A 56,172-nucleotide genomic window follows, 5' to 3' on the forward strand; every position below is an offset into this window, starting at 1 on the left:
CGCGTAGTCCGCATCGCTGAGCTGAAGTTCGCGCGACAGCGTCTCGCCCAGCGTCAGGAAGGAATTGGCCATTGCCGCGATGCGGCGACCATCGGTATCCAGATGGGAGACCTGCGCGACGGCCCGACCATCACTGGTGGAGAGGGTCAGCAGGCGCAGGCCGGATTCGCGCTCGAAAGAACGTGCCAAGGCGGCTTCGATGCCGACCACGTCGTACATGTCGCTGATGTGGGTCGAACCAACGCTCGCCGGACGGACCAACTGGTGAATCGCACTGCTGCGCTGCACGAACATCCCCTGTGCCGCTCTCGCAGCTGCTCATTACGCCAAAGTCAACAGCTTAGTTCTCGAATTGTGAAATGTAGCACGCTTCTTTTTCACGCTTTGGAATAAAAGATGAATGAAACGGTTGCTCGGATCGCTTAAGTGATTGAACGATAAGCATTAACGGCGTTCTGGAGAGCTTGTGATCACGTGCCGCGACGCCGTTTGCTATCGCAGCAGCTGGCATGACTGGGATAGAATCGCTCCCGCCCCGCATGCGCGGAGCCGTCGCCGCTTTAGCTCAGTTGGTAGAGCAACTGTCTTGTAAACAGTAGGTCATCCGTTCGATTCGGATAAGCGGCACCATCCTCAGCGCTGCCCTCCAGCGCCAGCGTTGAAGTCATAGCGCATCAAGTCCCAGCGACCACTGCTGTCACCGTGCGGCACGCGGAACGCCCAGGATTCCACCGCTTCTCCCGATGCGTGCGCGGTGCTGATTTGCTCGCCGGCCCTGCCGCTGTCGGGCAGGGGAAGTGGCGACGACGCGTCCGCCATCGCGGTGTGCGCTGCATCGACACTGGCCATGGTGCGTTGAAGCCGCCACTGACCTTGCACCAGACGCGGTGGATGTCCGGGTGCGTGCACGGTGACCCACTCGCGCAGCGCGGGTACCTCCTTGGCGACCGCATCGAGCGTCATCGCGTGTTCAACGCGGACCTCGGTTCTCAAGTGTGTGGCATCCATGCTATGTGCCGGGACGGCCAACGGGACGAGCACCAGGGCACAGTGCGTCAGACGACGCAGCAGCGGACGTGTCATGCGATTCTCCGTCTGGATAGGGAATGGCCGACACGCGCTGATGCGTGCGGACGCTGCCTGATCGCATCACTGCCCAGACGGAGAGATCAAGGGGTACGGGCGACACGCGCTCGACGGCGAAATGCCCGTTACCGATCAACGATCACGCCGTTCCTGCTCCACTTCCTGTTTCTGCGACTCCCGCTGCGAGCCGGGGTCCACGTGTTCGCCCTGTTTCAGGTACCACATCAACGACGGACCACCGGCGGCAAGCAGGCCCAGCACGACAATGACAATAACGATGGTGCGGGTCCGCTTGCTCATGGCTGTCTCTCCAGAAAGAACGTCACAGACCATGCCACCGTGGCCGGGAACGAGCCGTCCAGCCGTTGTAATGGCCACGTGAGGTTTCCCGGCCCGGTGGCGTCGCCAGCCAGGCGCGGCGCGGACTGGAGGTGATGACGGTCCTGGCCCATCGCCGTCAACTCAACCCCCCCAGCGCCGTACGCTGCTGCGCTGCCGCGAGAGGCCGGCGCGATGGCTGGGTAGACTGGCGTTCTTTGTGCGGAGAGCTTCCATGTCGATGTATTCACCGGTTGCCCTGATCGGCGTGCCCACCGACATCGGGGCCGGCCACCGTGGCGCCCGGCTGGGACCGGAAGCCCTGCGCATCGCCGGCCTCGCCGAGGCCCTGCAGGCCCGTGGGGTGGAGGTGCATGACCTGGGCAACCTCGACGGCCCGCGCAACCCGTGGACGGCGCCGGTGTCAGGCTACCGTCATCTCGACGAAGTGGTGGCCTGGAACCGCGCGCTGATGGAGGCCAGCTACGCCCAGCTGCAGGCCGGCCGGATGCCGGTGATGCTGGGCGGCGACCACTGTCTGGGCATCGGCTCGATCACGGCGGTGGCGCGCTGGTGCCGCGAGCAGGGTCGCAACCTGCGTGTGCTGTGGCTGGATGCGCATTCGGACTTCAACACCAGCGAGGTGACCCCGTCAGGCAACGTGCACGGCATGCCGGTGGCCTGCCTGTGCGGTCTGGGCCCTGAGCCGCTGACCCATCTCGGCGGCAGCGCGCCGGCACTCGATCCCAGCCAGGTGCGGCAGATCGGCATCCGCTCGGTGGACCCGGAGGAAAAACGCCTGATCAAGACCCACAAGGTCGACGTCTACGACATGCGCTATATCGACGAGGCGGGCATGAAGCGCACCATGGAGGCCGCCTTGGCCGGCCTTGGCGCTGACGACCATCTGCATGTCAGTTTTGACGTGGATTTTCTCGACCCGAGCATTGCGCCGGGCGTGGGTACGACGGTGCCTGGCGGGGTCAACTACCGCGAGGCGCAGCTGGTGATGGAGATGATTGCCGACAGTGGCCGCATGGGCTCGCTGGACATCGTCGAGCTCAATCCCTTGCTGGACAACCGCAACAGCACCGCCGAGCTGGCCGTGGACCTGGTCGAAAGCCTGTTTGGCAAGTCCACCCTGATGCGCGACTGAGCGCGGCAGCGGAGGAGCGGTGACGCCCGTGTGCTACGCGGATGAACGACTGACACGCCCGTTCACGCCCGCTGCACGTTCACCACGCCAGATTTACGCCATGCGCCGACGCTGAGACACAGCCCGGCGCAAGACCCGGATCGCTGAAGCGGTAGGGCTGCAAACCAACCCAGGAGAAGTTCAAATGAAGCGTGTCGTTGCCCTGATGCTGTTGTCCATGTTCTCGGTAGCCATGCTGGCTGGCTGCAACACCGTGGCCGGTGCCGGCAAGGATGTGCAGAAGGCCGGTGAAAAGGTCGAGGACGCTGCCAGCGGTCGTTGATCGGCGCAGGCATTCTGAAAAGGCCGGGCATTGCCCGGCCTTTTTTGTGCGCGCTGCATGGCTGCGGCATCTGTGATCGCCGAACTGCGTGATCGCGTAGTGAACCATTCAAGCAGGTGAGTGCGTTTTTCATGGTTGCTTGATCGGTTCACAACGCGCCTTTGCCGATGCTGGAGACGTACCACACCCCAGAACGCAAACCGACGAGGCAAGCAATGAACAAGGACATCATTTCCGGCAAGTGGACCCAGCTCAAGGGCAAGGCCCAGGCCAAGTGGGGCGACCTGACCAATGACGACTTCGACGTCGCCGAAGGCAACGCCGAGTACCTCGCCGGCCGCCTGCAGGAGCGCTATGGCTGGGCCAAGGACCGCGCCGAGAAGGAAGTGCGCGACTTCGACGAGTCGCTGCGCAAGGATTATCCGGATTACCGCTGATCGCGGTATTGGGATGAGTTGAAACGACGGGCCGCATTGCGGCCCGTTGCTGTTTCCGCGTGTCGGCCTCAGCGTGCAGGCGGGTCCGGCACGAAGCGCTGTGGGAAAGCCTGTGGCCCGCGCGGTGATGCGCTCATGGCAATGCCACGGGCGCGCAGGTTGCGCGCATTGTCATAGCGCAGCTCGGTAATCTGCGTGGGTATCTGGCTGGCACGTGCGAAATGGGTGTCACGCACCGACGACCATTCGCGTTCGCCATGCCCCGTTCCCAGCCGTTGCGCGGGCGCGGGTGCAGGCGGGGACGGCCGGGCCATGTCGCCGGCTGGCGCGGCCGAGGCGCTCTGCGCTTCGGCCACCGCGGCTGGGCGCGCCGAACGTTCGACGAAGGGTGGCGTTCGGCGTACCGGCCGGCGCTCGTTGAACACGGCGATGCCGATCACCCCGAGGTTGTCCGGCCTGCCCGTGCGCGTGGCATAGCTGCCGTGCGGACTGGAGAAGACGAACTGGGCCACCTCGTCGTTGGACTTGCGCCACCCGGCGATGTCGGTGGTCTGCCATGGCCCCAGCACATAGCCGGATTGTCCAGGGTCGGCGTCCTCACCGCTGATGGCGTTCACGCCATCCACCGAGAGCACCACCAGCACGCGCTCGGCGCTGTCATTTCGCAGCCGCACCGCGTAGCGGTGGCCGCGTTCGCCGGCGCTCCACCACTGGCCATCGTGGCGGTAGCGGGGCAGGGGGCGTTCGCCAAGGTCACGGTCCACCAGCTCCATCCGCACCGGGCCCTGTTCGATGGGCGCGGGGCGGGCAGGACCGGCGTGCACCGCCATGGGCATAGCAAGGCACAACAGCAGGGGCAGGATCATGCGCTTCATCACGGGGACTCCATCGGCAGGTACACCCGTCAACGCGCCTGCAGGTGCAACGGGGTTGGCCGCCGCGCGGTAAACTGAGCCGGTTCACCGCAGGTTTCCTTTCGAGCAGTCCATGACCACCCGAGTCCTCACCGGTATCACCCCCTCCGGCACCCCGCACCTGGGCAACTACGTCGGCGCGATCCGCCCGGCAATCGCCGCCAGCAAGGCGCAGGGCATCGAGAGCTTCTTCTTCCTGGCCGACCTGCACAGCCTGATCAAGGCGCAGGACCCCGAGCGCACCCAGCGCGCCACGCTGGAGATCGCCGCCAGCTGGCTGGCCTGTGGGCTGGATGCCGAGCACGTGTGGTTCTATCGCCAGAGCGATATCCGCGAGACCACCGAGCTGATGTGGTTCCTCACCGCCATCGCCAGCAAGGGCGTTCTCAACCGCGCGCATGCCTACAAGGCCGCCGTGGACAGGAACCGCGAGGAAGGGCAGGACGAGGACGCCGGGGTGAGCGCCGGGTTGTTCATGTACCCGGTGCTGATGGCCGCCGACATCCTGATCTTCAAGGCCAACAAAGTGCCGGTCGGGCGCGACCAGATCCAGCACATCGAGATGGCGCGTGATTTCGCCCAGCGCTTCAACCACGTCTACGGCAAGGATTATTTCCCGCTGCCGGAGGTGGTGATCGATGAGCAGGTCGCCACGCTGGCGGGACTGGATGGCCGCAAGATGAGCAAGAGCTACCACAACACCATTCCGCTGTTCGCCCCGCGCGAGGAGCTGAAAAAGCTGGTGTTCTCGATCCTGACCGACTCGCGTGCACCGGGTGAGCCGAAGGACACCGAGGGCTCGGCGTTGTTCCAGATGTACCAGGCCTTCGCCACTCCGGAGCAGACGGCCGCCTTCGCCCAGGCCTTCGCCGAGGGCATCAGCTGGGGCGATGCCAAGCAGCAGCTGTTCGAGCGCATCGACAGCGAGCTGGCACCGCTGCGCGAGCGCTACAACGCGCTGATGGCCGAACCGCACAAGATCGAGGCGCTGCTGCAGCGGCGTGGCCAGCAGCTGCGCGAGACGCTGGCGATGCCGCTGCTGCAGGAGCTGCGCCAGGCGGTGGGCCTGCGCGATCTGTCCAGCGCGGGCGACATCGCCAGTGAGGACGCCGGCGTGGCCCGCCAGGCGCCCCCGCAGTTCAAGCAGTACCGCGAAAAGGACGGCCGTTTCTACTTCAAGCTGACCGGCGGTGACGGCGCGCTGCTGATCCAGAGCGAAGGCTTTGACTCGCCGCGCGATGCAGGCCAGCTGATTGCCGTGCTCAAGCAGGCCGAGCATGGCGATGCCCTGCAGAGCGAACTGTTCAAGCTGCACGCCGACGTGGACGCGGTGCTGGCCGCGCTGGCGACCCTGCGCGAAGACGCCTGACGGCAGGACACCCGCGCTTTGGCAGGTGACGACCGTTGGTCGTCACGCTGTTGCTTCCCGGGCTGCCGGGCAGAGCCCGGCACTACGCGGCCACTGGGCCCGCACGACGCCCGGCGCGACGCGGGCACCGGGCACCCGCACGACGCCCTCCCTCATGCCATGATGCGGCTGCGTCCTGACCCGGAACCGCCGCCATGGCCTGGTTGTCGCTGCTGTTGTTCCTGCCCTGGTTCGCCCTGCTGGGCAGCCTCTACTGGTACTACCCGCGCGATCGCCGCGGCAGGCGCGCGCGCCTTTTCGATGTCGCCACTCTGCTGCTCGCTCTGCTGTTGAGCGTGTTGGCGATGCACTGGGGGTTCCGCAGCGGCAGCGCGCAGCACGACGCCGGCCCGATCTGGCCGCAGGTGCTGGCCGTGCTGTATGCCTATGGTGCCTTTCTGGCGGTGATGACACTGGCCGTGCTGCTGCGACGGCTGCGCTGAGACCCATCGGGTTGCCGGGCAGAGCCCGGCACTACACCAAAGGTGAATCGCGCCTGGTTTCACTGCGGCTTACCATGAGCCAGTGTTTCCAGCGCCAGGACAGGACGCAATGTCGCTTGATCCCAGCATCATCACCATCGATACCGGATTCCAGCGCGCCGATTTCGACGCGGCGTACCTTGTCATTCAAAACGGCCGTGCCGCGTTCATCGACTGCGGCACCGGGCTGGCGGTGCCGGCCATGCTTGCCGCACTGGCCGATGCCGGCCTGGCTCCCGATGCGGTGGACTGGCTGCTGCTCACCCATGTGCACCTGGACCATGCCGGCGGCGCCGGCCTGCTGCTGCCACAGCTGCCCAACGCCACCGTGGTGGTGCATCCACGCGGTGCGCCGCATCTGATCGATCCGACCCGGCTGATTGCCGGTGCCACCGCCGTCTATGGTGAAGCGGAAATCGCGCGCAGCTATGGGCGCATCGAGGCGGTGCCGGCGGACCGCCTGCGCATTGCCGACGATGGCCACCGCATCGACCTCGCCGGACGCGCGCTGCTGTGCATGCATACGCCCGGTCATGCGCTGCATCACTTCTGCGTATGGGATGCGCGCAGCCAAAGCTGGTTCACCGGCGATACCTTCGGCCTGTCCTACCGCGAACTGGACAGCGCGCGCGGCGCGTTCATCGTGCCGACCTCCTCACCGGTCCAGTTCGATCCCGAGCCGTTGAAGGCTTCCATCCGGCGCATGCTGCAGATGCAGCCGCAGACCATGTACCTCACCCATTACGGGCCGGTGCAGGACGTGCAGCGTCTCGGTGCGGACCTGCTCGAGCAGATCGACGCGATGGCGCAGATCGGCCGGCAGTGTCACGAGCGGGCCGATCGCCACCGCTGCCTGCTGGCCGCATTGACCGCGTTGTACCTGGAGCGTGCGCAGGCCCATGGCTGTGCACTGGACGATGATGCGGTAACGCAGGTGCTGGCCATGGACATCGAGCTCAATGCGCAGGGGCTGGCCTGCTGGCTGGACCGCAGCACACGTTGAGGCGCGTGCACAGGCGCCGCGTTACACTGCGGCGTCTCCCTGATTGCACTGGTATTGCCGTGAATCCGATGCGCGTGTTGCTGCTGTCTTCCTGCCTGTTCGTGGGCGGCTTGGCCCATGCGGCCAATGACCTGCCCGGCGGCGGCATCGACCCGCAGGCATTGTCGCGCCATGTGCAGGTGCTGGCCTCGGACGCGTTCGAGGGCCGCGCGCCGGCCACCGAAGGCGAAGAGCGCACGGTGCAGTATCTGATCGAGCAGTTCCGCAGCTATGGCCTGCAGCCCGGTGCAGCCGATGGCAGCTGGGTGCAGCCGGTGCCCTTGGTGCGTGCCCAGCTCGATGGCCCGGCCACTGCGTCGCTGCAGTTGAAAGGCGGTACACGCCAGCTGGCCAACGGTGAGGACGTGACCCTGCAGAGCCTGCAGCCGCGTGCGCGCGTGCAGCTCAAGGACGTGCCGCTGGTCTTCGTCGGGTATGGCATCGACGCACCGGAGCGCCACTGGAACGATTACAAGGACGTCGACCTGCACGGCAAGATCGCCGTGGTGCTGATCAACGATGCCGATTTCGAAAGCGAGGCACCGGGCGCGTTTGATGGCAAGGCGGTGACCTACTACGGCCGCTGGACCTACAAATACGAAGAGGCGGCGCGTCGCGGTGCCGCTGGCGTGCTGATCGTGCACGAGACCGCACCGGCCGCCTACGGCTGGGCCACGGTGAAGAGCTCGGGCACCTCGCCGCTGTTCGACATCGAACGCGGCAACGACGAAGCGATGGCCCAGCACACGCCGCTGCGCGGCTGGATGCAGCGTTCGCTGGCCGAGGCGATCTTCGCCGACGCCGGGCTCGACTTCGACGCCGAAAAGCGCAAGGCAATGACGGCCGGGTTCCAGCCGGTGGCGCTGGACAACGCGCGTCTGAGCGTGGACTTCAAGCTGCAGCGTGAGCAGGTGGTCACCCGCAACGTGGTAGCCAAGCTGCCCGGTGGCGCGCATGCCGATGAGGCAGTGATCTTCTCGGCGCACTGGGACGCGTTCGGCATCGGCCAGCCCGATGCCAAGGGTGATCGCGTGCGTCGCGGCGCCATCGACAACGCCACCGGCGTGGCCACCGTGCTCGAACTGGGCCGCGTGTTCGCGGCGGGTCCGCAGCCGCAGCGCAGCCTGTATTTCATCGCGCTGACGGCCGAGGAGAAAGGACTGCTGGGCGCGAGCTACTACGCCGCCCATCCGGTGGTGCCGCTGGAAAAGACCGCAGCCGTGCTGAACATCGAAATGTTCAGCCCGGACGGGGCCACCCGTGACATCGCCTCGTGGGGCAAGGGCCGGGTATCGCTGGAGCGTGACCTGGAGCGCGTGGCCAAGGCGCGGGACCGCAGCTACAGCCCCGACCCGAACCTGGAAGCTGGCTTCTTCTACCGCGCCGATCACTTCGCGTTCGCGCGCCTGGGAGTGCCGGCCATCACCATCGGCCCCGGCCTGGACAAGCTCGAAGGGGGCGTGGACGCCGGCCGCGCGCTGCGCGAGAAATACTTTGCCGACTGCTACCACCAGGCCTGCGATGCCTGGACGCCGAGCTGGGATCCGGCCGGTCACGCTGCCGATACGCTGCTGGTGTACGACCTGGGCGCCGAGCTGGCCAACAGCCGCCGCTGGCCGCAGTGGGACGAGGGCTCGGAGTTCCGCAAGACCCGCGACGCCAGCGAAGCCGCACGCCGCTGAAGTAGAGCCGGGCTCTGCCCGGCTGTATTCCGCCGCCGGGCAGAGCCCGGCGCTACGTGAGCGACCTGACATTCGGTGGAATCGCTTCGCCGTTGGCGGGCAACAAAAAAGCCGGCAGCTGCCGGCTTTTCTGATCCAACAACAGTGTGCCCTGCCGCCGCCTGTACCCGGGCCCGGGTACAGGCGGGGCAGATTTCCAGCTTAGTGCTTGTTGCCGTCCAGCCAGTTCGGGCCCTTGTTCTTCAGGAAGAACACGTAGACGAACAGCGAAACAGCGATGACCGCGGTGACGTAGATGATGAAGTTGCCGACCTGGTCGGTCTTCAGCGCACCCTGGTACAGCAACGGGGCGGTGCCACCGAACAGCGAGTTGGCCAGCGCGTAGCCCAGGCCCACGCCCAGTGCACGCACGTGGGTCGGGAACAGTTCGGCCTTCACCACGGCATTGATCGAGGTGTAGCCGGTCAGGATCACAAAGCCCACGGCCAGGATCAGGAAGGCCATCCACGCATTGGTCTGCTGCGGCAGGGCGGTGATCATGTAGCCGGTGTAAAGCACACCGCCGATGCCGAAGAACACCAGCAGGCTCTTGCGGCCGATGCTGTCCGACAGCCAGCCGCCGACCGGCTGCAGCAGCATCAGGAAGGTCAGCACGGCCAGGTTGATCAGCGTGCCGGTCATCACGTCATTGCCGGCAAACGCGCTCTGGATCATCTTCGGGCCGTTCACCGAGTAGGTGTAGAAGGCCACGGTACCGCCGGCGGTGATCAGGAAGCACAGCAGCAGCGGACGCCACTGGTGCACGAACAGTTCGTACATCGAGCCGGACTTCTTGGCCTTGCCATCACGGGCCGCCTCGATCGAGGACGCTTCCATGGTTTCGTCCATGCCGCGACGCAGCCAGAACACCACCACTGCGGCGATGCCGCCGATGCCGAAGGCGATGCGCCAGCCCCACTCGGAGATTTCCGGCTTGCCCCAGAAGGTCAGCATGATCAGCAGGGTCAGCTGGGCGAGCACGTGGCCGCCGACCAGGGTGACGTAGTGGAACGAGGACAGCAGGCCACGACGGCCTGGAATGGCAGCCTCGGACATGTACGTCGCACTGGCGCCGTATTCGCCACCCGTGGCGAACCCCTGCAGCAGGCGCGCGAACAGCAGGATGACCGCCGCCCAGATGCCGATGCTCTGCGCAGTGGGCGTGATGGCGATCAGGAACGAGCACACCGCCATCACCGTTACCGACACGGTCAGCGCCAGACGGCGCCCATGACGGTCGGCGAAGCGGCCGAAGAACCAGGCGCCGATCGGGCGCATCAGGAAGGTGGCAGCGAAGATCGCCCACACGTACAACGTGGAGTTCTTGTCTTCAGCCGAGAAGAACTGCGACTCGAAGTAGACCGCGAAGACCGAGTAGACGTAGACGTCGTACCACTCGACCAGGTTGCCGGCCGAGCCTTTCAGGGTATTGGAGATCGAGCGCCGCAGCGCGGCTTTCTCGTTGCCGGCGGCGCCGGCGGTGGGGGTGGAGACACTCATGAGGGGGGAAGGCCTGGGCTGGTGGGGATTGTCCCGGTTGGAAGGGGGCACCCGGCAGACGGGCACACAGAAAACGGCGTCAGCTGTCGCCTGCCGGCCACCTTAACGCAGGTCGCAGGACGGTCACCATCACACCTTTGGGTGAGTGACGCCGCAGCGAAGGTTCTGGCAGGCCACAGAGAGCCGGATGCGACAGTATGAAGTAGATCGTCAGCGTTCGCGGCATAGCGACGACGTTGAAAGGCAATCGGAGACGATCGGGATGCTGAGGGGCTGTTGGTGCTACGGGCCTTTTGACCGCGACACTGCCTCACCCTGCGGAACAGGCTGCCGTGACGGCAGCCACAGCCTAGAATCCCCGGTTCCCCCCGCACCCTGGTCGATCATGGCCGCTTCGCCCGTTCCCTCGCCGGTTGCCGCCAAAGGCAGCCACGTCGCCGTTGCTCTGCTGCTGGTCTACGTGGTGTGGGGGTCCACCTATCTGGGCATTGCCAAGGCGCTGCAGGCCGGGGTGCTGCCGCTCACCTCGGTCTCGGGTGCGCGCTTCATTCTCGCCGGCAGCGTGATGTACCTCGTGCTGCGCCTGTTCCGCCGCCTCCCGCGGCCGACCCTGCGCCAGTGGCGGAACCTCTGCATCATGGGTTTCACCATGCTGCTGCTGGGCAACGGCATGGTGGTGCTGGCCGAGCGCGACGTGTCCTCCGGCCTGGCGGCGACCGCCGTCGCCTCGGTGCCGCTGTGGATGGCCCTGCTGCTGGCCGTGCGTGGGCAGCATGCCAGCCGCGGCGAGTGGCTGGGCGTCGGCATCGGCTTTCTCGGCGTGGTCTGGCTCAACGCCGGCAGCAGCCTGACGGCCAGCCCCACCGGTCTGGTGCTGCTGCTGGTGGCGCCGATCGGCTGGGCCTTCGGCTCGGTGTGGGCCCGCCACCTTGACCTGCCGGGCCCGTTCATGACCGCTGCCGGCCAGATGATATGCGGTGGCGTGATGCTGGTGCTGACCGGCCTGGCCGCCGGCGAACGGCCGACCAGCCTGCCCGGCGTCGACGGCCTGCTGGCCGTGGCCTATCTGGCCGTGTTCGGCTCCATCATCGCCTTCAGTGCCTATGTGTGGCTGCTGCACAACGTGCGGCCCACGCTCGTGGGCAGCTATGCCTACGTCAACCCGGTGATCGCGGTGCTGCTGGGCGCACTGCTCAACGGGGAGCGTTTCGGCTGGCGCGACCTCACCGCGATGGCGGTGATCCTGGTCGGTGTGCTGGTCCTCACTCTTGCCAAGGCACGTCGATGAGCCCGGCATCGACCCTTCAGGACCAGCGTCGCGGTTTCGCGGTCACCGCCGCCACCTTCGTGCTGTGGGGACTGGTGCCGCTGTTCTGGCATCAGCTGCGCGCCGTCCCCTCGATGCAGGTCATCGCCCACCGCATCATCTGGAGCACGGTGCTGGTGACTGCCGTGCTGCTGCTCAGCAACGGTGTGCGCTGGTGGAAGGCCATCGCCCGGCAGCCGCGCGCGCTGCCGACGCTGGCATTGAGCAGCATGGCCATCGCGTTCAACTGGGGGCTCTATATCTGGGCGATCAACGCAGGCCACGTGATCGACACCAGCCTGGGCTACTTCATCAATCCGTTGGTGAGCGTATTGCTGGGCGTGCTGGTACTGAAGGAGCGGCTGCGCCGCGTGCAATGGCTGGCGGTGGCCTGCGCCGGTGTGGGTGTGGCGTGGCTGACCTGGCACGCCGGCGCGCCACCGTGGATCGCGCTGGGCCTGGCCGGATCGTTTGGCCTGTATGGGCTGCTGCGCAAGCTGGTCTCGGTCGATTCGGTTGGCGGCCTGGCAGTGGAAAGCCTCTACCTGTTCCTGCCCGCGCTGGGCTTTGCGCTGTGGAGCGAGCAGCCCGGCCACGGCGGTGGTTTCTTCGGGGGCTGGGGCTGGCGCAACGACCTGCTGCTGGTTCTGGGGGGCGCGGTGACCGCACTGCCGCTGATCGGGTTTGCATACGGAGTAAAGCGCATCGCGCTGTCCACCGTGGGGGTGCTGCAGTACATCGCCCCGAGCATCGGGCTGGTGCTGGGCGTGTTCTTCTTCAACGAGCCTTTCGACGGTGGCCGAGCGCTGGGCTTTGTGGCGATCTGGACCGGGCTGGCGATCTTCATCGCCGACAGCCTCTGGAGTGCGCGCCGCCGGGCATCGCCCGTCCGCCGGTAGAGCCGACCCCACGGTCGGCTCGCGCGCGCAGCGCGGCAGGCAGAGGCGTGACGACCAACGGTCGTCACCCACCACGAAAAACGGCGCCCTTGCGGGCGCCGTCGGTGTGCAGGTCAGGCCAGGAGAGAGTGGCCTGCCCGCGACCTGGTGCGGCAGGCTCAGAAGCGCTGCTGGTACTTCATGTACATGAAACGACCAATGTCGAAGCCACCGTAGTAGGTGAAGCTGCTGTTCGGCTGGCTGTACATGATCGGACCTTGGTGGTCGAACACGTTGTTCACGCCCATCGAGACCGTGCCGTTCCACGGCAGGCTGTAACGCACCTGCAGGTCGTGGAAGGTGTTGGAGCCCACCTTGTTGGTCGGCGACACATCGGTGTACGGCGAGCTGAAGTCGGGCAGGTTGCACTCGGCGGCGTACGAGCACTTCTCCTTCATGCTGGAGTAGTAGCGCATGGTCCAGCCCAGACCAAAGTCACCATAGGTCCAGTCCAGATTCAGCGTGGAGCGTACGCGGAAGCTGCCGGCCCAGCCGGTGTACTGGCGCACCGGGGTGGAGGCGGCGTTGTCGCGCTTCTGTTCCTGGTAGTCGGTGTAGGTCGTGTTCCAGCTTGCACCGAGGCGACCGAACGCCATTTCCGGCGAGCGGTAGCGGATACCCAGGTCGTAGCCTGCGGTTTCCTGGTAGCCGGCGTTGACCAGCGAGCGGTCCAGCGCGGTCACCTGGCCACGGTTGGCGCCGGAGGCGGCACGGGTGAAGCGGTCGCACGCGGCGCTCACGCCCTGCACGTAGCACTGGTTGAGAATGTCGGTGGCCGACTCGCCCACGATCACGTTCTCGATGCGGATCTTCCACCAGTCCAGGGTCACGTCCAGGCCCGGCACGAACTCGGGGCTGTAGACCATGCCCACGGTCCAGGTCTTGGCGGTTTCCGGCTTCAGCGCGGCGTTGGAGCCGGAGTTGAAGTCGGTGGTGGCCTGCTGACCCGGCACCGTGGCGTTATTGCCGTCGGCGGTCTTCTGGCGGAAGCCGGCACCGACGTCGGCGGCGCAGCGGGCGGCCACGGCGCTGCTGGTAGCTGCAGTGCCGAACAGCGTATCGCAGGGGTCGGTGAACGAGTCGCGGGTGGTCACCGAGCCGCCGTACAGGTCATCCACGGTCGGCGCACGGAAGCCGGTGCCGTAGGTGGCACGCAGCAGCAGGCTGTCGATCGGACGCCACTTCAGGCCGAACTTGCTGTTGGTGGTGCTGCCGAAGTTGTTGTAATCCGAGTAGCGGCCTGCCACGTCCAGCGACAGTTCGCGCGCGAAGGCCATGTCGGCCAGCAGCGGTACCTGCAGTTCCAGGTACACCTCATCGAGCGAGTAGTCGCCGCGGGTGCTCTGGCCGCTGGTGCCGGCGATCTGGTTGCTGCGCACCATCAGGTCCGGGGTGTAGCTGGCTTCTTCGCTGCGGTGCTCCACACCCAGGCCGACCATCATGTCACCGGCCGGCAGCGCGAACAGCGAGCCGGAGATGTTGGCGCTGGCCACCTTGGTGGTGCTGCGGATCTGGTCGACGAAGCGGGTGAACAGGTAGTCCTGCACGTCCTTGTTGCTCAGCGAACCGGCGCTGGTCGAGCCCATCGGCGCCAGCGGATTCCACGGCACGCATCCTTCGATCACCGCGCCACGCACGCCACAGCGGGCGATACCGTTGTCGTCCATGAAGGACGGACCCACGGCGGCGTTGACGTTGGGCTGGAACATGCTGCCGGTGCCGATGCGCTCACCTTCATTGCGGTTCCAGGTGTAGCTGACGTTCCAGTCCCAGTAACGCGAACCGGTTTCGAAACCACCTTCCAGACCCAGGCTGGCGCGCTTGGTGTCCAGGTTGTTCTCGGTGCCGCGCGGCAGTTCTTCGGTGCGGTGCGCGAACAGCACGTCCTCGCCCCACAGGTTGAACATGCTGTCCTTGGACAGCGCAGCGCGGCTGCCGTTGCGGGACTGCGCGGCCGACACCGAGTACGGGTAGCCGGCCAGGTGCTTGATCGACTCGCGCTTGCTGTACAGCAAATCGGCCACCACACGCACGTCATCGGTGAGCGAGAACCCACCGTTGGCGAAGGCCGAGGTGCGCTCCAGTCCGGTGAGCAGGCTCATGTTGGTCTTGGTGTTGCTGTCGTTGGCACGCAGCGCGGGCTTGAAATCAGCCAGGTTGGCCGGGTTGCCGCCCGGGCCGACGCTGAGGTTCTGGCCGCCCACCACCGCATAGCCCCACGGCGTGATGCCGCTCAAGCCATCGGTCTGGTGGCGCGGGCCGCCCGGGTAGCGGCTGAACTCGCGCGCGCCGCCCATCACTTCGTCTTCCTTGGTGCGCTCGGCGCCCACGGTGACCCAGCCACGGTCGAAGGTCTTGCCGAACACCGCGTTGTACGAGCGCTTCTGGCCATCACCTTCGCTGTACTGGCCGACGTAGACACCGGCTTCGCCGCCGTCGAAGTTCTTGCGGGTGATGATGTTGACCACACCGGCGATGGCATCGGAGCCGTACAGCGCCGACGCGCCATCGGTCAGCACCTCAACGCGCTCGACGATGGCCGAGGGGATCGAAGCCAGGTCGGAGTAGCCGCCCGCGCTCACGCCCATGCGGCGGCCGTCGATCAGCACCAGGCTGCGTTCGGGGCCCAGGTCGCGCAGGCTGACATACATGCCGCCGAAGTCGCGCGAGGAAGTCAGCGACGAAGCGCGGCTCATGCTCGGCGCACCTGCGGCGGTGACGTCCTGCAGAATGTCGGCGACGTTGACGTAGCCCTTCTTCTCGATCTCGGCGCGGTTGAGCGACATCACCGGCTGGGCGGTTTCCACCGATGCCTGGCGGATGCGCGAGCCGGTGATCTCGATGCGGTCGAGGGTGGTGGTGGCGTCCGCGTTCTGGGCGAAGGCGGGGGTGCTGCTGGCAGCCAGCGCGATGACGATGGCACTGCGCAACGGGGTGGTTTTCAGATACATCCGTGAAATCTCGTGTTTCGAAAAAAACATGCGCCCGTTCAATGAGCGCGCGGTACTGCAACCAACGTGGGGGGCGCGAGTGTAAGTTGTTTTCACATGAAACGGTCCATTCGCGTCGTTACATGCTCGAAAATGAATTTCTGCTGACGCACGCAAAAACGCCGGGCAGGGCCCGGCGTGTTCTGCGCTCGGGCCGTGGCCCGTGGTGTGGATATCAGACGATCACACCTCGCGCAGGGCCGTGGTGATCGGCAGCCGCGCTGCGCGCAGCGCGGGGAACAGGCCGCCGACCAGGCCGATGCCGAGCGCCCACTTCAAGCCGCTCCACAACAGCGGCGCGGAGACGTGGAACTTGAATACCACGGCGCTGAAGTTGCTGCCGATGGTGGAGACGCTGTAGCCGTTGAATACCGCCCACGCGATCGCACCACCCAGCAGGCCGCCGAGCAGGGCCAGCAGCATCGTCTCCAGCATGATCGCGGTCACCACCGGCAGCCCGCGAAACCCGATCGCGCGCATGGTGGCGATTTCCCTGGCGCGGGTGGCCACCGCCGCGTACATGGTGTTGAGCGCCCCAAACACCGCACCGACCGCCATGATCGCGCCGATCACCGTGCCCAGCACCTTGATCAGCGTGTTAAGTCCGCCGCCCTGCTTGCTGTAATAGGCGCGTGTGGTTTCCACGTCCAGCTTCAGGCGCGGATCATCGGCCACGGCCGCCTTGAACTGCTCGAAGCCGGCGCTGCCCTCGGTGCGCACGCTGATCGACTGCCACGCGCTGCGCTGATAGGTGGTGGCCAGCGTATCGGCATCGGTCCACAGCTCCGAGTCGTGTGCATCGCCCGAGGCGAACAGACCCACTACGGTCCAGTCCTGGTTGCCCAGCCGCAGCGTGCTGCCCACGTCCAGCCCACGGAACTGACCCTGCGCTCCCTGGCCCACCACGATCTCCCGCTTGCCGGTGGCAAAGCGCCGGCCTTCGATGATGCGCACTTTGTCATGCACCGCCCAGGCCTGCTCACCGACACCGCGGAACTGTGCGTTGACATCGGTGCCGTCGCTGCGCGAGACCAGGTTGACCACCTGCGAAAGCTCGGGCGAGAGCAGGGCACGGCCGCTGTCGTCCCTGGCGATGCCAGGCAGGGTGGAGAGCAGGGGCACCTGCTCGCGGGTGATCACCGAGTTGGTTTCGGCCTGCGAACCGCCGCGCAGCACGATGGCGGTGGTGTCATCGCCGGTGGAGCCGAGTGTGGCCTTGAAGCCCTCGCCCATCGCCAGCATCGCCACCAGCACGCCGACCACGCCGGCGATGCCGACCACGATCACCGACGAGGCACCCCAGCGCTGCGGCAGGCTCGCTACGCCGATGCGGGTGGCAGCCAGCGCCAGACGGCCGCTGCGGGTGAGCAGCAGCCATGCGGTGATGCCGGCCACGGCCAGCAGCACGCCCTGCCATGGCAGCCAGATCCACACCAGCAGCAGCATCGCCAGCAGCACTACCACGCCGATGTTGCCCAGAACCTTCATCAGACGCTTCATGGTGTTCTCCTCAACGGCCGGCCAGTGCATCGACGATCTTCAACCGCTGCGCGCGCAATGCCGGCAGCAGGCCCACCACGATGCCGATCACCACGATCAGCGCGATGCCGACCAGCCAGGTCGACAGCGGAATATGCGGTGGCAGCAGCCCCTGCGTGCGCGGTGCCAGCACCGGCAGGAGCAGGGCGGCAAGACCCATGCCGATGCCTCCGCCCAGCCCGATCAGCAGCACCGATTCGACCATCACCAGCGCCAGCATCGTGCCGTCCTTGAAGCCCAGCGTCTTCAGCGTGGCCAGCTCGGGAACACGCTCGCGCACCGCCTGGGCCATGGTGTTGCCGGTAAGCAGCAGCAGGGTGAAGAACACCGCGGCCATGATCGAGGTGACGATCATTCCAATGTCGGCGAACTGTTTGATGAAGGCCTGCTGGAACGCGGACTCGGTCTGGGTCCTGGTTTCATGGTCGGAATTGGCCGAGATCGCATCGATGGCCTGGGCTACGCGCGAGGCGTTGTCCGGGTTGTCCAAGGTGACGGTGTACCAGCTGACCTGGTTCTTGATGTAGTCGTTGGACTCATCGAAGTACTTCCAGTTCATCATCAGCTGCCTTTCCTCGTTGCCGGCCTGGGCGCGATCCTTGGAGCGGTAGATGCCTACCAGCTGCAACGGCCAGTCATTGCTGCCGCCACGCGGAAAGATCGTGGCCTGCATCGGAATGGTGTCGCCGATCTTCCAGCCGAACTGGTTGGCCAGGCTTTCGCCGACCACCGCGCCGGTGCGCGTGTCCTGCCAGTCGCGCAGCTGCGCAGGCGCGATCTCCAGCTCGCGGTAGATGTCGAAATAGTTCGGCGCCACCGAGAAGTTGGGGAAGAAGTTCTTCGGGTCCTGGTAGATGCCACCAAACCACATGCCATAGGTAACATCCCGCACGCCCTCGACCTGGCGGATCTGCGACTCCAGGCGGATCGGCAGCGACTGGGTGATCGACAGGCGCGAGGCGGTGATCAGCCGGTTGGCGCCTTCCACGTTGCCGCCGGAGGTGAAGGCAACGCGGACCGAATCGAGCATGCCGAACAGCAGAAACGCCGCCACCACCGACAACAGCGTCAGCAGGGTCCGGGTACGGCTGCGGAACAACTGCGCCCAGATCAACGAGAAGTACTTCATCGCCGTCTCCCTCAGTGCGCGGCCGGGGTGCCGGCCAGTTCGCCCTTGTCCAGGTGCACCGTGTGCGTGGCGTACTCGGCGGCCTTGGGGTCATGGGTCACCATGATGATGGTCTTGCCGTGCTCGCGGTTGAGCTGCTGCAGCAACTGCAGGATTTCCTCGGCCGACTGGCGGTCCAGGTCGCCGGTCGGTTCGTCGCAGATCAGGAACGTCGGGTCCGAAACGATCGCGCGGGCAATCGCCACGCGCTGCTGCTGGCCGCCGGAAAGCTCATTGGGCCGATGATCGCGGCGCTCGGCCAGGCCGACCAGGGTCAGGGCGATCTCAGCGTTGCGCCGACGCTGGGCCGCGTTGAGGTGGGTCAGCAGCAGCGGCAGCTCCACGTTCTTCTGCGCGGTGAGCATCGGCATCAGGTTGTAGAACTGGAACACGAAGCCGACGTGATGACTGCGCCAGGTCGACAGCTGCCCGCCACTCATCTGGTCGATGCGCTCGCCCTCGATGCTGATTTCGCCGCTGCTGGGCGAGTCGAGCCCGCCGATGAGGTTGAGCAGGGTGGTCTTGCCTGAGCCTGAGGGCCCCATCAGCGCGACGAAATCGCCGCTCTCGATATCCAGGTCGATGCCATGCAGAACCTGCACCTGCTCGGGGCCTCGCTGATACGTCTTGGTGATGTTGCGCAGTGCTACCAGGGTCGACATGCCGATGCTCCATGTAAGCGGACAGGAAGGCGCTGCGCGGGCCACGCGCAGGCACGATACAGGCCGGTGGCGCAGCCTGCGCAGAACGGATGGCCGTGGGCGCGGGCGCCCGGGCCGTTGCGGGAACGCTTGCTGCAGCGATGGGTCAGCGTGCGCCGGCCTCAACCACCGCACTGCCGTCAGACAGATCATCCGGAGGCTGCACCACCACCTGTTCACCGGCGCGCAGACCCTGCACGATCTGCCGGTCCTTGTTCATCGCCAGCCCGGCCTGCACCTTGCGCAGGTGCGCCCTGGACTGGTCGTCGACCACGAACACAGCATCGCCGCCGTCGCGCTGCAGAACGGCCGCCGCCGGCACCCGCACGCCCTTGGGGGCAGCGCCGGCATCGGGCGGTGCCTGCTCCAGGAAGCTCACCCGCACGCCCATCTCCGGCACGATGCGCGCGTCGCGGGTCTTGATCGCCACACGCACCTTCACTGTGGCCTTGCCGCGGTCGGCGGTGGGGATGATGGCGATCACCTCGGCCGGGATCTTCCAGTCGGGGTAGGCATTGAGCGTTGCCTCGACCGGCATCTTCGGCTGCACGCGCCCGATGAAGGCCTCACCCACTTCGACCTCGATCTCCAGCGAGTCCATGTCGACGATGGTGCCGATGCCGGTGCGGGTGAAGCCACCGCCCGCCGACAGCGGCGAGACGATTTCCCCTGGCTGGGCCGCCTTGGCGGTCACTACCCCGGAGAACGGCGCGCGCACCGTGTTGTTGTCCACGCCCAGTTCGGCAATGGCCAGCTGGCTGCCGGCGACCTGCACGTTGCGGCGCGCGGTCTCCAGCTGCGCGCGCAGGCTATCGCGCTGTGCAACAGCCTGGTCGAACTGCGAGCGCGACACCAGCTGCTGCAGCACCAGCGGCTGCAGGCGCGCCGCTTCGGCCTCGGCCTGTTTCAGCTGGGCCTGCAGGCCGGCGACCTGGCTGCGTGCCGCCTGTACCTGCGCGGCCGAGAGGCCGCGCTGCGCATCGGCATCGATCGGGTCCAGCGTGGCCATGACCTGGCCTTCCTCGACCCGCATGCCTTCTTCGATCATCACCTCGCGGACCTTGCCGGTGATCTTGGCGGACACGGTGGCCATGCGGCGGGCCACGACATAGCCACTGGCATCGAGCACCGAACTGCTGCCGGCCGCGCTGCCGATGGCCACCGCGGGGGCGGTCTCGACCTGCACCGGGCGCGGCCGCAGCAGCCAGAAGGCGGCCAGCGCCGCGAGCAGGGCCAGCACTACGGCCAGCAGGATCCACCACCGGCGACGGCCACCCGGAGCGGGCGGCGGCGGTGCCTTGCGGTCGATGCGCAGTTCCTTGAGCAGTTCGTGGGAAGCGTTCATGGCAGCCAGGACGAAGGATCACGCCGAGTGTGACCTCGGTTCGGGTCCGGAGCAAACAGATGCCGGGGTGGACATAGCCTGCACCGGTCGGACTCCGGACCGGCAGTGACAGCTGTCACCTGCGCGTGCTGATGCGTGGCACTGCGCAATGGCCGGGGCAGACGCCACGCTGTGCCCGTCCCGCATGGAAAACCTCGATGGTGTCTTGCATACCGCCACGCCCGGTCCGCGCACAGCAGACGGGCACGCCGCCTCGGCGGCGCCCGCTGCCGCGCTGCGCTGCGCACTGGCCGCGCGCTACCGCCATGGCCGTGGCATCATCGCCCGCGTTGCCTGCCTGGATGCCGAGATGACTGCCTGGTTCGCCCGCCTGCTGCGCCCCGCGCCGGACTCCGCGGCCGCCGAGGACCTCGCCCGTGGCGTATCGCCGTATGCCAACGCGGTGCATCTGCTGTGGACGGCTTGGGTGTTTCTGACCCCGTTGTTCACCACCAGCGGCTACACCTGGCGCTGGCTGCTGCTCACCGCACTGACCTACCCGGTATTCCTGCTGCTGTTCGCGCGGGTGCTGCTGGCCCCGCGCCGCCACGCCGCTTACTACGCCTGGGCCATGGTGGCGATGGGCCTGGCCCTGCTGGCCTGGTATCCCTCCTCGGTGAGCTATTTCATTTTTGGCTGCGTGATGCTGCGTGGCTGGGGCCACAGTGGCCTGCGTTACCTGCTGCAGCTGCTGGGCTGCAACGCCCTGTTCGTAGTGGTGGCATGGTTGATTGGCTATCCCTGGCAGAGCCTGATCTGGGTGCCGCTGATGGCATTGATCATCGGTATCTGCATCAACGTGGCCGCCATCGGGCAGGAAAAAGAGGCCGAACTGCGGTTGAGCCAGGAAGAGGTGCGCCGGCTGGCAACCACCGCCGAACGCGAACGCATCGGCCGCGACCTGCATGACCTGCTCGGGCATACGCTCTCACTGATCACACTGAAGCTGGAGCTGGCCGGCAAGCTGCACGACCGCGGTGACGCCCGTGCGCGGCTGGAGATCGGCGAAGCCGAAGCGGTCGCGCGCGAGGCGCTGGCGCAGGTGCGCAGTGCGGTGACCGGCATCCGCTCCAGCGATCTGGCCGGCGAGCTGGCGGCGGCGCGTCTGCTGCTGGAATGCCAGGGCGTGCTGCTGCAGTACGCACCACCGCCGGGTCTGCCGCCCGCCGTGGAGCAGGCGTTGGCGCTGGTGCTGCGCGAGGCGGTCACCAACATTGCCCGGCACGCGCGCGCGCGACGGGCCGAGATCGGCTTCGAGCAGGACGGCCGCACGCTGCACATGAGCATCCGTGACGATGGACAGGGCCACGGGGTGGTCGAGGGCAATGGTCTGGCCGGGATGCGCGAACGCCTGCGGGCGCTGCACGGCAGCCTGAGCATCAGCGCACGGCGCGGCGAAGGCACCTGCGTGCTGGCCAGCGTACCGCTGCCACCGTCCGCGCCAGCACCCGCGCCGCTTCCGCTCGCGGCGGAGAACAGCGCATGATCCGCATCGTGCTGGCCGAAGACCAGGCCATGGTCCGTGGTGCACTGTCGGCCCTGCTGGGTCTGGAGGCGGACATCGAGGTGGTCGGCACCGCCGCCGACGGCGAGGCAGCGTGGCGCCTGCTGCAGCAGACCCAGCCGGACATCCTGGTCACCGACATCGAGATGCCGGGCCTGACCGGGCTGGAGCTGGCGCAGCGCATCGCACGGCAACAGTTGCCGATCCAGGTCGTCATCGTCACCACCTTCGCCCGTGCCGGTTTTCTGCGCCGTGCGCTGGAGGCGGACGTGCGCGGTTACCTGCTCAAGGACTCACCTGCCGAGCACCTGGCCGATGCACTTCGTCGTGTGCGGCAGGGCATGCGCGCGATTGATCCTCAACTGGCGCTGGATGCCTGGTCGCAGGCCGACCCGCTGACCGACCGCGAGCGCAAGGTGCTGCGTCTGGCCGGCGAGGGGCGCTCGGCGGGTGATATCGCCGAGCAGCTCGGCCTCTCACACGGCACCGTGCGCAATTATCTCTCCGAGTGCATCGGCAAACTGGGGGTGGCCAACCGCATCGAAGCCTACCGTCTGGCCCGGCAGAAAGGGTGGCTGTAACAGCGTAGCGCCGAGCCATGCCCGGCGGGCGCGCAACGCGGCAGGCAGCGGCGTTGACGCTCCACCGTTGTCACCCGCCGCCAGCTCAGCGACCGCGCGCCATTGAACGGAACACGCCATCGCGGCGCACCCAGGCATGGAACAGCGCAGCGCCGACGTGCATCAGCACCGTGGCAAACAGCACATAGGCCAGCAGGCTGTGCGCACTGCGCAGCGCCGTGTACATCGCCGGGGTGTGCGGTGCGATGGCAGGCAGATGCACACCGCCCCACAGCACGATGGGATAGCCACCGGCGGACAACATCGCCCAGCCGACCAGCGGCATGGCCAGCATCAGGGCATACAGCAGCCAGTGCGACGCCTTGGCCGCCAACACCTGCCAGTGCGGCAGGTCGGCTGGCAGCGGCGGAGGCGCATGCCGCAGCCGGTTGTACAGCCGGAGCAGTGCCAGCAGGAAGATCAGCGCACCCAGCGGGCGGTGCAGGTCGAGCAGGGCAGGGCGCCAGTGCAGTGAGGCGACCATGCTCACGCCGATCACCAGCATGGCCAGGATCATCACCGCCATGCTCCAGTGCAGCAGCCGGGCCAGCAGGTTGAAATGACCGCGCGGAGAAGAGGCCATCAGCGTGTCTCCTGGCCACGGGCGCGCTCGCGCTCGCGACGGTTGAACGATTGCGAGTACACCGCCGAACGCGCGGCAAGAATGGCGTCATTGCTGCGCTCGATGCCGGTCGGAAGAATCAGCGGATCGAAATTGAGCTCACCGCAGGCGCCTTCCTCCTGCGACTGCATCGACTGCAGGGTGAGCACGCCGGCCTGCACCTGCTGGCGCGACGCCGGCCACGGTGTGGACGGATCATCGACGTCGTCCTGCGGCCCGGCCAGGGTGACAACCAGGTTCCAGCGTACCGGCCCGGCCACCAGCCGCTGCTGCAGGTCCTGGCTGAGAAAATCCGCATCGGCGCCTTGGCGTGTGGCCTCGTCCATCGCCACCAGTGGCGTCTGCGGCTGCCACTGCCAACGCACCGCGCGCCGCTGACCATCTGCGGCGACGAACCAGAAGCTGTTGACGCTGTTGTACTCGGTGCTCGCCCAGCTGTCCGGCCAGGGTGCGGTCCTCGCCCACTGCTGGAACGCGCGTGCGCTGGGATACTTCTCCAGTACCGCCGCCATCTTTGCCGGGTCGGGTTTGCCGGTGGCCGGGTCCGGTGTCTGCGCCAGCGTCTGCTCGTGGAAGGCCTCGATGGTGGGCACGGCAAAGAACGGGAAACTGTTCATCGCCATCCGCCAGACCTGGCCATCGTCACTGCTCAGCTGCAGCGCAATGCTGCGCACGCGCGCGCTGTTGTCAGCGCCGTGCGGATCGCCACCACCGATCGACAGGCGGCCGAGCACAGGCACCCGTGGCTGGGTGAACACCCGTGCGCTCGACAACGCGGCGCCGGCCGGCGCGCCTTCAAAGTAACCCGACACACAGACGCCCTTGCTGTGCGCCCGCCGGAAACCCGGATGGGCCGGCCCGGTGGCCTCGATGCTGTCGGTGAACGATTGGGCTGTAAGGCGATGGCCGATCCAGCCGGCCAGCCACGCAAAGCCCAGCGCGGCGCTGCCCAGCAGCAGGGCGATCAGGGCGATCCAGGGCAGCGGCGAGTGCGCGCGTGCTTTGCGGGAGAGGCCGCCAGCACGGGTAAAGCGGAACAGGGGCATGGGTGTACTGCCAGGTCGGAAAGCGACCGGGTCATCCTCGCAGAACCCATGTGGCAGTGGTATTCAATTTTTCGCAAACATTGGCCGCAACGGCCTGAAGAGCCGACCCTACGGTCGGCTCACCGCGCGCAGCACGGTTCGGCCTGCTCTCGAGGCGTCAGGCGTACCGCGCCTTCAACATCGTCCAGGCCGAGCGCAGCGCCAGCGCCTCGCCACCGGCCGGCCGGCCCGGGCGCTCGCCATCGTTCCACGCGTAGACATCCAGGTGCGCCCAACGCTGGCCTTCCTCGAGGAAACGTTCCAGATACAGCGCAGCGGTCACCGAGCCGGCCATGCGCGAACCGGCGTTGGCCAGGTCGGCAATGCCGCTGCTCAGGTAGCGCAGGTAGGGACGCCACAGCGGCATGCGCCAGACCGGATCACGGGTCTGTTCGCCGGCCTGCAGCCACTGCTGCGCGAGCGCATCGTCATTGCTGAACAACGCCGGCAGGTCCGGGCCCAGCGCGATGCGTGCGGCGCCGGTGAGCGTGGCGAAGTCCAGCACCAGATCAGGCTGCTGCTCGCCGGCAAAGGTGAGTGCGTCGCACAGGATCACCCGACCTTCGGCGTCGGTGTTGTCGATTTCGATGCTCAGGCCCTTGCGGGTGGCGATGACTTCACCGGGGCGGAACGCATCGGGGCCGATGGCATTTTCCACCGCCGGCACCAGCAGGGTCAGCTGCACCGGCAGTTCCCGCGCCATGATCAGCCCGGCCAGCGCCAGTGCGTGCGCTGCGCCGCCCATGTCCTTCTTCATGTTGCGCATGCCGTCAGCCGGCTTGATGTCCAGCCCGCCGGTGTCGAAGCACACGCCCTTGCCGACCAGAACCAGTTTCGGATCGGTCGACCTGCCCCAGCGCAGCACGATCAGCCGGGGGGCGCGGTGCGATGCGCGGCCGACCGCATGGATGGCGGGGAAACCCCGCTCCAGCAGTGCATCGCCGGTGATCGCTTCAAGCTGCGCGCCATGCGTTTCGGCAAGCTGACGGGCGGCGTCCTCCAGCTGCTGCGGGCCCATGTCCTCGGTTGGCGTATTGACCCAGTCGCGCACGCGCAGGCTCGCGGCGATCAGGTCGGCCACTTCGCCCGAGGGCGTGGCCAGCAGCCGGGCCGGCGCACGGTTGCGCTTGCGGTAGCGGTCGAAGCGGTAGCTGCCCAGGCCCCAGCCCAGCTCCAGCAGCGCCTGCTCGGCTTCCGGCAACGCGGTGGCCAGCTGCCATGTGCTGCCCTCCGGCAGCGCATGCGGGGCATGCGCATAGCTGTAGGCATCGCCACGGTCACCCACGCCGATGATGGCACCGGCCAGACCGTGCGTACCGGCCAGCAGCACGGCCGAGTGCGCGCTCGCAGTGAAACCCTGCGCCTGCAGCCAGTTGCGGGTAGCCTCATCCTGCTGCGGCAGCCACTGGGCGAACTGCGCGCGGTCGAACACATGCAGCGGCAGCGCATGCGCGGTATCAGAGGTAAAGCCGGTGATGGTGCTCATCTTCAGGAACTCCGGGTCGTAGCGGTGGCCGCGTGCTGGTCATCAAGCCAGTCGGCAAGGCCGGTCAAGGTGTCGAAATGCAGATCCGGCTGCACATGGGTGTGCGGCCACTGCGCGGCGTCGCGGTTGATCCAGCAGCCGCGCAGGCCGGCCGCGATGGCGCCGGCCACGTCCATGTCGACGTGGTCGCCCACGTGCAGGACCTGCGCGGGCGGCACGCCCAGACGCTGGCAGGCGGCATGGAATATGCCGGGGTCGGGCTTGGCCGCGCCGTGCTCACGGGCACCCAGCTGGAACACGAAGTGTTCGGCCAGACCAATGCGCTCCAGGTCGGCGTTGCCATTGCTCAGTGCGGCCACCGGTACGCGGGCGGCGATACGCTCCAACGCATCAATCGCATCCGGGTAGCACTCCACCTGGTTGCGCACGGCAAAGAACGCCTCGTACGCCGGCTCGACCAGGTCGAGGCTGGCGCCGCTGGCCAGCAATGCCTCGCGCAGGCTCAGGCGGCGCAGTTCACTGAGGTCATGGTGCAGCTGGGGATTATCGCGGAACGTGCGCTCACGCAGCGCGTTCATCGCCGCCATTGGATACATCGCTGCGGTGGCAGGGCTGTGCTCGCACATCCAGTCGTACAGGGCCTGGTCAATGCGCGCCCCGATCGGCGCGAAGGGCCACAGCGTATCGTCGAGGTCGAGGGTAACGGCAAGAATGGGTTCGTTCACCCGGCCATTCTACTGCCGGCAGTGGATGGCCGGGGGACTGCGCGCCGAGGCAGCGCAGCGGGGCAGGAGAGCAGCAGAACAACAGAGTAGCGGGGCAGAGCCCCGCGCTACTGGAGCAGCCGTGCCCAGCCCTGCATGCCGTCCAGGCGGGTCAGCACCAGCTTCACGCACACCAGCATCGGCACCGCCAGCAGCAGCCCTACCAGCCCCCACAACCAGCCGAACAGCATCAGCGCCAGAATCAGCACCAGCGGGGAGATCTTCATCCGCCGGCCCAGGACAATGGGCGTCACCAGTTGGCCTTCCAGCGTATGCAGGGCCAGATAGATCGCTGCTGGCGTCAGTGCGAGCAGCGGTTCGTTGAACTCGACAAAGCCCATCAACAGCATCAGCGCCACGCCGATCAGCGGCCCCACGTAGGGCGCGAAGTTCAGCACGGCCACCACTGTGCCCCACAGCAGCGCATCCTGCAGCTGCAGGCCAAGCAGCATCAGAATGCCGGCAAATACCAGCCCGACCACGGTGTTGATCACGGTGATCGTCAGCACATAGCGGGAGACTTCGCGCTCGATCGAACGCAGGATGTCACTGGTGAAGCGCTGTTGCTGGCGGCTGGGGAACAGGGCGATGGCATGCCGCTGCAGGTCCTGCCCGTAGATCATGAAGAACAGGGTGAGCAGGACCACGGCCAGCACCGACGCCAGCAGGCGTGGCGCCCGGGTGATCACCTTGTAGGGGTGGTCGAGCTGGGTACGCACCACCTGGACGCGCCGGCTGCCTTCACCTGCTGCTGCGCGCGCAAAGCTCTCGGCCGCCTGGTTGGCCTGCTGCACGGGCCGGGTCAGGTCGGACACCTGGCGGCCGATCTGCCGCAGCTGCTGCGGCGCTTCCTGGGCCCACTCCATGGTCGGTCCGATCAGCTGCACGGCCAGTGCGCCGGTACCGCCGAGTCCGAGCCCGATGACCAGCAGAGCCGCCAGCGCGCGCGGCACCCACATCCGCTGCAGCAGGCGCAGGATGGGGTTGCCGACCAGCGCGAAGAACATTGCCAGCAGGATCGGCAGCACGACCGCCTGCGCGGCCCACAGGGCAAAGGCAACCGCCAGCGTGGCCAGCACCACCAGCGAAACCGGCGCGCGCGGCCGGGGCGGAGGCGGGGCCACGGCCTGGGTGGAGCCGGGTTCACCAGGCGTAACGATCGGGTCGGTTGAGGTCATGGAAGCACGGGTTGATGTAGGCCAGCAGGAGCACCGACAGCGACCCGTGCAACGTCGCCGCGATCAGCGCTCGGAGAGTTCGGTTGCTGCTTCGGCAGGTTGAGGTTCGCGTACGTCGGCACGGGCCGTGGTCGCGGGGCGTTCCACCGCCCGCGCGGCACGTGCGGGCGCCGGCGCGGCAGCAGGCGCGGCTGCTGCGGCGGCAACTTCATCGGCGGCTTCATCCACCTGGTCGGCTGCCTGGTCTGCAGCAGCGGCGGCCTGCGCCGCCACAACCGATGCGAAGGCAGCCTGCGCCGTGGTGAACAGGTTGGAAACCGAGCCGGCCATCTGCAGCCAGCGCGCGCCATTGACCTTGCGCGGCAGTTCCAGCTTGCCGGCGATGAAGCCACCGGCAAGGCCAACCACCACGATGCGCAGCGGCGACCAGCCCTTGCGCCAGACCTGGCTGAGCACGCCCCATTCCTGATGCGTGTTTTCCAGGCGAACCGACACCACCTGCTCGCAGCGTCGGACACGGGTACGCAATGCGCTGAACCTCATTTCACCTGCTCCGGCAGTTCCACGTCCGCATCCGGGTCGACCTCGGCCGGCTCGTCGAACAGGCCCAGGCGCGAAAGCTGCCTGCGCGTGGCATGCATGCCCGTGTGGTGGAAGAAGTAGGAGACGCGCCACGCCGCATAGCCGGTCACGACCAGGCTCACACCCGAGGCACTGAGCAGCGACTGCAGCCAGGACAGGCCCCAGGTCTGCAGCAGTACGATCAGCGTGGCAGCCAGCAGCAGCCAGGCCGTGGCGCCGAATACGATGGCCACGCCTGCCCAGGCCAGAGCGCGGCCGAATGCGCTGCGGGCCAAAGCGAAATCGGCTGACGCCAGGCGCCGCAACGAGCCCATCGAGCTGCGCGCGGCGTCCAAGGTCGCCCGGCCGGCTTTGCCGACCTGGCGGATGCTCTCTTCCAGTGGCGGGGTTGCCTCCGGATCGGGCGCGCGGGTGCTTTCTTCGCTCACGCCGCGGCTTACTTGTCGCTGTTGTTGCTGGCCAGCTTGGCGATCAGCCAGCCAGCCGCGAAGGCCACACCGAACGAGGCCAGCGGACGCTCACGGATCAGCTCGGCCGCGCTGTCGACCAGGTCCTTGCCCTTGTCCATCAGCGCATCGACCTGTTCCTTGGCAGCAGCGCCGCCGAACTCGGCAGCGGCCAGGCCGGACAGGGCCGTATCGGAGAGTTCGGCCTTCACGTTGGCCTTGCCGATGCGCAGCTCATCGCCGGCAGCACCGGCGGCACCCTTGATCGCGCCGCCAGCCGCATTGGCCGCCTGCTTCAGGTGCGAACCGGCTTCACCCAGCTGATCCTTGAGGTTTTCGGTATTGGTGGGGCTCATCGACTATCTCCTGCAGAGTGGGGAACGGGGCTCGCCATCGGAGGATGGACGCCTTGGAAGATCATGGATACCACCGTCCGGGTATAGGGCGCGTAACGGTACGTGATGGCCTCATCGCATGACCAGCTGTCCCCGCGCGTTGCCACGGACGATGCGCAGCACGAGCTGGGCGGGACGCTGCTGGAAGTTGGCCTGCCAGCCGGCCAGGTCACTGAACTCGCCTGCGCTGGCTTCGGTGATGATGTCGCCCTTTGCCAGGCCGGATGCGGCAGCGCGGCTGCCCCGCGTCACCTCGTCGACCAGCACGCCGCTGATGCCGGACTGGCGCAGCGACTCCGGCAGGTCGACGAAGCTGGCCCCGCCCAGACGTGGGTCGAGGCTCTCACCGGCAACGGAACGCGGCTGCTCCTTCAGCGTGGCCTTGATCTGCAGGGGCTTGCCATCGCGCCGCACGTCCAGGGTCATGCGGCTGCCTACCTCGGCCAGACCCTCGATGTTGTGCAGGGCCTGCGCGTTGTCCACGCGCTGGCCGTTGGCGGCGACGATCACATCACCCGCGCGCAGCCCCGCCGCCGCCGCAGCCGAGCCGGCCAGCACGCGACTGACCAGCGCACCACGTGTTTCCTGCAGGCCCAGGCCCTGGGCCAGCTGCGGGGTGAGATTCTGGCTTTCGATGCCAAGCGTGCCGCGCACCACCACGCCGTGCTTGACCAGCTGGTCGACCACGTTGCGCGCCAGGTTGGACGGAATGGCCAGGCCCAGCCCGATGTTGCCGGCCATGCTGCCCTGCGGGTTGAAGCTGGCGGTATTGATACCCACCAGCTGCCCCTGCAGGTTCACCAGCGCGCCGCCGGAGTTGCCAGGGTTGATGGAAGCATCGGTCTGGATGAAGTTCTGGTAGCCCAGGCCGCGGATGCCGCTGCGTCCGACAGCCGAGACGATGCCCGAGGTGACCGTCTGGGTGAAGCCGAAGGGATTGCCGATGGCCACCACGAAGTCGCCTACCCGCAACTGGTCGCTGTTGCCCAGCGGCAGGGCGGTAAGGTCCTTGGCCGGGATGCGGATCAGCGCGATGTCGGTGTCACGGTCCGAGCCCAGGAACTCGGCCTTGACCGTCCGGCCGTCGGCGAGGGTGACCTGGACGTCGTCGGCGTTGTCGATCACGTGGTGATTGGTGAGCACCAGCCCGTCGCTCGCATCGATGATGACCCCCGAGCCGAGTGATTCGTTGATGCGCTCCTGCGGGATGTCCGGGAACAGGCGACGGAAGAACGGATCGTCGAAGAAGGGGTTGCGGACCCGCACCACCTGTTTGGTGTTGACGCTCACCACGGCCGGCATCGCACGCTCCAGCATCGGCGCCAGAGAGGGAACGGGTTGCCCGGCCACCGAGGCAGGCAATGAGGCGCTGGCCGGAATCGTCAAGGGCGTGGGCGCGGCAGCGGCGCGGTTGTCGAGGGTGGCGTCGATGGCGGTGGCGACGAAACCGCCGAAGGCGGCGGCCAGCGCGAGCGTGAGCAGGGTCGGAAGCGGGCGCATGGAATGAGGGCTCGAAGTGGGCCAGAAGGAGAATGAAAACGGCGGCGGAAAGTTTCCCGCTACAGGCATAAACATGCCATGAAACAGGCCCGTCGCAACACCAGACGCCCTCGCCGAGGACGCGTGCGGGCTGCGCACTTTCGCGCGGATGGCCGCGTGGCGCATGCGGGAAAGCGAGCAGCAGAACCTGGACACAGCCGTCGGTGGACCCGCCAGAAAGCAGCGCTTCGATTGACGAAAGGCCTATAAAAAAGGCGGTTTTCCGACAGTTGGTGAGGGTGCGCTCGGCAGGGCGCGTCGTGCACCGGCCCGACCGGCACGTTGCTCGGTGTGCCGAGCCGTTCCACGATGACCGCAGCCGGTATAGCATCGCCTCCGTTTTGACATCCAACGCCCCCAGGAGGGCACTCATGAGCAACGGTAATGGTGTGACCACGACGCTGACCGACGTCGCCGAAAATGCACAGGAAGCTGCGACCAGCGTCAGCGAGACCATCGTCCATGCCGCCGAAGAAGCGGTGAGTGCTGTCAAGAAGACTGCCAAGCGCGTCAGCAAGGCGACCGGTGATCGCGTCGCCAAGGCGCGCAAGGCGGTTGCCAAGGTCGAGAAGACCGTGGCGGAGAAGGCGGGGAGCGCCGCCAGCTCGGTGGGCAAGTCGGTGTCCAAGGTCAAGCAGAAGCTGGAAGCGGCCAAGAACAACGCCAAGGCCGAAGCCGCTGCCCTGAAGAAGGAAGTGGCCAGCAAGAAGGCCGCAGCGACCAAGGCGGTCACCCGCAAGGCAGCTGCGGCGAAGAAGACGGTAGCCGACAAGGCAGCCGTCGCGAAGAAGACGCTGACTGACAAGACCGCAACGACGAAGAAGACCGTTGGCAAGAAGGCTGCGGTCGCAAAGAAGACCGTCGGCAAGAAGGCTGCGGTCGCAAAGAAGACCGTTGCCAGCAAGGCAGCAGTCGCCAAGAAGACCGTCGGCAAGAAGGCAGCAGTCGCGAAGAAGACCGTCGGCAAGAAGGCAGCAGTCGCGAAGAAGACCGTCGGCAAGAAGGCAGCAGTCGCGAAGCAGACCGTCGGCAAGAAGGCAGCAGTCGCGAAGAAGACCGTCGGCAAGAAGACTGCGGTCGCGAAGAAGACCGTCGGCAAGAAGGCTGCGGTCGCGAAGAAGACCGTCGCCAAGAAGGCTGCGGTCGCGAAGAAGTCCGTCGGCAGGAAGGCTGCGGTCGCGAAGAAGTCCGTCGGCAGGAAGGCTGCGGTCGCGAAGAAGTCCGTCGGCAGGAAGACTGCGGTTGCGAAGAAGTCCGTCGGCAAGAAGACTGCGGTTGCGAAGAAGACCGTCACCAGGACGGCGGCGGGTGCCAGCAGGACGGTCGCCAAAAAGGCCGCCAGGCGCGCCAGGTAATCATACCCGGCACGGCGCTACCGTCTGCATGCCCGCCTCGTGGCGGGCGTGCAGACGGGCCGGACGGCTCATCTACCGGCAGCGCCACCCAGGTCCAGCAGGGGCATGAAGCCACCGTAGATCATCCGCCTGCCATCAAATGGCATGGGGGTGTTGGCCGGGTCCATACGCGGGTCGTCCATCATCTTCTGCATGCCGGCGTCGCGCGTGGCCTTGTCCGGCCACTCGATCCACGAGAACACCGCGGTCTCATCTTCGCGGGCCTGCACCGCGCCGTAGAAGTCGGTCAGCGTACCGTGCGGCACGTCATCGGCCCAGCATTCCACCACACGGAGGGCGCCGAAACCGATGATCATTTCATCGCTCATGCGGGCGTGCTCGAGGAAGGCCTGCTTGTTGGCCGTGGGCACGGCGATCACGAACCCATCTACGTAGCTCATTGCGCTCTCCTTGGTGATGCTGCGGCATGCAGCACTTCATGAAGACGACCATGGCCGACAGTCTGGACCTGGATGGACGGGCTGGGCGTGCAGAAGCCAGGCGGCGCGCATTCACCAGGCGAGCGGGGCATCGGCCGGTGGCACCTGCCCGGCGAGGTGCAGCACGAAGTAATCCCACAACCGGCGCGTGTAATAGGCATCGTTGCGGAACAGCTCGTGGTCCTGGTTGGCCAGGTACAGCAGGTCGTAGGGTTTGTTGGCCCGGTTGAATGCAGCCGCCAGCTGCAGCGTCAGCGCGGGTGGCGCATTCTCGTCCAGTTCGCCGTAGACCAGCAGAAGCCGGCCGCGCAGCTGATCAGCCAGGGCGGCGTTGTCCAGTGCGCGCAGCGCGGCCAGGCGCTGCTTCGTCCCGTCCGGCGACATGCCGACAAACAGCCTGTCCATGCCATGCACCGCACCGCCGTAGATGCCCTGCAGGTTGTGGCTGCCGGCCGAGGCGACCGCCACCTTGTAGAAGCCCGGATGGCGCAGCAGCGCCCGCGCGGCACTGTAGCCGCCGAACGAATGCCCGTAGATGCCCACCCGCTGCAGGTCCATGCCGGTGAAGCGACTGGCAAGCTGGCGCAGCGCATGCACATGGTCCTCCAGCTGGGTGTCGGCGCCGTCGTTGAAACTCGCATCGGTGAACGCCTTCTCGCGGCCGCCGGTGCCGCGGGCATCGACAGTGACAACCACGAAGCCCAGTTCGGCCAGGCTGGCGCGTGAGACCGGATTCTGCGCGGACACTGCGTCGGCGAAGGTGGTCGGTGCGTTGTGGATGAATACACCACCGTACATCGCATCGACGACCGGATAGCGCCCGCCATCGTGATATCCGGGCGGCAGGTAAACGGTGGCCATCAGCGGCGTGTGGCCGTCGGCGGCCAACACCTGCACCCGCTGCGGTGCACGCCAGCCGGCGGCGTACACGCGGCGCACGTCCGCGTCTTCCAGCACCATGTGCACACGACCATCCTCGCCTGAGCGCAGCACGGTACGAGGGGGGGCGCTGACCGAAGAGACCGTATCGATGAACAGGCGGCCGTGCGGTGCCATGCCGTGTGGCGCCCGCGCACCGGACAGGGGGCCCGTGCCAGCGTCGATGGCATGGTCCAGCGTGTCATCGGTCAGCGCCACGGCGCCACTTCCATCGAGCGGCACGCGGTACAGCTGCCGCAGATACGGGTCGGCGGCGTCCACGGCGCTGCCGGTCACCCACAGCGCGGCGCCGCTCTCGTCCACACCGACGATGTCACGCACGTTCCAGCGCCCACGGGTCAGTTGGCGCAGGGGCCCACCGTTGACCAGATCAAGCAGGTAGAGGTGACCCCAGCCATCACGCTGCGAGAACCACACCAGCTGCCCGTGTTGCGCCAGCACCGTCACTGCCGGACGGCTGTAGGGGTAGAGATTGAGCTGTACGCGTGTGGCGCTGCGTTCTTCAAGCAGCGGACGCAGCTGGCCGCTGCGCAGGTCGAGCTCGACCAGCTGCAACCGTGCCGGGCCGTCGTAACGCACCATGGCCGAATACACCTTGCCCGCCCGCCACCCCAGCGCCCCGGCCTCGCTGAGCACCTGCCAGCCGTGCGGCGGGCTGATCGTGCGCTTCGCGCCGCTGTCCACGTCGAGGATGAACCAGCTGCTGGCCACCTGCGCGCTGTCGCCCGGCAGTCCCAGATGGACCTGGTGCAGGCGCGGGCGCGCGCCGGTGTCGGGCGCACTGTCCAGATAAGGGTAGTGCGCAACGTGGCGCTCGTCGTAGCGCACGCCGAACACCTGGCGCGCATCGGGCGACCACCAGGTCGCGAAGGGAGGGGCGGGGGCAGCGGCCTGGCGGCGCGCAATGCCGCGCAGCGTCCAGTCCGGTCGTACGCCGTAGCCGTGGCCGTCCTCACCGTCACGGGTCAGCGCCTGTGTGCGGCCGTCGGCATGGATCAGCCAGAAGTTGTTGTCGCGCACTTCCAGCGCCGCGCCGTCCACCGGCGCCTGCAGCCGAGCGGGCGCCGCTGCGAGGGCGCGCTGCGCCTGCAGCGGGTGGTCGGCAGCCAGCACCTGTCGGGCTCCCGCGGCGGGATCGACCAGAACCCGCTGTTGCGCGCCGGCGTGACGCCCAGCGCGACGAGCGCTGCAAGGACCAGCCCGCTTCGGATCAACCTGTCCATGTCGTCGTGCTCCTTCCTGAGGCGTCACCGCCAGCATCTCTCTGCTGCGCCGGCGGAACAACTCTTGTCCTCACGCCGTCTTCAACGACCAATCTGGCATCTGTGCGCGCGTATGCCTCAAAACAGCTGAATACAAGCCAAAAATGCGCTGGTCGCTTTCAGGTGGCGTTGTGTCGAAAAACGGAAACTTTACATATCCCCACGCGGGGATGCCCCGGCATCCTGCGCACAACGCAAGAAAAGAGGTTGTACCTATGAAGAACAAGCTGATTGCACTGGCCCTGGCCTCCGCTCTTCCGTTCGGCGCCTCGGCTGCCGAGAACCTGTCCTACAACTTTGTTGAAGGCAACTACGTCAAGGCCAACGATGCCCTGCGCGGTGACGGCTGGGGCGTGAAGGCCTCCTACGGCGTGCTGCCGAACATGCACGTGTTCGGTGACTACAGCAAGACCGAACTGGACGCCACCAAGACCGATCTGCAGCAGTGGCGCGTCGGTGTGGGTTACAACGTGCAGGTGCTGCCGTCGAGCGACTTCGTCGCGCGCGCTGCCTACAACAAGTTCGACCCGAAGGGCGGCCTGGACTTCAATGGCTACAGCGCCGAAGTCGGCCTGCGCACCGCATTCGGTGAGCACATCGAAACCTACGTGATGGCCGGTTACGAGGATTACAGCAAGAAGCACGGCATCAACCCGGACGGCGAGTTCTACGGCCGTCTTGGTGGCCAGGTCAAGCTGAACCAGAACTGGGGCCTGAGCGGCGACATCAAGATGAACAACGACGGCAACAAGGAATGGTCGGTCGGCCCGCGCTTCAGCTGGTAAGCCACTTGACCTGCAGCTGCGCTGCATTGTCGTGAAACGCAACAGGCCCGGTGCGAACCGGGCCTGTTTTTTTGTCTGCTCCGACGGTGCGCCCCACCGTGATGGGCGCAATGGGCGCTAAGTGCAGGTCACTCGCCCTGGTACTGCTTTTCTTCCACCAGGTGCGAACCGGCCAGCCGGTTGATCTCGTTCTTGACCTGCACGCGCTCGCCATTGGTCTGGTAGACGCCGCGCGCCAGCTTCACGAAGGCCTCATCGAAGACCTGGGCCGCTTCCTTGTCGCGCAGCTGGTCCTGGATGTCCCACATGCGCTCGTTGATGGCCTTGAGCTGGTCCTTCAGCGCGCCCAGATCCGGCTGCGCCTGATGCTGGTCTTCCCACAGCGGCAACAGGCCATCGAGTTCAGCGCGCACATTGGTCAGCTTGGCCGGGTCGGCAATCCGCTCGGCCTTGATCTCGAGAATGGTGATCTTGTCGATCAGCTCGCCGATCGATACGGGGGTCAGGATGGCGTCCACGGGTAACTCCTTGCAAACAGGCCGCCATGATAGCGCGCCGCTGGCCTCACCCTGCCGGCGACCGCGCGGATGAACCGCTGCGGTACCACGTGAGCAGCGCAGCTGTGGCGATACCTGCACCTGCCACGCAGATGCCTGTCCAGCCGAAGGCCGGATACAGCTGCGCGGAGGCCAGCGAGCCCAGTGAGCCGCCCATGAAGTAGCCGGTCATGTAGCCCGCGTTGAGCCGGTTGCGGGCCTGCGGCTGCAGCGCGTAGATCACGTTCTGGTTGCTCACGTGCAGCAGCTGCGCGGCCAGGTCCAGCGCCACCACACCCAGCAGCAGGGCGGCGAGCGAACGGCTGGCCAGCAGCAGTGGCATCCAGGAGAGCAACAGCAGCAGCAACGCGATCAATGTCGCCCGGTTGGCCTGGCCGCGGTCGGCCATGCGCCCGGCCAGGCCGGCCGCCAGTGTCCCCGCGGCACCGACCAGACCGAACAGGCCGATGGTGGCGTCACTGTACTGGTAGGGCGGCTGGGCCAGCAGGAAGGCCAGCGGCGTCCAGAACAACGCGAACATGGCAAAGCTGCAGGCGCCCAGCAGCGTGCGCAGGCGGAACGCCGGCTCGCTCGCAAACAACTGGCCGATCGAGCGCAGCAGAGCGAAATACCGCAGTCCGGCATCCTGCCGGTAGCGGGGCAGGCCCCGCTGCAGGGCCACGGTGGTGAGCACCAGCAGACCGGCCGCGAACCAGTAGACCCAGCGCCAGTCGCCCAGACTGGAGACCGCGCCAGCCACCGTGCGCGCCAGCAGAATGCCCAGCAGCAGACCGGCCATCACCGTGCCCACCACGCGGCCGCGCTCGGCAGGCGACGCCAGCGTGGCGGCAAACGGCACCAGCACCTGCGCGACCACCGAGAACAGGCCGGTGATCGCGGTGCCCACCAGCAGCATCGCCAGCGTGCCGCTGCAGGCGCTGATGGCCAGGCCACTGGCCGACAGCAGCGACATCACCACGATCAGCCGGCGACGCTCGAACAGGTCACCCAGCGGCACCAGCAGCAACAGACCGGCGGCATAGCTGAGCTGCGCCACTGTCACCACCAGACCGATGCGCTCGAACGAGGTATCCAGCTGCCCGGCCATCGTGTGCAGCAGCGGCTGGGCGTAATAGTTGCTGGCCACGGCGACGCCGGTGGCCAGGGCCATCAACAGGACCTGCCAGCGTTGCAGGGCAGGAAGAGCGGAGTTGTTCATGTACGAAGCCGTTGATGCCGGGGAGGCCTGCAGTCTGTCGCGCATGCCGCCATCTGTGAAACGAATGATAATGATGGCTGCAATCTTGAAATGAGATGGATCAGTGAATCTCAAGCAGCTGCAGTTCGCCGTTGCGCTGGCCGAGGAGGGCAGCTTCACCCGCGCCGCCGTCCGCTGCCATGTCGTGCAGTCAGCGCTCAGCCACCAGATCGCGCGGCTTGAGGACGAGCTGGGCACTGCGCTGTTCCAGCGCCTGCCACGCGGGCTGCGCGTCACTCCGGCCGGCGAGGTGTTGCTGCGGCACGCGCGCCAGGTGCTGGGCGGGGTCAGGCAGCTGCAGGCAGAAGTGGCTGCGGCGACAGGCGAAGTGCGCGGCACGCTTGCCGTCGGCCAGATCTCCGCGCAGAGCCGGATCGACCTGGTGGCGGCGCTGGCTGACTACCACCAGCGTCATCGGCAGGTTGAGTTCCAGCTGCGCACCGATCGCAGTGAAGTGCTGCTTGCCCAGGTGCAGGCACGCCAGCTGGATGTGGCGCTGGTCGGGTTGCCGCCGGGCGACGCGCTGGCCGGGTTGCAGCATCAGCTGATTGAAGAAGAAGTGCTGGTGGCCATGCTGCCGGCCGGCCACCGGCTTGCAGCACGCCGACAGCTGCCGCTGGCAGCGCTGCAGGACGAGGCTCTGGTGGATTTTCCTGCCGGTAGCGGCGCGCGTCGCCAGACCGACGATGCGTTCGCTGCAGCCGGGCTGGCCCACACGGTGCGGTATGAGGTCAACCACATGGACCTGGTCGAGCGTTTCATTGCCCACGGCCTGGCCATCGGCATCGTGCCGGCCTCACTGGCGGCCGGCTTCACCAGCGGCGTACAGGTGGCACTGCGCCCGGCACCACGGCGCCGGGTCCATCTGGTGTGGCAGCGTCAGCCTACACCGGCAGCGCAGGCGTTCGTCAGCGCGGTGCTCCGCCGCGTACCCGCTGCACCAGACCCTTGAGGAAATAGCGCAGCAGCTGGTCGCCGGCCCGCCGGAAGTTCTTGTGGTCCGGCTGGCGGAACAGCGCGCTCATCTCCGGCTTGGACACCGGGAAGCCGGCCGAGGTGAAGATGTCGGCCATGTCGACATCACGCAGTTCGAAGGCCACGCGCAGCTTCTTCAGGATCAGGTTGTTGTCCAGCCGGGTTTCCACCGGCCGCGCCGGCTTGCTCTCATCACGTCCACGCAGATGCACGATGAGCCCGTCCAGCACATGGGCCAGGGTGGCGTCGGGGAGCGTCTCGTGGCCGGGCTCGCCATCGGCCTTCAGCCACGCGTTGACCTGTTCCACCGTGACGACATGGCCGGGATCGGCCAGCTCGCACAGCACCACGATGTGGTGGTCGCCCAGGTCCAGGGCATAGCGCAGGCTGCGCAGGACATCATTGTTGATCATGGTTCTTCCACACTGCCGGCACGGCGCGCCGCTTTCCCATTGTAGCCCGCTGCGGCACCGGCACCGGCACCGATGCGGCGTGGCATGCCCCGCGCGACGGACAGTGACAGAATGACGGCCTGGATCCCTGTGGAGTTGCCTGATGTCCCGTACTGCCCTGATCACCGGCGCCACTTCCGGCTTCGGCGCCGCTGCCGTCCACCGCTTCGTGCGCGATGGCTGGAACGTGATCGCCACCGGCCGCCGCGCCGAGCGCCTGCAGCCGCTCGTGGATGCCTACGGCCCCGGGCGCGTGCACGCCGCCGCGTTCGACATCCGCGATGTGGCCGCGATGGACGCCGCGCTGGCGGCACTGCCGCCTGCCTTGTCCGGCATCGACCTGCTGGTGAACAACGCCGGTCTGGCGCAGGGCACGGCTCCGGCGCAACGCGCCACGCTGGAAGACTGGCGCACGATGATCGACACCAATGTGACCGCGCTGGTGACCTTGACCCACCGTCTGTTGCCGCAGCTGGTCGAGCGCCGTGGGGCAATCATCAACATCTCGTCGGTGGCCGGCGTCTATCCGTACCCGGGCGGCAACACCTACGGCGGCACCAAGGCGTTTGTCAGCCAGTTCTCGCTGGGCCTGCGCTCGGACCTGCATGGCACCGGCGTACGGGTGACCACCATCGAGCCGGGCATGGCCGAAACCGAGTTCACCGTGGTGCGCACCCATGGCGACCAGGCCGCCTCGGACACGCTGTATGCCGGGGCCAACCCGATGACCGCCGAGGACATCGCCGAGCAGATCCTGTGGGTGGCCAACCTGCCGGCACACCTGAACATCAATCGCCTTGAACTGATGCCGGTGAGTCAGTCGTATGCCGGCTTCCAGGTCGCGCGTTCGTGACCTCAGCCAGCGCCCAGCCGCTTCGGTAGGCCTGCGCTGAAAGCAGCTGCCGGGCGTTGCCCGGCATGCTGCTGGAAGGCGCTTACTGCGCCTTGATCGCCATCGCCTGCAGACCGCTGCCGTCGAGCTTCTGCTTGGCTTCGGCCAGTTCGCCCGCGCTGCCGTAAGGCCCCATGCGCACGCGATAGACGGTGCGGCCGTTGATCTGCGCCGACTCCACGCGGGCGGCCAGGCCGATCATCGCCAGCTTGGCCTTGGTGGCCTCGGCGTCGCCGGAAGCACCGAACGCGCCAGCCTGCAGGATGTAACGGACATTGCTGTCATTGGCGGCCGCGGCCGCGGCCGGGGCAGGCGTCGTGGTTGCCGCAGGGCTCGGCTCGGTCCGCGCAGCGGGTGCGGCAGCAGCGGCCACCGGCGCGGTACGCGTCTCGCTGACCGCCGGCGGCAGCGGCTGCGTGGCGACCGGGTTGCCATTGACCGTAGCGGCCGGCGCGGCCGTGGCCACGGACGTCGCTTCCGCGGTGGCAGGCACCGGACGGCCTTCAAGTGCCGCACGCGCGCGCTGTGCCTCCGCACGCGCGACGCGCTGTTCTTCGGCGCGGGCGCTGGCGGCCAGCTCGGCATCGGACATTTCCACTTCCTTGCCTGGCAGCAGGGTGTAGAAGTCGTACTGGGTGGCGGCCGGGCGTGCCGGTTCGGCCGGCTTTGCCGGCGCAGGGCCGACCTCGCTGCCGACGTCGGTTTCCGCGTCGGCCACGGGCGCCGGCTGTGCGTTCGGGTCCGGGCGCGGGCCGGCGCGCAGGAAGCCACCATTATCGCCCTTGAACAGATCCGGTGCCGCCAGGAACACCACGGCGGCGATCGCCACACCGGCCACCAGCCACACCCATCCGGGCGTGCCCTGGCTGCTGTTGCGCCGTGCCTGGCTCTTGCCGCGTCGTGCTGCCATGTCTACTGCTTCTCCGTTGTTACATTTTTTCCGGGGCGCTGACGCCCAGGAGTTCAAGGCCATTGGCCAGCACCTGGCGTGCGGCGCAGGCCAGGGCGAGTTTGCTGTTGCGATCGGTGGCGTCTTCCACCAGCACCGGTGTTCCGTGATACCACGTGTGGAAGGCGTGCGCCAATTCACGCAGGTACTGCGCGACAAGGTGTGGCTCCAGCGCGGTGCCGGCGGCTTCGACCACTTCCGGGAACCGCGACAACTCGGTCATCAATGCCAGCGAGGCCTCATCACCCAGCTGGCCCAGCCCGGCCACGCCCTCGCTCTGGCGATAGTCCAGGCGCTTTTCCTGTGCCTGGCGCAGCAGGCTGCAGACCCGTGCATGCGCGTACTGCACATAGAACACCGGGTTGTCATTGCTCTGCTGGCGGGCAAGATCGATGTCGAAGGTCAGCTGCGAGTCGGGTTTGCGCGCGATCAGGAACCAGCGCGTCGCATCACGGCCGGCCTCTTCGATCAGGTCACGCAGGGTGAAATAGCTGCCCGCACGCTTGGAGAGCTTCACTTCCTCGCCGCCGCGCATCACCGTGACCATCTGGTGCAGCACATACTCCGGCCAGCCCTGCGGAATGCCGACGCTCATCGCCTGCAGGCCGGCGCGCACGCGTGCCAGCGAGCCGTGATGGTCGGCGCCCAGCTCGGTGATGGCGCGCTCATAGCCGCGCTGCCACTTGGACAGGTGGTAGGCCACGTCCGGCACGAAGTAGGTGAAGGTGCCGTCGGACTTGCGCATCACGCGGTCCTTGTCGTCACCGAAGTCGGTGCTGCGCAGCCACAGCGCGCCACCTTCCTCATAGGTGTGGCCCGAGGCCACCAGGGTGGCGACCGCTTCGGCGACCTTGCCATCGGCGTACAGCGAGCTTTCCAGGAAGTAGATGTCGAAGTCGACCCCGAACGCGGCCAGGTCCAGGTTCTGCTCGTTGCGCAGGTAGGCCACCGCGAAGCGACGGATCGCCTCCATGTCCTGCGGGTCCTTGCTGCCGACCACGGTGGTGCCTTCCAGCTCCACGCTGGCCCCGCTCATGTAGGCACGCGCAACGTCGGCGATGTAGTCGCCACGGTAACCGTCTTCCGGCCAGCCGGCATCGTCGGGGGTCAGGCCATTGATGCGGGCCTGGGTCGAACGGGCCAGATTTTCGATCTGCACGCCCGCGTCGTTGTAGTAGAACTCACGCTTGGCGTTCCAGCCGTTGGCATCGAGCACGCGGGCGACACAGTCGCCGATGGCGGCGGCGCGACCATGGCCGACATGCAGGGGGCCGGTCGGGTTGGCCGACACGTACTCCACCCCCACGACGCGGCCGTTGCCCGAGAGGTTGCGACCGTAGTCGGCACCTTCCTTGAGCACGCAGGCCGTCTCGCGCTGGTAGGCGGCGGGGGCAAGGTGGAAGTTGATGAACCCCGGGCCGGCGATTTCCACGCGGCTCACGTCGCCGCTGCGGGGCAGGGCCTCCACCAGCGCCTGTGCCAGGGCGCGCGGATTGCTGCGCGCGGCCTTGGCCAGCAGCATGGCGGCATTGGTGGCGAAATCACCGTGCTCGCGGGTTTTCGGGCGTTCCACCACGAATTCCGGGGGCAGGGTGTCTGCGGGCAGGGTGCCATTGGCGCGCAGGGCTTCGATGCCTTGGCTGATCAGGGCGCGGACGATATTTTTCACGAGGCCTGCTGTGAAGTGAGCGGCGGAATCCCCCATTTTAGCCGATCTACCCGGTCCAGGCGTTGTCGCCTTGACCAAGGGACAGCAGCAACCCCGCGACGCTTCCCGGAGAATCAGCTGATCGGCCCACCTGCGCTGTTCGTTGGCGGATTCATCCACCCCTGTTCAGCAAATGAAACGGGGGGCCCCTCGCCAATGACGATATGGTCGAGCAGGCGAACGTCGACCAGGGCCAGTGAAGCGGTGAGCTGGCAGGTGACATCACGGTCGGCCTGGGACGGTGTGGGGTCGCCCGAGGGATGGTTGTGGCTGATGATCATCGCCGCGGCATTGAGGGCCAGTGCTCGCCTGACCACTTCCCGCGGATGGATCACCGCCCCGTTGACCGTGCCCTGGAACAGTTCTTCGCAGGCCAGCAGGCGGTGCTGGTTGTCCAGGAACAGGCCGACGAACACCTCATTGGCGCGTCCGCGCAGCAGTTGCTGCAGGTAGCGCCCTGCCACCTGTGGGCAGCTGGCCAACGCGTCGCCTTCACGCAGCTGCGCGGCCAGATGGCGGCGCGCCAGCTCCAGGCCGGCGACCAGTGTGCAGCTGTGGGCCGGGCCCAGCCCCGGCAGCTGCATCAGCTCGCTGGCGGGGCGATCAAGCAGGCGCCGCAGCGGCCCGTGGTGGGCCAGCAGCCGACGCGCGGTGGCCACCGCGTCCAGGCCTTTGCTGCCGGAGCCGAGAAACAGCGCGAGCAGTTCGGCATCTGAGAGCACGCCCGGGCCATTGGCCAGAAGGCGTTCGCGTGGGCGTTCGGGTGCCGGCCAGTCAATGATCGTCATGAGGCCAGTGTGAGGGGGCGTCGAGTGGCGTCGCATCGGTGCCGGCCACGGATTCTGATCGGGCAACAGCGACGGCGGCTGTGGGACAGGCCCGCAGCAGCTGATGCAGTTCGTAATCGCCGACGACGCCCAGCTTGCGCATTGCATCGATTTTCTGCCGGCTGACGGTCTTGGGGCTGCGCCCGTGCAGGTGGGCGATGCGGCCCAGCGGCAAGCCGCCCTGCAGCTGCTCGACGACGGCCCGTTCACGCAGCGACAGGGGGGGCGGACTCTGCTGGGGGTCGATGTCGCGCGCCAGCATGCGCTGCTGAAGGTGCGAGGAAACGAACCGCTCCCCAGCCGCTACGGCCTGCACCGCGGCAACCAGCTCGTCCATTGATTCCGATTTTTCCACGGCGCCGCGCACGCCACGTCGCATCAGGTGGGCCAGCAGTGCGGTGCTGGCTGTGCCAGTGAACAGCAGCACGGGCAGCATCGGATAGCGGGCGCGGATCTGCAGCAGCAGTGCCGGACCATCAGGTCCCGTTCCCGGCATGGCCAGGTCCAGTACCAGCACGTCGCAATCGTGCTGGTGCAGCTGGTCGAGAAGGTTATCGCCGCTGGCTGCCACGGCGACGGTGGCCACCTGGTTCTGCTCCAGCAGCATCTGCACGCCCTGGCGGATGAGGGCGTGATCGTCGGCGATGATGACGCGAAGGGGCACGATGAACTCCCATGACGGCGCCGTTCGTATGCGCACGCGGCGGCAGGTCGCGTACCGAGGGTCGATGAATCACGTTATCGCCCCAGGTTATATCGGCCGCTAGCGGTGTTTTACGGACCTTCGGGTAAGCTAATGCCTTTGTTTGCATAGGATTTACCGGTGGCCGACCAACCCATGGCATCCCTGCAGGTGCAGCGCTCCCTGCAGGGCAGGAAGCTGCTGCTGTGCGTGGGCGGCGGTATTGCCGCCTACAAGTCATTGGAACTGGTCCGCCGCCTGCGCGATGCCGGTGCGCTGGTGCAGGTGGCGATGACCGCCGGTGCGCAGCAGTTCGTCACGCCGCTCAGCTTCCAGGCGCTGTCCGGCCAGCCCACCCGGACGACCCTGTGGGACAGTGCTGCCGAGCAGGCCATGGGGCATATCGAACTGGCGCGCTGGGCCGACCGCATCGTGGTTGCACCGGGCACGGCGGACCTGCTGGCCCGCCTCGCCCACGGCCAGGCCGATGACCTGGTGACCACGCTGTGTCTGGCCAGTACCGCCCCGCTGACCCTGTGCCCGGCGATGAACCATCGCATGTGGCTGCATCCTGCCACACAGGCCAACATCACCCTGCTGCGCGAGCGCGGCGCCCAGATCATCGGACCGGTGGACGGCCCGCTGGCCGAGGGCGAGTCGGGCCCGGGCCGCCTGGCTGAGCCGGGCGACATCGTGGCCGCGCTGGTGGCCGCACACGCGCCACCGCAGGCGGACGGCGCCCGCAATGCGCTGGCCGGGCTGCGCATCGTGATCAGCGCCGGCCCCACCTACGAAGATATCGACCCGGTGCGTTACGTCGGCAACCGCAGCAGCGGCAAGATGGGGTACGCGCTGGCCACGGCCGCTGCCCGACAAGGCGCGCAGGTGGTGCTGGTCAGTGGGCCGGTGCAGCTGCCTTGCCCGGCCGGCGTGCAGCGGATCAGCGTGCGTTCGGCCGCGCAGATGCGCCAGGCGGTGCTTGAGGCATTGCCGGCGGACATCTACATCGGTGCCGCCGCGGTGTCTGACTACACGCCGCGCCAGGTGGCGCCGCAGAAGCTGAAAAAGTCCGCCGGCAGCACCTCGCTGGTGCTTGAGCTGGTGCGCACCGTCGACATCCTGGCCGAGGTGGCGGCGCAGGAGCAGGCGCTCAAGCTGGTGGTCGGTTTTGCTGCCGAAACCCACGACGTGGAAAAGTACGCACGTGGCAAGCTGGTCGACAAGCATCTGGATCTGGTGATCGCCAACCAGGTCGGCCTCGCTACGGGCGGCTTTGAAAGCGATGACAACGCCGCCACCGCTTACTGGCAGGACGGCGAGCAGGTTTTCCCGGCGACCTCCAAGGCCGAACTGGCTGAACAACTTCTTGCCCTGGTGGCACAAAGGCTCAAAGCATGAACACCTCCTCGTCCTCCGCTGCTCTGCAGCCGCTGCAGGTAAAGCTGCTGGATCCGCGTTTCGGCGATACCTGGCCGCTGCCGGCCTATGCCACCGAAGCCAGCGCGGGGCTCGACCTGCGCGCCGCGCTCGAAGCGCCGCTGACCCTGCAGCCTGGCGACACGGCACTGGTGCCGAGCGGGCTGGCGATCCACGTCGCCGACCCCAACCTGTGCGCGGTGATCCTGCCGCGCTCCGGGCTCGGGCATCGCCACGGCATCGTGCTGGGCAACGGCACCGGGTTGATCGATGCGGATTACCAGGGTCCGTTGTTGATCAGCGTCTGGAACCGGGGCCGCGAAGCGTTCACCATCGAAGCCGGTGACCGCATCGCGCAGCTGGTGGTGGTGCCCATCGCCCGCGTCAGCCTGCAGGTAGTGGATACTTTCACTGCCAGCGAACGTGGAGCAGGCGGTTTCGGGCACACCGGAGTACGTTGACCACCCGGGGGGGAGCGCAATGGGCAGCAAGGGGAAAGAGATATTGGCCGTGACCGGGCGCACAGGGCTGTTGTTGGCCGTTGCTCTGGCCCTGCTGGCCGCGGTGTTCGGCTGGAGCGCCGCGCAGCAGTGGCGCGAGGCGTCGGTTGCCAGTGAGCTCGAGCGCGCGCGTGATACCGCGCTGAAGGGCGTGGAGAAGACCGTCGCCGCACAGCGCGCGCAGTTCAGCGCGCTGCTGCGCGCCGAACCGGTGCAGCAGGCGCTGTCCAACGGTGATGCGGCGGCTGCGGCCGCAGCGCTGCAGCAGGCGTGGACGGGCGTGGAAGCGGTGCAGGTTCTGCCGGCTACGCTGGACGCCGCCTATGCCGACCCGGCGAGCTTCGGCTATGCGCGGTTGGCGCTGCTTGAATCAGCGCTGCGCGAAGGGGCGCCGGTGCTGCGTGTGGTGCGCGATGCAGGAGGCGTGCGCCTTGGTCTTGCCGCAGTGGTCGAGCCGTCCGGCCAGGCGCCCGTCGTGGTGTACGTCCGTCAGCCACTGCAGCGCCTGACCGCGCCGTTGGCGGCGGTCAACAGCCCGGGGCGCGCCTATCTGGCCCTGCGCCAGGGCAACTACAACATCGCCGAGCGCGGCAGTCGCAAGCTGGCCGACAGTGCGAACTCGCTGGCGCGGCCGGTGCCTGGCAGCGGGCTGCGGGTGGCGGCGGCTGTTCCCGGTGTCGAACCGGGCCCGCTGGGCCTGGGCGCGTTACCGTCGGCAATCGTGGCGGCCCTGCTCGGTGCCATCGCGCTGCTGCTGGTGCTGGGCCGGGTACGCTTGCCACGACGTCGCAACGCGGCTGCAGAGAGCGACGGCGATACCGGACTCACCCTGCGTGAGAGTCTGGCGCAGGCGGCTGTCGAGGCCCCGGTCGCCGAACACGTTGTGTCGGTGCCGGCACCGGTGGAGGTACCGCATGTGCCCGAAGGCATCTTCCGCGCCTACGACATCCGTGGCGTGGTGGGGCGCGAGCTGACCCCCAAGGTGGCCGCCCTGATCGGCCAGGCGATCGGCAGTGAAGTACTCGAACAGGGATTGGCCGAGGTCGTGATCGGCCGTGATGGCCGTCTTTCCGGACCCGAGCTGAGTGGCGCGCTGGCCGAGGGGCTGCGCCGCGCCGGCTGCAACGTCATCGATATCGGCCTGGCGCCCACGCCGGTGGTGTACTTCGCCAGCCATCAGCTGCAGACCGGAAGCTGCGTGGCGGTCACCGGCAGCCACAATCCGGTGGACTACAACGGCTTCAAGATCGTCATCGCCGGCGTCACCCTGTCCGGCGATGCGGTCACCGCCCTGTACCAGCGCATCGTCGAAGGCCGCCTCGCGCAGGCCGCCGAGCCGGGCAGCTACCAGCAGCGCGAGGTGGGCGACGACTATGTGCAGCGCATCGCCAACGACGTGCAGCTGGAGCGCCCGCTGAAGGTCGTCGCCGATGCCGGCAATGGCGTGGCCGGCGTGCTTGCCCAGCCGCTGCTGGAAGCCATCGGGGCCGAGGTCATTCCGCTCTACTGCGATGTCGACGGCACCTTCCCCAACCATCATCCCGATCCCAGCGAACCGGGCAACCTTGACGACCTGGTACAGACGGTCAAGCGCTTCGGCGCAGACCTCGGCGTGGCCTTTGACGGCGACGGTGACCGGCTTGGCGTGGTCACCCCCGATGGCACCATCGTCTACGCCGATCGCCTGCTGATGCTGTTCGCCGCCGACGTGCTGATGCGCAACCCGGGCGCGATGGTGATCTACGACGTGAAGTGCACCGGCAGGCTGGCTGATTTCGTGCTCCGCCACGGGGGCAGCCCGCAGATGTGGAAGACCGGGCATTCGCTCATCAAGGCCAGGATGGCGCAGACCGATGCCGAGCTGGCCGGCGAGATGACCGGGCACTTCTTCTTCCGCGAACGCTGGTATGGGTTCGACGATGGCCTGTACGCCGCCGCGCGCCTGCTGGAGATTCTCGCCCTGCGCGATGAGTCGCCGCAGGAGGTGCTGGCCGGACTGCCCGATGCGGTGACCACGCCGGAGATCAAGGTGCCGGTGGAGCAGGGGACGCCGCATGCGCTGATGTCGCTGGTGCTGAGCGCGGCGCAGGGTCCGGACAACCCGTTTGTCGGTGGCCGTGTGTCGACCATTGACGGTCTGCGCGTTGACTTCGCTGACGGGTGGGGACTGGTGCGTGCGTCCAATACCACCCCGATGCTGGTTCTGCGGTTCGAGGGTGACGACGAAGCCGCACTGGAACGCATCAAGTCACTGTTCCGCAGCCAGCTGCAGCCGCTGGTCGGCAGCACCGCACTGGGATTCTGAGTTCTCGGCGCGTAGAGCGGGGCTCTGCCCCGCTGCGCAACGTGTGCGACCGGGCGTTACAGGCCTTTCAGCTGCCGGAAGCGCAGCAGGGTGGCCTCCACCTCGGCGTCCAGCTCCTGGCGCTGCCGCTCGAATCCGGCCTGCAGCCGCTGCTGCGCCCGCAACTGGGCGTGGCGCTGCCGGATCACCTCGGTCTGCTTGTCGCTGACCTTGGCGCCAGCCAGCTCGCGTTCGCCGGCGCTGGCCAGCGCGGTGAACAGGCCCTCGCGCAGGCTGGCCACGTTGTAGCGCGCCGTGGCGATGGTGTTGTCCAGAATACTGGCACGCTCATTGAAGACCGTGCGCAGCGCGGCCTCGTCCGGGTAGTTGGACAGCAGTGCCTGCTCGGTCCGTTGCCGGGTCTGCTGCGCCATCAGGTCCAGGCGCGCCTGCTCGGCTTCCACCGCGGCATCGGCGCGCTCGTCCGCATTCAATGCCGCACCCACCTGCGCACTGCGCTGGCCGGTGCGGGCGTTGAACTCCTCACGTGCATTGTTGACCGCGTCTGCCGGCAGTGTGTCGCTGCAGATCCGTTCATTGCCCTCGTTCCAGCAGTAGAGCTTGCGCGCTTTGCCTTCACCCTGGCGTTTGTCGCGGGTGGATTGCTGGGCCGCTGCGGTCAGGGGAAGCACGAGCAGCAGAACGACGGCGGTGGTGAGCAGCGTTGCCCTGGCCATGACGATCCCCTCCCCGGGATGGTTCAGCGCTTGGCGGCGATGCCGTAGCGCGAGCGGTAATCTTCCAGCGACTGGCGGTAACCGACAAGCTCCGGATTACCGGATGCGAACTCCAGCAGGTCGGCCAGCGTGGCCACGGCCACCACCGGAATGCCGGCTTCTTCGGCCACCGCCTGCGCGGCCGAGCGAGAATCGGTTTCCGAGGCGATCTCCTGGCGGTCCAGCGCAACCACGATGCCGGCCGGGGTGCCGCCGGCGGCGCGGATGATCGACAGCGCTTCGCGGATGGCGGTGCCGGCGGTGATCACATCGTCAACGATGAGCACGCGCTTGCCGTTGAGGTCGGCACCGATCAGCTGGCCGCCTTCGCCGTGGTCCTTCACTTCCTTGCGGTTGAACGACAGCGGCAGGTCCTGGCCACGCTGGGCCAGCTCGCAGGCCATCGCGGTGGCCAGCGGAATCCCCTTGTAGGCGGGGCCGAATACCACGTCGTACCTGATCCCGGCGGCGGCAACCGCGTCGGCGTAGCACAGCCCCAGCTGGGCCAGGCGGGAGCCGGAGTCAAAGCGGCCGGCATTGAAAAAATAGGGGCTCAGTCGACCGGACTTCAGGGTGAACTGGCCAAAACGCAGGGCATCGGCCGCCAGGGCCAGCTGCAGGAAACGGTGACGATGGTCGCTCATCTTGCTCAAATACTGTTCATTTCTGGAATGCAGAGCGTACTGCATGCGGGGGGGCGTCGTCGCGGCGGAACGCGCCGCCTGCCCGCGCCGGATTTCCACCCGCAGGCCGCAGCGCATTGGTACGATGCCCGGCGAAGGACCACTGGTCCTCCCGGTCTCCACTACAGGTTCTGCATGCGCATCATCAGTTTCAACGCCAATGGCATCCGCTCCGCCGCCACCAAGGGCTTCCTCGACTGGTTCGCCACCCAGGAGGCCGACATCCTCTGCCTGCAGGAGACCAAGGCGCAGGAAGCGCAGCTGACCGATGCGATGTTCCGGCCTGACGGTCACCACTGCTTCTATCGCGACGCCATCACCCGCAAGGGGTACAGCGGGGTGGGCATCTACAGCCGGCGTGAGCCGGACCAGGTACTGACCTCATTGGGCTGGTCGCCGTTCGACGACGAAGGGCGGTATATCGAGGCCCGTTACGGCAACCTGAGCGTGGTGTCCTTCTATATCCCGTCGGGCAGTTCCGGCGACCTGCGCCAGGGATTCAAGTTCGAAGTGATGGAGTGGCTGCGGCCGATCCTCGACCAGTGGCTGCACAGCGGGCGCGATTACGTGCTCTGCGGCGACTGGAACATCGTGCGCTCGGCGCTGGATATCCGGAACTGGAAGTCCAACCAGAAAAACTCGGGCTGCCTGCCGGAAGAGCGCGACTGGCTCAACGCACTCTGCGCCGACCACGGCCAGCCAACCGACCTGACCAGTGGCCGCGGTTGGACCGATGCCTACCGGCTGCTCAACCCCACCGGTGAGGATTACACCTGGTGGAGCAACCGCGGTGCCGCCCGCGCCAACAACGTCGGCTGGCGCATCGACTACCAGTTCGTCACCCCGGGCCTGCGCGATCGCCTGCAGGGCTGCTCGATCTACCGCGACCAGCGCTTCTCCGACCACGCCCCCTTCAGCGTGGACTACGCGCTGTGAGCGAGATCGCCGCCACACCATCGTACAAGGGCTGGGCGGGCATCAAGCGCGCCTTCGCCACGCCTTCGGCCCTGACCATGGCGCTGCTCGGGTTCGGCAGTGGCCTGCCGTTTCTGCTGATCGCCTCGCAGACCCTGTCCACGCGCCTGCGCGATGTCGGCCTGGACCTGGGCAGCATCGGGCTGATCAGTCTGGCCAGCTTCTTCTACCTGCTCAAGTTCGTCTGGGCGCCTCTGCTGGACCGCTACGCTTTCCCGCTGACCGCCTTCCTCGGCCGCCGCCGCTCGTGGTTGTTGGTCTCGCAGGTGCTGGTGCTGGTCGGCCTGGTGGCGCTTGCCTTCGTGCGTCCCGAGCAGGGCGTGGCTCCGCTGGTGGCCTGGGTGCTGGTGGCCTCCTTTGCCGGCGCGACGCAGGACTCGGTGGTCGACGCCTACCGCATCGAAATCGCGCCTGAGACGGCGCAGGCCGCATTGGCAGCCACCTATACGCTGGGCTACCGCATCGGCCTGATCCTGGCCGGCGCCGGTGCGCTCTATCTGGCCCAGTACGAGGGCTGGATCGTTGCCTACCTGGCGATGGCCTCGCTGATGCTGCTGCCGATTCTGACCACCCTGCTGTGCCGTGAGCCGGACCAGCCGGTGCAGGCCGTGCAGCGGCGCATCGACGTCCGCGAGGCGTTCCTGCAGCCGATCACCGGTTTCTTCAAGCGCAACGGTGTGCCGCTGGCCGTGGCCCTGCTGGCGTTCGTGGGCCTGTTCAAGTTCCCGGACCAGGTGATCGGGGTAATGGCAGGACCGTTCTACCTTGATTCGGGCTTCGACAAGGCCGACATCGCCACCGTCTCCAAGCTGTTCGGCGTCTGGGTCGGTATCGCCGGCGCGTTCGCCGGTGGCATCGCCGTGGCGGCGTTCGGCTTCCGCCGGATGCTGCTGCTGGCGGCGCTGGGCGTGGCGCTGTCCAATCTCGCCTTCCTGGTGATGGCCTGCAACCCGGGCCAGCTGTGGGCGTTCTATGTGGCATTGAGCGCGGACAACCTGTTCCAGGGCTTTGCCGGGACGGTGCTGGTCGCCTTCATGTCTTCGCTGACCGACCGCAACTTCACCGCGACCCAGTACGCACTGCTGGTGTCGCTGGCCAATCTGCCGGGCAAGTTCGTCGGCGGCGTCTCCGGCTACATTGTCGAAGCAACCTCCTACAGCATGTTCTTCATCCTCAGCTCGGTCACCGTCGTACCGACCCTGCTGCTGCTGGTCTGGCTGTGGCCACGCATCGGCGACCATCAGCGCGCCGCCGACTGACCCGCCCCGTGCTGCTGGCGGGCGACGACCGTTGGTCGTCACGCCCTTGCGTGCTGTTGCCTCTGCCTTTGCCTTCGCCGCTGCCGACGCAGCGCCCTGTGCTACCGGCCCGGATGGATCGCACCCAGCACGCGCGGACCGCTGGCCCCGGTTACGCTGGGCAGATTGCCAGCCAGACCCTCCAGGGTCTGCCGGGCCAGCCAGGCAAAACCCATCGCCTCCATGTAATCCGGGTCCAGGCCATGGCGCGCGCTGGAAACCACTGACATCTTCGGCAGGTGGGCCTGCAGGCAGGCCATCAGCTGGCCGTTGCGCACGCCGCCGCCGCACACCAGTACCTCGGCGGTGCCGGGCTGGTGCCGCAGCAGCGCCTCGGCAACGGTGGCGGCGGTCAGCTCGAGCAGGGTGGCCTGCACATCGGCGGGCGCATGCGGCATGCCGGCGACGGCGGCATCCACCCAGTCCATGTGGAACTGCTCACGCCCCGTGCTTTTCGGCGGTGGCAGCGCGAACCACGGATCGTCCAGCCACCGCTGCAGCAGCGCCGGCAGTACCGTGCCGGCAGCGGCGAAGCCGCCATCGTGGTCATACGGCCTACCGGTATGACGCTGGCACCAGCCATCCAGCAGGGCATTGGCCGGCCCGGTATCGAAGCCCAGAATGCTGCCGTCGTGGCGCACCAGACTGAGGTTGCCGATGCCGCCGAGGTTGAGGATCGCGCGGTCCTGCGCGGCAGTCCCGAGCATGGCCAGATGGAAGGCCGGCATCAGCGGCGCGCCCTGGCCGCCTGCAGCCACGTCGCGGCGACGGAAGTCGGCGACGGTGGTGATGCCGGTGCGCTCGGCGATGCGGTTGGCGTCGCCGAGCTGGAGGGTGAACGCCGGATCGGCCATGGGACGGTGGCGCACGGTCTGCCCGTGCGAGCCGATCGCCCGCACCTGGTCCGAGGTCACACCCGCATCGTCCAGCAGGCGCAATGCGGCCTCGGCAAAGGCCAGCCCGATGCGGGCATCAAGGTCTCCCAGCTCGTCCAGCGAGGCGAGGTCAGCGCCCTGGCCCAGTGCTATCAGCCGCTGCTGCAGGGTGGGCTCCCACGCATGGGTCAGCCCGGCGACGAAGCGGCAGCCGCCTGCGGCCGGAAACCGCACCAGCGCCGCATCGATGCCGTCGGCACTGGTGCCGGACATCAGGCCCAGGTACAGCAGTCCATCTTCGGGCTCGGGGTGACGGGGCGCAGCAGCCATGGCGGATCCAGAAAAGACGAGGGCGCCAGCTTGGGCGCCCTCGAGGCATGCGTCAACGCGGCTCAGCCACGCTTGGCAGGCGGCACCGGGGCCGTTGCCGCCGCTACCGCCGTTGCCGCCGGCTTTGCCGGGCTGGCGTCGGCATAGATCAGCTTCTCCATGCCTTCAATGCGCGCCATTGCCGGGCCGGTCTGGGCACGGAACGCGGCCAGTTCGGCGCCGCGCAGCGGCTCCGGCGGCGGCATGGTCACCTGCAGCGGATTGCGGTGCACGCCGTTGACGCGGAATTCGTAATGCAGGTGCGGGCCGGTCGCCAGGCCCGTGGACCCCACATAGCCGATCACCGTGCCCTGCGCCACGCGCTGGCCCTGACGGATGTTGGCAAAGCGCGACATGTGACCGTACAACGTGGTGTGCCCACGGCCGTGATCGAGGATGACGACGTTGCCGTAACCGCGCTGGACACCGGCGAACTGCACGCGCGCATCGCCGGCGGCCATGATCGGGGTACCGGTGCGGGCGGCGTAGTCCACGCCCTTGTGCATGCGCATCTTGCCCAGCACCGGGTGCCGGCGGGCGCCGAAGTTCGAGCTCAGCCGCGCGAACTGGATCGGCATGCGGATGAAGCTCTTCTTCAGGGGCCGCCCGCTGGCGTCGAAATACTCGCTCTTGCCGTTGCGCTCGAAGCGGAAGCCCGAATAGGTTTTGCCGCCGCTGGTGAAGGTGGCGGCCAGGATCTTGCTGGTGTCGATCCGCTCGCCTTCGCGCCAGGTCTCGTCCATCACCACGCTGAAGCGGTCGCCGGGCTGCACTTCCTTGGAAAAGTCGATATCGTACTTGAAGATCTCGTCGGTCATCGTGGCAATCGCCGAGGGCGACAGGCCGGCGCGGCGTGCGGCGGCGTACAGCGAGCTGGTGATCTCGCCACTGGCTACCACCGTGCGCGTGCTGGTTTCGCGCGCGCTCACCGTTTCCTTGATCTCATCGCCGTTGAGGGCCAGCTCGACCCGGTGCTCGCCATCGCGGTTGAAGCGGATGGCCCGCAGTTCACCGGAAAGCGGCACATCAAAGGCGATCTCGGTACCCGGACGCAGCCGCACCAGTGCGTCGCGCACACCGGGATGATCCAGTACACGATGCATCGTGGTGGCGGGGATGCCCGCCTTGTCGAACAGATCACTCAGCGTCTGGCCGCGCTGCACGCTCAGTACCTGCCAGCTGTCACCGGGGGTGTGCTGCCGGCGCGCATCGTCCATCGGCGGCAAGGGCAGCGCCAGGCTGGTGTGTGCATCGGGGAACGGGCTGTCGATAGTGGTGGAGAAGCCCGGCACGATCGTCGCTACCAGCGCGCCGATGGTCGCAAACAGACTGGCGTGCATCCAATGTCGTCGGGTCCAGCGCTCATTGAACGCCGCGGGTAGGTGCTGCCTGAGCTTCCGATGGAGTGCATTGTCGTGAAGGACGTGAAGCCGTTCCTTGAAGCGCTGCTTGCGCGCACGGCCGTGGTCGGAATTGAGCATCAGTGGGAATATCCTGGCTGGCCCGGAAGCGCGGGCCCAATCGCGGGTTACCATAAAGACCTAGGAAAAGCGCGTCAAACCCTTGTGCCTGTTGGCTTTTGTGAAGCCGATCGGGTTAACTTGGCGTTAACAACCCCACAGAACAAAACGGCCTCGCCGGGAGTAGTAAACGTGTCGTCCATTGATGAAGCCCTTGCCCTGATCGGTCGCGGAGCCGACGAAATCCTGAAGAGCGACGAGCTGCGCGCCCGTCTGGAAAGCGGGCGCCCCCTGCGCGTGAAGGCTGGCTTCGACCCGACCGCGCCGGACCTGCACCTGGGCCACACGGTACTGCTCAACAAGCTGCGCCAGTTCCAGCAGCTGGGCCATCAGGTCATCTTCCTGATCGGTGACTTCACCGGCATGATCGGCGACCCGTCGGGCAAGAACGCGACCCGCAAGCCGCTCAGCCGCGATGACGTGCTGGCCAACGCGCGCACCTACGAAGAGCAGGTGTTCAAGGTGCTCGACCGCAGCCGCACCGAGGTCCGCTTCAATTCGGAATGGTTCGGCGAGATGGGCGCGGCGGACATGATCCGTCTGGCCGGCCAGCACACCGTGGCCCGCATGCTCGAGCGCGATGACTTTGCCAAGCGCTATGCGGCCCAGCAGTCCATCGCCCTGCATGAGTTTCTGTACCCGCTGGTGCAGGGCTACGACTCGGTGGCGCTGGAAGCGGACGTGGAGTGCGGCGGCACCGACCAGAAGTTCAACCTGCTGATGGGCCGCGGCCTTCAGGAACACTACGGTCAGAAGCCGCAGATCGTGCTGACCATGCCGCTGCTGGAGGGGCTCGATGGTGTGGCCAAGATGTCCAAGTCACTGGGCAACTACATCGGTGTCAGCGAACCGGCCATCGACATCGTCACCAAGACCATGAAGATCGGCGACGACCTGATGTGGCGCTGGATCGAACTGCTGTCCTTTGACATCAGCCAGGCCGAGGCGCAGTCCCTGCGCGACCAGGTTGCTGGCGGCGGACTGAACCCGCGTGTGGTGAAGCTGCGGCTGGCGCGCGAGCTGGCCACCCGCTTCCACGACGCTGCTGCGGCCGAGCAGGCCATCGCCGGTTGGGAAGCCGCGGTGACCGGGCAGGGGGACATCACCCAGTTGCCGCTGCAGGACGTGGCCATCCCCGCCGACGGCCTGCGCATCGCCGCGCTGCTGACCGCGGCGGGCCTGACCCCGAGCAATTCCGAAGCCAACCGCAAGCTCAAGGAGCGCGCGGTCAAGGTGGACGGCGAGGTCGTCGAAGACGCGCAGCAGGTGCTGCAGCCTGGTTTTGAAGGCTTGCTGCAGGTAGGCAAGCGCACCTTCGCGCGGGTGCGTCTGCTCGCCGCCTGACCGGTCAGCATGAAGCGGGGCCGGCGGTCATGTGAACGCCGGCCCAGGTCAGCGAAAAAGTTTCGTCGAACCCCTTCACAAACGCTGCACAAGAGAACATACTTTCCCTCCCCCGACGCAACGGGCTGCCGCAAGGCGCAGTTGCCCGGAGGGGCGCCTCCACCGCCGGACGAGATGATCGAACGAAGGTGTTGACGGACTGGAAAAGTCCGGCATAATAGGCGGCTCGCAACGACGAAAGCCTCTCGGGGCTGACCTCGACGCAGCGTCGACAACAACGTCCACCTCGGTGTGACGGCCTTGAAAAAAGGTGTTGACGAAGCGGATTTGCCGGCTATAATGGGCGGCTCGCTACGAAGGAAACTTCGCAGCAGACGGGACAGGCGCTGAGGCCGACTCC

General features: G+C 67.1%; 53 protein-coding genes and 1 tRNA gene (1 of these 54 running past the window's edge). 22 read left to right on the forward strand and 32 right to left on the reverse strand.

Annotated features, from left to right (window positions below; all coding sequences use genetic code 11):
* Positions 1–294: the 5' portion of a roadblock/LC7 domain-containing protein gene (locus RZA67_RS01620; RefSeq protein ID WP_317210781.1), read on the reverse strand. The gene continues 168 nt to the left of window position 1, outside the view; only the first 294 of its 462 coding nucleotides appear in the window; it begins with the start codon at positions 292–294; the stop codon falls past the left edge of the window.
* Between the two features lie 260 nt (positions 295–554).
* On the opposite strand from RZA67_RS01620, the gene RZA67_RS01625 reads away from it, so the two are divergent.
* Positions 555–630: transfer RNA gene (locus RZA67_RS01625), tRNA-Thr, on the forward strand.
* A gap of 3 nt (positions 631–633) precedes the next feature.
* On the opposite strand, the gene RZA67_RS01630 is transcribed toward RZA67_RS01625, so the two are convergent.
* The gene (locus RZA67_RS01630) at positions 634–1,083 is read right to left on the reverse strand and encodes a hypothetical protein (protein ID WP_317210782.1); all 450 of its coding nucleotides are present in this window, start codon (positions 1,081–1,083) and stop codon (positions 634–636) included.
* Between the two features lie 135 nt (positions 1,084–1,218).
* Positions 1,219–1,386, reverse strand: a complete 168-nt coding sequence (locus RZA67_RS01635; protein ID WP_317210783.1) for a hypothetical protein — start codon at positions 1,384–1,386, stop codon at positions 1,219–1,221.
* A gap of 253 nt (positions 1,387–1,639) precedes the next feature.
* Here RZA67_RS01635 and rocF point away from each other — a divergent pair, with 253 nt between their 5' ends.
* The 3 genes from rocF (at position 1,640) to RZA67_RS01650 (ending at position 3,319) form a co-directional block, all read left to right on the forward strand.
* Positions 1,640–2,560 (forward strand): arginase, encoded by a 921-nt coding sequence (rocF, locus tag RZA67_RS01640; RefSeq protein ID WP_317210784.1) that lies wholly within the window; start codon positions 1,640–1,642, stop codon positions 2,558–2,560.
* A 184-nt stretch (positions 2,561–2,744) separates the two neighbouring features.
* Positions 2,745–2,882: an entericidin A/B family lipoprotein gene (locus RZA67_RS01645; RefSeq protein ID WP_317210785.1), complete on the forward strand. Its 138-nt coding sequence runs from the start codon at positions 2,745–2,747 to the stop codon at positions 2,880–2,882.
* Positions 2,883–3,097: 215 nt separating this feature from the next.
* On the forward strand, positions 3,098–3,319 hold the full coding sequence (locus tag RZA67_RS01650) for a CsbD family protein (protein WP_317210786.1): 222 nt from the start codon (positions 3,098–3,100) through the stop codon (positions 3,317–3,319).
* 68 nt (positions 3,320–3,387) lie between these two features.
* On the opposite strand, the gene RZA67_RS01655 is transcribed toward RZA67_RS01650, so the two are convergent.
* The gene (locus RZA67_RS01655) at positions 3,388–4,194 is read right to left on the reverse strand and encodes a hypothetical protein (RefSeq protein ID WP_317210787.1); all 807 of its coding nucleotides are present in this window, start codon (positions 4,192–4,194) and stop codon (positions 3,388–3,390) included.
* A 112-nt stretch (positions 4,195–4,306) separates the two neighbouring features.
* Here RZA67_RS01655 and RZA67_RS01660 point away from each other — a divergent pair, with 112 nt between their 5' ends.
* From RZA67_RS01660 to RZA67_RS01675, 4 genes are all read left to right on the forward strand, one after another.
* Positions 4,307–5,602, forward strand: a complete 1,296-nt coding sequence (locus tag RZA67_RS01660; protein WP_317210788.1) for a tryptophan--tRNA ligase — start codon at positions 4,307–4,309, stop codon at positions 5,600–5,602.
* Positions 5,603–5,796: 194 nt separating this feature from the next.
* Positions 5,797–6,084 carry a hypothetical protein gene (locus RZA67_RS01665; protein ID WP_317210789.1) on the forward strand — a complete coding sequence of 96 codons (288 nt, stop codon included), beginning with the start codon at positions 5,797–5,799 and terminating at the stop codon, positions 6,082–6,084.
* Between the two features lie 109 nt (positions 6,085–6,193).
* A complete protein-coding gene (locus RZA67_RS01670; protein ID WP_317210790.1) occupies positions 6,194–7,126 on the forward strand; it encodes an MBL fold metallo-hydrolase in 933 nt (310 codons plus the stop codon).
* Positions 7,127–7,194: 68 nt separating this feature from the next.
* Positions 7,195–8,847 (forward strand): M28 family metallopeptidase, encoded by a 1,653-nt coding sequence (locus RZA67_RS01675; protein ID WP_317213771.1) that lies wholly within the window; start codon positions 7,195–7,197, stop codon positions 8,845–8,847.
* 201 nt (positions 8,848–9,048) lie between these two features.
* On the opposite strand, the gene RZA67_RS01680 is transcribed toward RZA67_RS01675, so the two are convergent.
* Positions 9,049–10,386 (reverse strand): MFS transporter, encoded by a 1,338-nt coding sequence (locus RZA67_RS01680; protein WP_317210791.1) that lies wholly within the window; start codon positions 10,384–10,386, stop codon positions 9,049–9,051.
* 385 nt (positions 10,387–10,771) lie between these two features.
* Between RZA67_RS01680 and yedA the strand changes: the two genes are divergently transcribed.
* Complete coding sequence (yedA, locus tag RZA67_RS01685; protein ID WP_317210792.1) at positions 10,772–11,674, forward strand: drug/metabolite exporter YedA; 903 nt, start codon at positions 10,772–10,774, stop codon at positions 11,672–11,674.
* Complete coding sequence (gene rarD / locus RZA67_RS01690) at positions 11,671–12,591, forward strand: EamA family transporter RarD (RefSeq protein ID WP_317210793.1); 921 nt, start codon at positions 11,671–11,673, stop codon at positions 12,589–12,591. Before yedA ends, rarD begins: the two co-directional genes overlap by 4 nt.
* Before the next feature lie 158 nt (positions 12,592–12,749).
* Here the strand turns inward: rarD and RZA67_RS01695 are convergent, their stop codons facing one another.
* From RZA67_RS01695 to RZA67_RS01715, 5 genes are all read right to left on the reverse strand, one after another.
* Positions 12,750–15,581 carry a TonB-dependent receptor gene (locus RZA67_RS01695; RefSeq protein ID WP_317213772.1) on the reverse strand — a complete coding sequence of 944 codons (2,832 nt, stop codon included), beginning with the start codon at positions 15,579–15,581 and terminating at the stop codon, positions 12,750–12,752.
* A gap of 222 nt (positions 15,582–15,803) precedes the next feature.
* The gene (locus RZA67_RS01700) at positions 15,804–17,120 is read right to left on the reverse strand and encodes an ABC transporter permease (protein WP_317210794.1); all 1,317 of its coding nucleotides are present in this window, start codon (positions 17,118–17,120) and stop codon (positions 15,804–15,806) included.
* A 10-nt stretch (positions 17,121–17,130) separates the two neighbouring features.
* A complete protein-coding gene (locus tag RZA67_RS01705) occupies positions 17,131–18,288 on the reverse strand; it encodes an ABC transporter permease (protein ID WP_317210795.1) in 1,158 nt (385 codons plus the stop codon).
* An 11-nt stretch (positions 18,289–18,299) separates the two neighbouring features.
* Complete coding sequence (locus tag RZA67_RS01710) at positions 18,300–18,989, reverse strand: ABC transporter ATP-binding protein (protein WP_317210796.1); 690 nt, start codon at positions 18,987–18,989, stop codon at positions 18,300–18,302.
* Between the two features lie 145 nt (positions 18,990–19,134).
* A complete protein-coding gene (locus tag RZA67_RS01715) occupies positions 19,135–20,373 on the reverse strand; it encodes an efflux RND transporter periplasmic adaptor subunit (protein WP_317210797.1) in 1,239 nt (412 codons plus the stop codon).
* A 349-nt stretch (positions 20,374–20,722) separates the two neighbouring features.
* On the opposite strand from RZA67_RS01715, the gene RZA67_RS01720 reads away from it, so the two are divergent.
* Positions 20,723–21,898: a sensor histidine kinase gene (locus RZA67_RS01720; protein WP_317213773.1), complete on the forward strand. Its 1,176-nt coding sequence runs from the start codon at positions 20,723–20,725 to the stop codon at positions 21,896–21,898.
* Complete coding sequence (locus RZA67_RS01725) at positions 21,895–22,497, forward strand: response regulator transcription factor (RefSeq protein WP_317210798.1); 603 nt, start codon at positions 21,895–21,897, stop codon at positions 22,495–22,497. The genes RZA67_RS01720 and RZA67_RS01725 overlap by 4 nt, the downstream gene beginning before the upstream one ends.
* 85 nt (positions 22,498–22,582) lie before the next feature.
* Here RZA67_RS01725 and RZA67_RS01730 read toward each other — a convergent pair whose 3' ends face one another.
* The 9 genes from RZA67_RS01730 to RZA67_RS01770 form a co-directional block, all read right to left on the reverse strand.
* Positions 22,583–23,119, reverse strand: a complete 537-nt coding sequence (locus tag RZA67_RS01730) for a cytochrome b/b6 domain-containing protein (RefSeq protein WP_317210799.1) — start codon at positions 23,117–23,119, stop codon at positions 22,583–22,585.
* A complete protein-coding gene (locus RZA67_RS01735; protein WP_317210800.1) occupies positions 23,119–24,204 on the reverse strand; it encodes a catalase family peroxidase in 1,086 nt (361 codons plus the stop codon). The genes RZA67_RS01730 and RZA67_RS01735 overlap by 1 nt, the downstream gene beginning before the upstream one ends.
* Positions 24,205–24,361: 157 nt before the next feature.
* Positions 24,362–25,729 (reverse strand): M17 family metallopeptidase, encoded by a 1,368-nt coding sequence (locus tag RZA67_RS01740; protein ID WP_317210801.1) that lies wholly within the window; start codon positions 25,727–25,729, stop codon positions 24,362–24,364.
* Between the two features lie 2 nt (positions 25,730–25,731).
* Positions 25,732–26,454 (reverse strand): HAD-IA family hydrolase, encoded by a 723-nt coding sequence (locus tag RZA67_RS01745; RefSeq protein WP_317210802.1) that lies wholly within the window; start codon positions 26,452–26,454, stop codon positions 25,732–25,734.
* Positions 26,455–26,561: 107 nt separating this feature from the next.
* Positions 26,562–27,671 carry an AI-2E family transporter gene (locus RZA67_RS01750; RefSeq protein WP_317210803.1) on the reverse strand — a complete coding sequence of 370 codons (1,110 nt, stop codon included), beginning with the start codon at positions 27,669–27,671 and terminating at the stop codon, positions 26,562–26,564.
* Positions 27,672–27,734: 63 nt separating this feature from the next.
* Positions 27,735–28,214, reverse strand: a complete 480-nt coding sequence (locus RZA67_RS01755; RefSeq protein ID WP_317210804.1) for a protein sip-5 — start codon at positions 28,212–28,214, stop codon at positions 27,735–27,737.
* On the reverse strand, positions 28,211–28,681 hold the full coding sequence (locus tag RZA67_RS01760; protein ID WP_317210805.1) for a phage holin family protein: 471 nt from the start codon (positions 28,679–28,681) through the stop codon (positions 28,211–28,213). Before RZA67_RS01760 ends, RZA67_RS01755 begins: the two co-directional genes overlap by 4 nt.
* An 8-nt stretch (positions 28,682–28,689) precedes the next feature.
* Complete coding sequence (locus RZA67_RS01765; protein ID WP_317210806.1) at positions 28,690–29,055, reverse strand: hypothetical protein; 366 nt, start codon at positions 29,053–29,055, stop codon at positions 28,690–28,692.
* A 111-nt stretch (positions 29,056–29,166) separates the two neighbouring features.
* Positions 29,167–30,594, reverse strand: a complete 1,428-nt coding sequence (locus tag RZA67_RS01770) for a Do family serine endopeptidase (protein ID WP_317210807.1) — start codon at positions 30,592–30,594, stop codon at positions 29,167–29,169.
* 410 nt (positions 30,595–31,004) lie between these two features.
* Between RZA67_RS01770 and RZA67_RS01775 the strand changes: the two genes are divergently transcribed.
* The gene (locus RZA67_RS01775) at positions 31,005–31,988 is read left to right on the forward strand and encodes a histone (RefSeq protein WP_317210808.1); all 984 of its coding nucleotides are present in this window, start codon (positions 31,005–31,007) and stop codon (positions 31,986–31,988) included.
* Positions 31,989–32,056: 68 nt separating this feature from the next.
* Here the strand turns inward: RZA67_RS01775 and RZA67_RS01780 are convergent, their stop codons facing one another.
* Both RZA67_RS01780 and RZA67_RS01785 read right to left on the reverse strand, forming a co-directional pair.
* A complete protein-coding gene (locus tag RZA67_RS01780) occupies positions 32,057–32,428 on the reverse strand; it encodes a DUF1428 domain-containing protein (protein WP_317210809.1) in 372 nt (123 codons plus the stop codon).
* Positions 32,429–32,539: 111 nt separating this feature from the next.
* The gene (locus RZA67_RS01785; protein ID WP_317210810.1) at positions 32,540–34,519 is read right to left on the reverse strand and encodes a prolyl oligopeptidase family serine peptidase; all 1,980 of its coding nucleotides are present in this window, start codon (positions 34,517–34,519) and stop codon (positions 32,540–32,542) included.
* Positions 34,520–34,883: 364 nt separating this feature from the next.
* Between RZA67_RS01785 and RZA67_RS01790 the strand changes: the two genes are divergently transcribed.
* Positions 34,884–35,453 (forward strand): Ax21 family protein, encoded by a 570-nt coding sequence (locus RZA67_RS01790; protein WP_317210811.1) that lies wholly within the window; start codon positions 34,884–34,886, stop codon positions 35,451–35,453.
* 128 nt (positions 35,454–35,581) lie between these two features.
* Here RZA67_RS01790 and RZA67_RS01795 read toward each other — a convergent pair whose 3' ends face one another.
* Positions 35,582–35,971: a DUF6165 family protein gene (locus RZA67_RS01795; protein WP_317210812.1), complete on the reverse strand. Its 390-nt coding sequence runs from the start codon at positions 35,969–35,971 to the stop codon at positions 35,582–35,584.
* A gap of 46 nt (positions 35,972–36,017) precedes the next feature.
* Positions 36,018–37,208, reverse strand: coding sequence for an MFS transporter (locus RZA67_RS01800; RefSeq protein ID WP_317210813.1), 1,191 nt, complete (start codon positions 37,206–37,208; stop codon positions 36,018–36,020).
* Positions 37,209–37,311: 103 nt separating this feature from the next.
* On the opposite strand from RZA67_RS01800, the gene RZA67_RS01805 reads away from it, so the two are divergent.
* Positions 37,312–38,199: a LysR family transcriptional regulator gene (locus RZA67_RS01805; protein WP_317210814.1), complete on the forward strand. Its 888-nt coding sequence runs from the start codon at positions 37,312–37,314 to the stop codon at positions 38,197–38,199.
* Here RZA67_RS01805 and RZA67_RS01810 read toward each other — a convergent pair.
* Positions 38,156–38,635: a DUF1456 family protein gene (locus RZA67_RS01810; protein WP_317210815.1), complete on the reverse strand. Its 480-nt coding sequence runs from the start codon at positions 38,633–38,635 to the stop codon at positions 38,156–38,158. The genes RZA67_RS01805 and RZA67_RS01810 overlap by 44 nt on opposite strands.
* A gap of 142 nt (positions 38,636–38,777) precedes the next feature.
* On the opposite strand from RZA67_RS01810, the gene RZA67_RS01815 reads away from it, so the two are divergent.
* On the forward strand, positions 38,778–39,527 hold the full coding sequence (locus RZA67_RS01815; RefSeq protein WP_317210816.1) for an SDR family NAD(P)-dependent oxidoreductase: 750 nt from the start codon (positions 38,778–38,780) through the stop codon (positions 39,525–39,527).
* A gap of 82 nt (positions 39,528–39,609) precedes the next feature.
* Here RZA67_RS01815 and RZA67_RS01820 read toward each other — a convergent pair whose 3' ends face one another.
* From RZA67_RS01820 to RZA67_RS01835, 4 genes are all read right to left on the reverse strand, one after another.
* Complete coding sequence (locus tag RZA67_RS01820) at positions 39,610–40,476, reverse strand: SPOR domain-containing protein (protein ID WP_317210817.1); 867 nt, start codon at positions 40,474–40,476, stop codon at positions 39,610–39,612.
* A gap of 19 nt (positions 40,477–40,495) precedes the next feature.
* Positions 40,496–42,184: an arginine--tRNA ligase gene (argS, locus tag RZA67_RS01825; RefSeq protein ID WP_317210818.1), complete on the reverse strand. Its 1,689-nt coding sequence runs from the start codon at positions 42,182–42,184 to the stop codon at positions 40,496–40,498.
* A 113-nt stretch (positions 42,185–42,297) separates the two neighbouring features.
* The gene (gene radC, locus RZA67_RS01830; protein ID WP_317210819.1) at positions 42,298–43,011 is read right to left on the reverse strand and encodes a DNA repair protein RadC; all 714 of its coding nucleotides are present in this window, start codon (positions 43,009–43,011) and stop codon (positions 42,298–42,300) included.
* Positions 42,998–43,714, reverse strand: coding sequence for a response regulator transcription factor (locus RZA67_RS01835; RefSeq protein WP_317210820.1), 717 nt, complete (start codon positions 43,712–43,714; stop codon positions 42,998–43,000). Before RZA67_RS01835 ends, radC begins: the two co-directional genes overlap by 14 nt.
* 174 nt (positions 43,715–43,888) lie before the next feature.
* Between RZA67_RS01835 and coaBC the strand changes: the two genes are divergently transcribed.
* From coaBC to RZA67_RS01850, 3 genes are read left to right on the forward strand one after another with little or no spacing between them, the layout of a single operon-like run.
* Entirely contained in the window at positions 43,889–45,130 is a 1,242-nt protein-coding gene (coaBC, locus tag RZA67_RS01840; RefSeq protein ID WP_317210821.1) for a bifunctional phosphopantothenoylcysteine decarboxylase/phosphopantothenate--cysteine ligase CoaBC, read from the forward strand.
* Complete coding sequence (gene dut / locus RZA67_RS01845) at positions 45,127–45,609, forward strand: dUTP diphosphatase (RefSeq protein WP_317210822.1); 483 nt, start codon at positions 45,127–45,129, stop codon at positions 45,607–45,609. The genes coaBC and dut overlap by 4 nt, the downstream gene beginning before the upstream one ends.
* 19 nt (positions 45,610–45,628) lie before the next feature.
* The gene (locus RZA67_RS01850; protein ID WP_317210823.1) at positions 45,629–47,953 is read left to right on the forward strand and encodes a phosphomannomutase/phosphoglucomutase; all 2,325 of its coding nucleotides are present in this window, start codon (positions 45,629–45,631) and stop codon (positions 47,951–47,953) included.
* A 56-nt stretch (positions 47,954–48,009) separates the two neighbouring features.
* On the opposite strand, the gene RZA67_RS01855 is transcribed toward RZA67_RS01850, so the two are convergent.
* Together RZA67_RS01855 and pyrE are read right to left on the reverse strand one after the other, a co-directional pair.
* On the reverse strand, positions 48,010–48,669 hold the full coding sequence (locus RZA67_RS01855) for a hypothetical protein (RefSeq protein WP_317210824.1): 660 nt from the start codon (positions 48,667–48,669) through the stop codon (positions 48,010–48,012).
* A gap of 23 nt (positions 48,670–48,692) precedes the next feature.
* Positions 48,693–49,352, reverse strand: coding sequence for an orotate phosphoribosyltransferase (pyrE, locus tag RZA67_RS01860; protein ID WP_317213774.1), 660 nt, complete (start codon positions 49,350–49,352; stop codon positions 48,693–48,695).
* Positions 49,353–49,526: 174 nt separating this feature from the next.
* Between pyrE and RZA67_RS01865 the strand changes: the two genes are divergently transcribed.
* Both RZA67_RS01865 and RZA67_RS01870 read left to right on the forward strand, forming a co-directional pair.
* The gene (locus RZA67_RS01865; RefSeq protein ID WP_317210825.1) at positions 49,527–50,327 is read left to right on the forward strand and encodes an exodeoxyribonuclease III; all 801 of its coding nucleotides are present in this window, start codon (positions 49,527–49,529) and stop codon (positions 50,325–50,327) included.
* Positions 50,324–51,625, forward strand: coding sequence for an MFS transporter (locus RZA67_RS01870; RefSeq protein WP_317210826.1), 1,302 nt, complete (start codon positions 50,324–50,326; stop codon positions 51,623–51,625). Before RZA67_RS01865 ends, RZA67_RS01870 begins: the two co-directional genes overlap by 4 nt.
* A 101-nt stretch (positions 51,626–51,726) precedes the next feature.
* Here the strand turns inward: RZA67_RS01870 and RZA67_RS01875 are convergent, their stop codons facing one another.
* Both RZA67_RS01875 and RZA67_RS01880 read right to left on the reverse strand, forming a co-directional pair.
* The gene (locus RZA67_RS01875) at positions 51,727–52,869 is read right to left on the reverse strand and encodes an anhydro-N-acetylmuramic acid kinase (RefSeq protein WP_317210827.1); all 1,143 of its coding nucleotides are present in this window, start codon (positions 52,867–52,869) and stop codon (positions 51,727–51,729) included.
* Between the two features lie 62 nt (positions 52,870–52,931).
* Complete coding sequence (locus RZA67_RS01880; protein ID WP_317210828.1) at positions 52,932–54,389, reverse strand: peptidoglycan DD-metalloendopeptidase family protein; 1,458 nt, start codon at positions 54,387–54,389, stop codon at positions 52,932–52,934.
* A gap of 171 nt (positions 54,390–54,560) precedes the next feature.
* Between RZA67_RS01880 and tyrS the strand changes: the two genes are divergently transcribed.
* Positions 54,561–55,772 carry a tyrosine--tRNA ligase gene (tyrS, locus tag RZA67_RS01885; protein WP_317210829.1) on the forward strand — a complete coding sequence of 404 codons (1,212 nt, stop codon included), beginning with the start codon at positions 54,561–54,563 and terminating at the stop codon, positions 55,770–55,772.
* Positions 55,773–56,172: the final 400 nt, after the last annotated feature.

The organism is Stenotrophomonas sp. C3(2023) (genome assembly GCF_032911385.1).
In the GTDB taxonomy this organism is placed as follows: Bacteria; Pseudomonadota; Gammaproteobacteria; order Xanthomonadales; family Xanthomonadaceae; genus Stenotrophomonas.

Bases quoted from the DNA above. Each gene is read 5' to 3' on its own strand.
- RZA67_RS01630 (WP_317210782.1), bottom strand. From the start codon at position 1,083: ATGACACGTCCGCTGCTGCGTCGTCTGACGCACTGTGCCCTGGTGCTC.
- RZA67_RS01635 (WP_317210783.1), bottom strand. From the start codon at position 1,386: ATGAGCAAGCGGACCCGCACCATCGTTATTGTCATTGTCGTGCTGGGC.
- rocF (WP_317210784.1), top strand. From the start codon at position 1,640: ATGTCGATGTATTCACCGGTTGCCCTGATCGGCGTGCCCACCGACATC.
- RZA67_RS01645 (WP_317210785.1), top strand. From the start codon at position 2,745: ATGAAGCGTGTCGTTGCCCTGATGCTGTTGTCCATGTTCTCGGTAGCC.
- RZA67_RS01650 (WP_317210786.1), top strand. From the start codon at position 3,098: ATGAACAAGGACATCATTTCCGGCAAGTGGACCCAGCTCAAGGGCAAG.
- RZA67_RS01655 (WP_317210787.1), bottom strand. From the start codon at position 4,194: ATGAAGCGCATGATCCTGCCCCTGCTGTTGTGCCTTGCTATGCCCATG.
- RZA67_RS01660 (WP_317210788.1), top strand. From the start codon at position 4,307: ATGACCACCCGAGTCCTCACCGGTATCACCCCCTCCGGCACCCCGCAC.
- RZA67_RS01665 (WP_317210789.1), top strand. From the start codon at position 5,797: ATGGCCTGGTTGTCGCTGCTGTTGTTCCTGCCCTGGTTCGCCCTGCTG.
- RZA67_RS01670 (WP_317210790.1), top strand. From the start codon at position 6,194: ATGTCGCTTGATCCCAGCATCATCACCATCGATACCGGATTCCAGCGC.
- RZA67_RS01675 (WP_317213771.1), top strand. From the start codon at position 7,195: ATGCGCGTGTTGCTGCTGTCTTCCTGCCTGTTCGTGGGCGGCTTGGCC.
- RZA67_RS01680 (WP_317210791.1), bottom strand. From the start codon at position 10,386: ATGAGTGTCTCCACCCCCACCGCCGGCGCCGCCGGCAACGAGAAAGCC.
- yedA (WP_317210792.1), top strand. From the start codon at position 10,772: ATGGCCGCTTCGCCCGTTCCCTCGCCGGTTGCCGCCAAAGGCAGCCAC.
- rarD (WP_317210793.1), top strand. From the start codon at position 11,671: ATGAGCCCGGCATCGACCCTTCAGGACCAGCGTCGCGGTTTCGCGGTC.
- RZA67_RS01695 (WP_317213772.1), bottom strand. From the start codon at position 15,581: ATGTATCTGAAAACCACCCCGTTGCGCAGTGCCATCGTCATCGCGCTG.
- RZA67_RS01700 (WP_317210794.1), bottom strand. From the start codon at position 17,120: ATGAAGCGTCTGATGAAGGTTCTGGGCAACATCGGCGTGGTAGTGCTG.
- RZA67_RS01705 (WP_317210795.1), bottom strand. From the start codon at position 18,288: ATGAAGTACTTCTCGTTGATCTGGGCGCAGTTGTTCCGCAGCCGTACC.
- RZA67_RS01710 (WP_317210796.1), bottom strand. From the start codon at position 18,989: ATGTCGACCCTGGTAGCACTGCGCAACATCACCAAGACGTATCAGCGA.
- RZA67_RS01715 (WP_317210797.1), bottom strand. From the start codon at position 20,373: ATGAACGCTTCCCACGAACTGCTCAAGGAACTGCGCATCGACCGCAAG.
- RZA67_RS01720 (WP_317213773.1), top strand. From the start codon at position 20,723: ATGACTGCCTGGTTCGCCCGCCTGCTGCGCCCCGCGCCGGACTCCGCG.
- RZA67_RS01725 (WP_317210798.1), top strand. From the start codon at position 21,895: ATGATCCGCATCGTGCTGGCCGAAGACCAGGCCATGGTCCGTGGTGCA.
- RZA67_RS01730 (WP_317210799.1), bottom strand. From the start codon at position 23,119: ATGGCCTCTTCTCCGCGCGGTCATTTCAACCTGCTGGCCCGGCTGCTG.
- RZA67_RS01735 (WP_317210800.1), bottom strand. From the start codon at position 24,204: ATGCCCCTGTTCCGCTTTACCCGTGCTGGCGGCCTCTCCCGCAAAGCA.
- RZA67_RS01740 (WP_317210801.1), bottom strand. From the start codon at position 25,729: ATGAGCACCATCACCGGCTTTACCTCTGATACCGCGCATGCGCTGCCG.
- RZA67_RS01750 (WP_317210803.1), bottom strand. From the start codon at position 27,671: ATGACCTCAACCGACCCGATCGTTACGCCTGGTGAACCCGGCTCCACC.
- RZA67_RS01755 (WP_317210804.1), bottom strand. From the start codon at position 28,214: ATGAGGTTCAGCGCATTGCGTACCCGTGTCCGACGCTGCGAGCAGGTG.
- RZA67_RS01765 (WP_317210806.1), bottom strand. From the start codon at position 29,055: ATGAGCCCCACCAATACCGAAAACCTCAAGGATCAGCTGGGTGAAGCC.
- RZA67_RS01770 (WP_317210807.1), bottom strand. From the start codon at position 30,594: ATGCGCCCGCTTCCGACCCTGCTCACGCTCGCGCTGGCCGCCGCCTTC.
- RZA67_RS01775 (WP_317210808.1), top strand. From the start codon at position 31,005: ATGAGCAACGGTAATGGTGTGACCACGACGCTGACCGACGTCGCCGAA.
- RZA67_RS01780 (WP_317210809.1), bottom strand. From the start codon at position 32,428: ATGAGCTACGTAGATGGGTTCGTGATCGCCGTGCCCACGGCCAACAAG.
- RZA67_RS01790 (WP_317210811.1), top strand. From the start codon at position 34,884: ATGAAGAACAAGCTGATTGCACTGGCCCTGGCCTCCGCTCTTCCGTTC.
- RZA67_RS01800 (WP_317210813.1), bottom strand. From the start codon at position 37,208: ATGAACAACTCCGCTCTTCCTGCCCTGCAACGCTGGCAGGTCCTGTTG.
- RZA67_RS01810 (WP_317210815.1), bottom strand. From the start codon at position 38,635: ATGATCAACAATGATGTCCTGCGCAGCCTGCGCTATGCCCTGGACCTG.
- RZA67_RS01815 (WP_317210816.1), top strand. From the start codon at position 38,778: ATGTCCCGTACTGCCCTGATCACCGGCGCCACTTCCGGCTTCGGCGCC.
- RZA67_RS01820 (WP_317210817.1), bottom strand. From the start codon at position 40,476: ATGGCAGCACGACGCGGCAAGAGCCAGGCACGGCGCAACAGCAGCCAG.
- radC (WP_317210819.1), bottom strand. From the start codon at position 43,011: ATGACGATCATTGACTGGCCGGCACCCGAACGCCCACGCGAACGCCTT.
- coaBC (WP_317210821.1), top strand. From the start codon at position 43,889: ATGGCATCCCTGCAGGTGCAGCGCTCCCTGCAGGGCAGGAAGCTGCTG.
- dut (WP_317210822.1), top strand. From the start codon at position 45,127: ATGAACACCTCCTCGTCCTCCGCTGCTCTGCAGCCGCTGCAGGTAAAG.
- RZA67_RS01850 (WP_317210823.1), top strand. From the start codon at position 45,629: ATGGGCAGCAAGGGGAAAGAGATATTGGCCGTGACCGGGCGCACAGGG.
- RZA67_RS01855 (WP_317210824.1), bottom strand. From the start codon at position 48,669: ATGGCCAGGGCAACGCTGCTCACCACCGCCGTCGTTCTGCTGCTCGTG.
- pyrE (WP_317213774.1), bottom strand. From the start codon at position 49,352: ATGAGCGACCATCGTCACCGTTTCCTGCAGCTGGCCCTGGCGGCCGAT.
- RZA67_RS01865 (WP_317210825.1), top strand. From the start codon at position 49,527: ATGCGCATCATCAGTTTCAACGCCAATGGCATCCGCTCCGCCGCCACC.
- RZA67_RS01875 (WP_317210827.1), bottom strand. From the start codon at position 52,869: ATGGCTGCTGCGCCCCGTCACCCCGAGCCCGAAGATGGACTGCTGTAC.
- RZA67_RS01880 (WP_317210828.1), bottom strand. From the start codon at position 54,389: ATGCTCAATTCCGACCACGGCCGTGCGCGCAAGCAGCGCTTCAAGGAA.